At 69.6% G+C, this 44746-nt stretch carries 36 protein-coding genes; 31 read left to right on the plus strand and 5 right to left on the minus strand.

Annotation, left to right across the window (positions count from 1 at the left end):
* The first annotated feature begins 173 nt into the window (after nt 1–173).
* From GGR71_RS20555 to hslU, 8 genes are all read left to right on the plus strand, one after another.
* Nucleotides 174–554, plus strand: coding sequence for a YbaN family protein (locus tag GGR71_RS20555; RefSeq protein WP_160963390.1), 381 nt, complete (start codon nt 174–176; stop codon nt 552–554).
* Between the two features lie 61 nt (nt 555–615).
* Nucleotides 616–867 carry an LPS translocon maturation chaperone LptM gene (gene lptM, locus GGR71_RS20560; protein ID WP_160963391.1) on the plus strand — a complete coding sequence of 84 codons (252 nt, stop codon included), beginning with the start codon at nt 616–618 and terminating at the stop codon, nt 865–867.
* The gene (gene dapF, locus GGR71_RS20565) at nt 860–1717 is read left to right on the plus strand and encodes a diaminopimelate epimerase (protein ID WP_160963393.1); all 858 of its coding nucleotides are present in this window, start codon (nt 860–862) and stop codon (nt 1715–1717) included. Before lptM ends, dapF begins: the two co-directional genes overlap by 8 nt.
* A complete protein-coding gene (locus GGR71_RS20570) occupies nt 1714–2379 on the plus strand; it encodes a DUF484 family protein (protein WP_160963395.1) in 666 nt (221 codons plus the stop codon). Before dapF ends, GGR71_RS20570 begins: the two co-directional genes overlap by 4 nt.
* Nucleotides 2376–3386, plus strand: coding sequence for a tyrosine recombinase XerC (xerC, locus tag GGR71_RS20575; protein WP_255490377.1), 1011 nt, complete (start codon nt 2376–2378; stop codon nt 3384–3386). The genes GGR71_RS20570 and xerC overlap by 4 nt, the downstream gene beginning before the upstream one ends.
* Nucleotides 3387–3495: 109 nt before the next feature.
* Entirely contained in the window at nt 3496–3726 is a 231-nt protein-coding gene (locus tag GGR71_RS20580) for a DUF3079 domain-containing protein (protein ID WP_160963397.1), read from the plus strand.
* Nucleotides 3727–3774: 48 nt separating this feature from the next.
* Nucleotides 3775–4326: an ATP-dependent protease subunit HslV gene (gene hslV / locus GGR71_RS20585; RefSeq protein ID WP_048491055.1), complete on the plus strand. Its 552-nt coding sequence runs from the start codon at nt 3775–3777 to the stop codon at nt 4324–4326.
* A gap of 99 nt (nt 4327–4425) precedes the next feature.
* Nucleotides 4426–5793 carry an ATP-dependent protease ATPase subunit HslU gene (gene hslU, locus GGR71_RS20590; protein WP_160963399.1) on the plus strand — a complete coding sequence of 456 codons (1368 nt, stop codon included), beginning with the start codon at nt 4426–4428 and terminating at the stop codon, nt 5791–5793.
* Between the two features lie 522 nt (nt 5794–6315).
* Here the strand turns inward: hslU and GGR71_RS20595 are convergent.
* The 3 genes from GGR71_RS20595 to GGR71_RS20605 form a co-directional block, all read right to left on the minus strand.
* A complete protein-coding gene (locus tag GGR71_RS20595; protein ID WP_160963401.1) occupies nt 6316–7680 on the minus strand; it encodes a DUF2252 domain-containing protein in 1365 nt (454 codons plus the stop codon).
* An 87-nt stretch (nt 7681–7767) separates the two neighbouring features.
* Nucleotides 7768–8967, minus strand: a complete 1200-nt coding sequence (locus GGR71_RS20600) for a DUF1624 domain-containing protein (RefSeq protein ID WP_160963403.1) — start codon at nt 8965–8967, stop codon at nt 7768–7770.
* 222 nt (nt 8968–9189) lie between these two features.
* Nucleotides 9190–9645, minus strand: a complete 456-nt coding sequence (locus GGR71_RS20605) for a nucleoside deaminase (protein WP_160963405.1) — start codon at nt 9643–9645, stop codon at nt 9190–9192.
* A 111-nt stretch (nt 9646–9756) separates the two neighbouring features.
* Here GGR71_RS20605 and ubiE point away from each other — a divergent pair, with 111 nt between their 5' ends.
* The 12 genes from ubiE (at nt 9757) to GGR71_RS20665 (ending at nt 25587) form a co-directional block, all read left to right on the plus strand.
* Nucleotides 9757–10518 carry a bifunctional demethylmenaquinone methyltransferase/2-methoxy-6-polyprenyl-1,4-benzoquinol methylase UbiE gene (gene ubiE, locus GGR71_RS20610; RefSeq protein ID WP_048491051.1) on the plus strand — a complete coding sequence of 254 codons (762 nt, stop codon included), beginning with the start codon at nt 9757–9759 and terminating at the stop codon, nt 10516–10518.
* Between the two features lie 562 nt (nt 10519–11080).
* Nucleotides 11081–13021: a M1 family metallopeptidase gene (locus GGR71_RS20615; RefSeq protein ID WP_160963409.1), complete on the plus strand. Its 1941-nt coding sequence runs from the start codon at nt 11081–11083 to the stop codon at nt 13019–13021.
* 409 nt (nt 13022–13430) lie between these two features.
* A complete protein-coding gene (locus tag GGR71_RS20620) occupies nt 13431–13781 on the plus strand; it encodes a cupin domain-containing protein (protein ID WP_160963411.1) in 351 nt (116 codons plus the stop codon).
* A 33-nt stretch (nt 13782–13814) separates the two neighbouring features.
* A complete protein-coding gene (locus GGR71_RS20625; protein WP_160963413.1) occupies nt 13815–14798 on the plus strand; it encodes an alpha/beta fold hydrolase in 984 nt (327 codons plus the stop codon).
* The gene (locus GGR71_RS20630; RefSeq protein ID WP_017910020.1) at nt 14795–15514 is read left to right on the plus strand and encodes a hypothetical protein; all 720 of its coding nucleotides are present in this window, start codon (nt 14795–14797) and stop codon (nt 15512–15514) included. Before GGR71_RS20625 ends, GGR71_RS20630 begins: the two co-directional genes overlap by 4 nt.
* A gap of 5 nt (nt 15515–15519) precedes the next feature.
* Nucleotides 15520–16158 carry an HAD family hydrolase gene (locus GGR71_RS20635; RefSeq protein ID WP_160963415.1) on the plus strand — a complete coding sequence of 213 codons (639 nt, stop codon included), beginning with the start codon at nt 15520–15522 and terminating at the stop codon, nt 16156–16158.
* A gap of 416 nt (nt 16159–16574) precedes the next feature.
* Nucleotides 16575–18587 (plus strand): methanol/ethanol family PQQ-dependent dehydrogenase, encoded by a 2013-nt coding sequence (locus GGR71_RS20640; protein ID WP_048491046.1) that lies wholly within the window; start codon nt 16575–16577, stop codon nt 18585–18587.
* Between the two features lie 38 nt (nt 18588–18625).
* On the plus strand, nt 18626–20332 hold the full coding sequence (locus tag GGR71_RS20645; protein ID WP_202405177.1) for a quinoprotein dehydrogenase-associated putative ABC transporter substrate-binding protein: 1707 nt from the start codon (nt 18626–18628) through the stop codon (nt 20330–20332).
* A 77-nt stretch (nt 20333–20409) separates the two neighbouring features.
* A complete protein-coding gene (locus tag GGR71_RS20650) occupies nt 20410–20997 on the plus strand; it encodes a c-type cytochrome (protein WP_160963419.1) in 588 nt (195 codons plus the stop codon).
* A complete protein-coding gene (locus GGR71_RS20655; protein WP_160963421.1) occupies nt 20994–22013 on the plus strand; it encodes a beta-propeller fold lactonase family protein in 1020 nt (339 codons plus the stop codon). Before GGR71_RS20650 ends, GGR71_RS20655 begins: the two co-directional genes overlap by 4 nt.
* A gap of 54 nt (nt 22014–22067) precedes the next feature.
* Nucleotides 22068–23177 carry an S-(hydroxymethyl)glutathione dehydrogenase/class III alcohol dehydrogenase gene (locus GGR71_RS20660; protein WP_160963423.1) on the plus strand — a complete coding sequence of 370 codons (1110 nt, stop codon included), beginning with the start codon at nt 22068–22070 and terminating at the stop codon, nt 23175–23177.
* 16 nt (nt 23178–23193) lie between these two features.
* On the plus strand, nt 23194–25587 hold the full coding sequence (locus GGR71_RS20665) for a TonB-dependent receptor (RefSeq protein ID WP_160963425.1): 2394 nt from the start codon (nt 23194–23196) through the stop codon (nt 25585–25587).
* A 440-nt stretch (nt 25588–26027) separates the two neighbouring features.
* Here the strand turns inward: GGR71_RS20665 and GGR71_RS20670 are convergent, their stop codons facing one another.
* Both GGR71_RS20670 and GGR71_RS20675 read right to left on the minus strand, forming a co-directional pair.
* Complete coding sequence (locus GGR71_RS20670) at nt 26028–28010, minus strand: sigma-54-dependent Fis family transcriptional regulator (RefSeq protein ID WP_160963427.1); 1983 nt, start codon at nt 28008–28010, stop codon at nt 26028–26030.
* 255 nt (nt 28011–28265) lie between these two features.
* The gene (locus GGR71_RS20675; RefSeq protein WP_160963429.1) at nt 28266–29198 is read right to left on the minus strand and encodes a carbohydrate kinase family protein; all 933 of its coding nucleotides are present in this window, start codon (nt 29196–29198) and stop codon (nt 28266–28268) included.
* Nucleotides 29199–29457: 259 nt separating this feature from the next.
* Here GGR71_RS20675 and GGR71_RS20680 point away from each other — a divergent pair, with 259 nt between their 5' ends.
* The 11 genes from GGR71_RS20680 to GGR71_RS20730 all read left to right on the plus strand — a co-directional run bounded on the left by GGR71_RS20680 (nt 29458) and on the right by GGR71_RS20730 (nt 44503).
* Nucleotides 29458–30504 (plus strand): rod shape-determining protein, encoded by a 1047-nt coding sequence (locus GGR71_RS20680; protein WP_010343692.1) that lies wholly within the window; start codon nt 29458–29460, stop codon nt 30502–30504.
* 169 nt (nt 30505–30673) lie between these two features.
* A complete protein-coding gene (gene mreC, locus GGR71_RS20685; protein ID WP_160963431.1) occupies nt 30674–31804 on the plus strand; it encodes a rod shape-determining protein MreC in 1131 nt (376 codons plus the stop codon).
* The gene (gene mreD / locus GGR71_RS20690) at nt 31801–32286 is read left to right on the plus strand and encodes a rod shape-determining protein MreD (protein WP_160963433.1); all 486 of its coding nucleotides are present in this window, start codon (nt 31801–31803) and stop codon (nt 32284–32286) included. Before mreC ends, mreD begins: the two co-directional genes overlap by 4 nt.
* Before the next feature lies 1 nt (nt 32287).
* Nucleotides 32288–34348, plus strand: coding sequence for a penicillin-binding protein 2 (gene mrdA / locus GGR71_RS20695; RefSeq protein WP_160963435.1), 2061 nt, complete (start codon nt 32288–32290; stop codon nt 34346–34348).
* Nucleotides 34345–35451 (plus strand): rod shape-determining protein RodA, encoded by a 1107-nt coding sequence (gene rodA / locus GGR71_RS20700; RefSeq protein ID WP_160963437.1) that lies wholly within the window; start codon nt 34345–34347, stop codon nt 35449–35451. Before mrdA ends, rodA begins: the two co-directional genes overlap by 4 nt.
* Nucleotides 35452–35776: 325 nt before the next feature.
* Nucleotides 35777–37114: a virulence factor family protein gene (locus GGR71_RS20705; RefSeq protein ID WP_160963439.1), complete on the plus strand. Its 1338-nt coding sequence runs from the start codon at nt 35777–35779 to the stop codon at nt 37112–37114.
* The gene (locus GGR71_RS20710) at nt 37111–38538 is read left to right on the plus strand and encodes a glycoside hydrolase family 28 protein (RefSeq protein WP_160963441.1); all 1428 of its coding nucleotides are present in this window, start codon (nt 37111–37113) and stop codon (nt 38536–38538) included. The genes GGR71_RS20705 and GGR71_RS20710 overlap by 4 nt, the downstream gene beginning before the upstream one ends.
* 410 nt (nt 38539–38948) lie before the next feature.
* A complete protein-coding gene (locus GGR71_RS20715; protein ID WP_160963443.1) occupies nt 38949–40370 on the plus strand; it encodes a glycoside hydrolase family 28 protein in 1422 nt (473 codons plus the stop codon).
* Between the two features lie 168 nt (nt 40371–40538).
* The gene (gene mltB, locus GGR71_RS20720) at nt 40539–41675 is read left to right on the plus strand and encodes a lytic murein transglycosylase B (RefSeq protein WP_160963445.1); all 1137 of its coding nucleotides are present in this window, start codon (nt 40539–40541) and stop codon (nt 41673–41675) included.
* The gene (locus GGR71_RS20725; RefSeq protein WP_184452280.1) at nt 41672–43144 is read left to right on the plus strand and encodes a septal ring lytic transglycosylase RlpA family protein; all 1473 of its coding nucleotides are present in this window, start codon (nt 41672–41674) and stop codon (nt 43142–43144) included. Before mltB ends, GGR71_RS20725 begins: the two co-directional genes overlap by 4 nt.
* 150 nt (nt 43145–43294) lie before the next feature.
* Nucleotides 43295–44503, plus strand: a complete 1209-nt coding sequence (locus GGR71_RS20730) for a D-alanyl-D-alanine carboxypeptidase family protein (protein ID WP_160963449.1) — start codon at nt 43295–43297, stop codon at nt 44501–44503.
* Nucleotides 44504–44746: the final 243 nt, after the last annotated feature.

The following is a 44746-nucleotide window of genomic DNA, read 5'->3' on the forward strand; positions in this document are numbered from 1 at the left end:
AGCTCCTGCACCTCGCCTACGGCGTCCTCAAATCGGGCACCGCGTTCGACCCGAAAAGGGCCCTTGCCTGCTAGGGGGTAAGACGGTATCTACAGTCGCTGCCGCACGGCTACCACGGTCGCATCGATGGGCGATTGCGCCTGCGCGTGCCGGCGCGGGCTTATCATGGCCCGATGCGTCCGAACTCCCGTTTCCGCTGGGCCTGGTGGCTGCTGGCCTATGCCAGCTTGGCGACCGGCATCGTCGGCATCTTCGTGCCGGGCTTGCCGACCACGGTGTTCGTGCTGATCGCCGCCTATGCCGCCGCGCGTGGTTCGCCGCGGCTGCGCCGGCGCCTGCTGCGCGATCCGCGTTTCGGCCGCAGCATCCGCGACTGGGAACGGCATGGCGCGGTCAGCCGGCGCGGCAAATGGATGGCGACGCTGACCATGGCCGCATGCGCGCTGGTGCTGCTGTTGTTCGTGCACCGGTTGTGGGTGCAGGTACTGGCGATCGGCTGCATGAGCGCGGTGGCGCTGTGGCTGTGGTGGCGGCCCGAGCCGCCGCGCGAGTGAGCGCGGCGCGTTGCGCGAGCGCGGCACAGCCGGTTCATGCCGGTGTGGCTATACTCGGCGCATGAGCACATCGTCCTCTTCTCCGATCCGTCTCGTTCTCTCCGCCGCTGCACTGCTGGCCCTGGCCGGCTGCGGCAATAAGGGGCCGCTGGTGATGCCGCAGAAGCCGGTCCCGGTGGAAGCCGCGCCCGCCACGCCCCCGCCCGACGCGACGCCGCCGGCGACCACCGATCCCGCCGGGCAGGCGCAGCCGGTGGATGGGCAGCGCCCGCCGGCCAACGACACCACCATGCCCACCAATGGGAATGAGTGAGGCCCGCCACGACGCGCGCCTGCGTTTCAGCAAGATGCAGGGCGCGGGCAACGATTTCGTGGTGCTCGACCTGCGCGACGGCACCCCGCCACCGGACGCCGCACTGGCGGTACGCCTGGCCGACCGCCACTTCGGCGTCGGCTGCGACCAGATCCTGACCATCGAACCGCCACGCGGTGCCGCGGCGGTCGCCAGCTATCGCATCTGGAACACCGACGGCAGCGCCGCCGGGCAATGCGGCAACGGCGCGCGCTGCGTCGCCGCCTGGCTGGTGCGCGACGGCAGTGCGCCGGCCGCCGACACGTTCGTGATCGAAAGCCCCGCCGGCAGCCACCACATCACCCACGGCGCCGACGGCGCATTCGCCGTGGCGATGGGCGTGCCACGCTTCGCGCCGGAGGACGTGCCGCTGGTCGGTTTCCCGCGCGCGCGCGACGAGTATGTGCTGCCGCTGCAGGGCGGGAGCGTGCGCTTCGGCGCGGTGTCGATGGGCAACCCGCACGCGGTGCTGGAAGTGGGCCTGGTCGATGCGGCGCCGGTGGACCGCCTGGGGCCGCTGCTGCAGCAGCACGCCTCGTTCCCGGATTCGGTCAACGTCGGCTTCGTGCAGGTGATCGACCGCGGCCACCTGCGCCTGCGCGTGTACGAGCGTGGCGTCGGCGAGACCCTGGCCTGCGGCAGCGGCGCCTGCGCGGCGGCCGCGGTGATGATGCAGCGGGGCCGGGTGGAGCGCGACGTGCGCGTCACCCTGCCCGGCGGCGAACTGCGCGTGCAGTGGCCGGACGAAACCGCGCCGGTGGTGATGTCCGGGCCGGCGACGTTCGTCTTCGATGGAGAATGGATCCGATGAGCGACAGCCACGACAAGATCGGTGCGCACGAGGTCGCGGCGTGGCTGCGGCGCCATCCCGGCTTCCTGAAACAGTTCCCCGATCTGGCGCTGACCCTGGTGGTGCCGCGCGACGACGGTCCCACCGCGTCGCTGGCCAGCTACCAGTTGGAAGTGCTGCGCGACAAGAACCGCGAACTGTCGCGGCGGCTGGCCGACCTGGCCGCCAACGCGCAGGTCAACGAACGGCTGGCGGTGCGCACCCATCAGTTGACCCTGGCGCTGATGCGCCAGCGCAGCGCCGCCGACAGCGTGCGCGCGATGGCCGCCTCGCTGCAGGAGGATTTCCAGGGCGACCTGGTCAGCATCGTGCTGTTGCAGCCCTTGCCCGGCCTGGAGCAGGCGCCGTGGCTGCAGGTGCTGGCGGCCGACGATGCGCGGCTGGCGCCGTTTCGCGATTGCCTGAAGGACGGCGAGCCGATCTGCGGCCGCCTGCAACCGGAGAAGCAGGCGCTGCTGTACGGCGAGCGCGTGGACGAGGTGCAATCCACCGCGCTGCTGCCGCTGCCGGGCCTGGGCCTGATCGCGGTCGGCAGCCGCGACCCGAACCGGTTCTATCCCGGCATGGGCACCTTGTTCCTGCGCATGATGGGCGAGGCGCTGGCGGTGGCGTTGCAGCGATGAGAACGGCCGGGACCCGCGACCCGGGACCCGCGGCCCGGGACAGCGCCGGAACCAGTGCTGCCGATCATGAGGCCGGGCAGGGCACTGCCGGCGACGCAAGCGAGGCCGCTTCTCCCGGGTCCCGGGTCCCGAGTCCCGAGTCCCGGTTCCTTTCCTACCTGCAGGTCGAGCGACGCATGTCCGCGCATACCCTGGACGCGTACCGGCGCGACCTGGCGGCGCTGGAGGCGTGGGCGGCCGCCAACCTGCTCGGCGAACCCGCCGCGCTCGATGCCGCGCAACTGCGCAACTTCATCGCCGCCGAACACCGTCGCGGGCTGTCGCCCAAGAGCCTGCAGCGGCGGTTGTCGGCGTGCCGCAGCTTCTATGCGTGGTTGCTCAAGCACGGCCACATCGCCACCAGCCCGGCCGCGGCGTTGCGCGCGCCGAAGGCGCCGCGCAAGCTGCCGCAGGTACTCGACGCCGACGAGGCGGTGCGCCTGGTCGAAGTGCCGACCGATGCCCCGCTGGGCCTGCGCGACCGCGCGCTGCTGGAGCTGTTCTATTCCTCGGGCCTGCGCCTGAGCGAGCTGTGCGCGCTGCGCTGGCGCGACCTGGATTTCGTCGCCGGCATGGTCAGCGTGCTGGGCAAGGGCAACAAGCAGCGGTTGGTGCCGGTCGGTTCGCATGCGCGCAAGGCGTTGCTGGAATGGCGCGAGGAAAGTAAGGCCGAGGCCACCGCGCCCGTGTTCCCGGGGCGTGGCGGGGCGCCGATCGGCGCGCGCGCGGTGCAGATCCGGATCAAGCAACTGGCCGGGCGCCAGGGCCTGTTCAAGCACGTGCATCCGCACATGCTGCGGCACAGTTTCGCCAGCCACATCCTGGAATCCTCCGGCGACCTGCGCGGCGTGCAGGAATTGCTCGGCCATGCCGACATCGCCACCACGCAAATCTACACCCACCTGGACTTCCAGCACCTGGCCAAGGTCTACGACGCGGCGCATCCGCGCGCCAAGCGCAAGTCCTGACTGGGTGATCGCGGCCGACACGGCCGCTGTCGCTCCGCGCTTGTTCTGGATCAAGGCGCGCCGGCGCAGACGGGACGACACTGCCATCCCACGTCGCGAGGGCGTACCGATGGCCAAACCCTTTCCGCTGGCGCCGCGCCACCCCGAACGCCTGTGCTGGGGCTGCGACCGCTACTGCGCGGCAAACGACCTGGCCTGCGGCAATGGCGCCGGGCGCACCCTGCACCCGATCGAGACCGAGGGCGAAGATTGGCATCTCGCCTGGGGCATCGCCGCCGATCCGGCGCGGCCGGCGCATGCCCGGCTCGGCGAAGACCCGTCCACTCACGGCGACGCTTGAACCGCGCGCCGCCAGCCCCCACACCTGAGTCATCGCTCCGGAGGCCGCATGGATCCCAGTCAGAACCCCAATGTTTTCCACGCCACCACGATCCTGTCGGTGCGCCGCGATGGCCGTGTCGCCGTGGCCGGCGACGGCCAGGTGACCCTGGGCCACACCGTGATGAAGGGCAATGCGCGCAAGGTGCGCCGGCTCGGCCGCGAGGGCCAGGTGCTTGCCGGGTTCGCCGGCGCCGCCGCCGACGCGTTCACCCTGTTCGAACTGTTCGAGGCCAAGCTGGAGAAGCACGGCCAGCTGACCCGCGCCGCGGTGGAGCTGGCCAAGGATTGGCGCACCGAACGCCGCCTCGGCAAGCTCGAGGCGCTGCTGGCGGTGGCCGACAAGGAGACCTCGCTGATCATCAGCGGCACCGGCGATGTGATCGAGCCGGAGGACGGCATCATTGCCATCGGCTCCGGCGGTTCCTACGCCCTGTCGGCGGCACGCGCGCTGCTCGGCCACACCACGCTGGACGCGCGCACCATCGCCACCGAAGCGCTGAACATCGCCGGCGACATCTGCATCTACACCAATCGCAACGTGGTGGTCGAAGAGCTGTGATTCGGGAGTCGGGAGTGGGGATTCGCTGAGCGACTCCCTCCCGGTATCCGGCCACGCATCGATCTTTCCTCCCCCGCTCTTACGAATCCCCAATCCCCAATGCCAAATCCCGATACCTCCACCATGACCCCGCGCGAAATCGTGCAGGAGCTGGACCGCCACATCGTCGGCCAGCACGAGGCCAAGCGCGCGGTGGCGATCGCGCTGCGCAACCGCTGGCGGCGCATGCAGTTGCCCGACGCGCTGCGCAACGAAGTGATGCCGAAGAACATCCTGATGATCGGCCCCACCGGCGTCGGCAAGACCGAGATCGCGCGGCGCCTGGCGACGTTGGCCAACGCGCCCTTCGTCAAGGTCGAGGCGACCCGCTTCACCGAGGTCGGCTACGTCGGCAAGGACGTGGAGCAGATCGTGCGCGACCTGGCCGATACCGCGGTGAAGCTGTACCGCGAGCAGGCCAAGACCCGCGTGCGCACGCAGGCCGAGGAACGTGCCGAAGACCGCATCCTGGATGCGCTGCTGCCGCGGCGCAGCGCCGGCATCGGCTTCGATCCGGAAGCGGCGCGGCACGAGCCGTCGGCGCAGGATAGCGACACCCGCAGCAAGTTCCGGCGCATGCTGCGCGCTGGCGAGCTGGACGAGCGCGAGATCGAACTGGATGTCGCGGTCAACGTCAGCATGGACATCATGACCCCGCCGGGCATGGAGGAAATGGGCCAGCAGCTGCGGCAGATGTTCTCCAACCTGGGCGGCGGCAAATCGCAGTCGCGCAAGCTGACCATCAAGGCCGCGCGGCCGCTGTTGATCGAGGAAGAGGCCGGCAAGCTGGTCAACGAGGACGACGTGCGCGCCGCGGCGATCGAGGCCTGCGAACAGCACGGCATCGTGTTCATCGACGAGATCGACAAGGTGGCCAAGCGCAGCGAGGCCGGCGCCACCGGCGGCGACGTCTCGCGCGAAGGCGTGCAGCGCGATCTGCTGCCGCTGGTGGAAGGCTCCAACGTCAGCACCAAGTACGGCACGGTCAAGACCGACCACATCCTGTTCATCGCCTCCGGCGCGTTCCACCTGGCCAAGCCCAGCGACCTGATCCCGGAGCTGCAGGGCCGTTTCCCGATCCGCGTGGAGCTGTCGGCGCTGTCGAAGGACGACTTCATCCGCATCCTCACCGAGCCGAAGGCGGCGCTGACCAAGCAGTACGAAGCGCTGTTGCTGACCGAGGGCGTGAGCCTGCGCTTTACCGACGACGCCATCGCGCGCCTGGCGGAGATCGCGTTCCTGGTCAACGAGCGCCAGGAGAACATCGGCGCGCGGCGCCTGCACACCGTGCTCGAGCGGCTGCTCGACACGCTGAGCTACGAAGCCCCGGACCGCGATGGACAGAGCGTCACCGTGGACGCGACCTATGTCGACGCGCACCTGGGCGAGCTGGTGCAGGATCCGGATCTGAGCCGGTACATCCTGTGACTCCACGCGCCGGAGAGGCGTATAGCTGTTGTGTGAGCGACTTCAGGGAACCTCTTGACCCCGAAGTGCTCCACCCGAGCATTCACGAGTGACTGATCCGCTTGGCTCGCCATTCTCGAAGTCGAGGTTTTTAGAGGATCCCTTTCCGTCGCGACGAGGCTTCGCAGGTACGCTTCGTCGAGGCTGAAGCCGCTGCCACAGGGGCGGCGCCAGCCTCGTCGGAGGACCGCATTGTGGGAGGGACTTCAGTCCCGACGTATGAAGGTGCCAGGTGGTTTTGTACTTCGCGCGTTGCGGCTGAAGCCGCTCCCACAGGGGCGGCACTAGCCTTGTCGGAGGACAGCACTGTGGGAGGGACTTCAGTCCCGACGCATTGCGCTATCGGAACGCACACCCCTTCGCGCAGTCGCGACTGCATGACAGTTGAGTCACGGGAAGCCGTCGTGCAGCAAGCAAGCCGCTCCGGCATGCAGGCGTGCTCGGAACAGCACATGGCGTGCGTCCCTGCACGCCCCAGCACACTCAATACAGCGGCATCCCCGCCTTGTACGCGGCCACGAACGACTGCCAGTCCAGTTGCACCTGTGCGGCGTAGTCGAACGCGAACTGGCGCAGTTCCGATTTCAGGCCGCTCTTGCTGGTGACTGCCTGGTCGATCTGCTTGTCGATGCTGTAGGGCACCACGTTCGGGTCGTAGTCCTGGTCGGCCAGCGCGTGCGCCGAGGCCAGGGCCTGGCCCAGGTAGGTGGCGGCCGTGGCGAGCTTGCCGGCGCTGTCCAGCGCGGTCGGGTCCAGGTCCTGCTGGAACGGTGACTTCTCGTGCACGTAGAACGGCGTGCCGTTGACATTGGCGTAGCCGACCAGCACGTCGGCGTCGATGGTCTGCGCTTTGGCGGTGCGCGCCACCCGCGCGCCCTCGTTGTTGTCGTAGGTGGAGGCCGGCATCTGCGACGGCGCCGCCACCGCGACCACGCTGGCCGCTTCCTGCTTCCATTCCAGGATCACGTCGTCGCTGGTCGACGCGCTCGGGCCTTCGATCAGCACGTACAGGCGCAGGCGGCCGAGGCTGCCGGTGCCCGAGCCCAGCTTCTGGCGTACGTCCTTGATGCTGTAGTAGCTGGCCGCATAGCGCTTGGACGCGGCGATCGAACCGATGTAGCCGTTCATCGCCGCGGCCACCGCCGAGGCGGTGCTGGCGTCCACCGCGACCAGGTTGTCCAGGTCCTGGAACTGGCGCTTGCCGCCGCTGACCACCGTGTACTTGGACAGCAGGCTGCTGCGGCTCTTGCCGTCGGCGCCGTCGATGATCTTGGCCACCGCGCCGCTGGTGTTGCGCTTGCTCAACTGGAAGCTCGCTTCGGCATCGCTGCCGCGGAAATCGGCGATCTTGTCCAGGTAGGCGCCGACCATGGTGTCGATGGCGTCGCCGATGGCGCTGTCGGACAGGCCGTTGTCGCGCCCGGCCAGGACCATGCTCGCGGCCAGCCGGCGCAGGTCCCACACGTACTGGCCGAGGTGGCCTTCGTCGAAGTCGCCGACCTTGAACACCGCCTTGCCGCTGCTGTCGCGCGCCGCATCGAAGTTGCCGACGTGGGTGTCGCCGCCGAGCCAGGTGTAGCCGGTCTGCGGCGAGGTCCACAGCGACCCCGGCAGGGTCGTCATGTCCTGGTAGAAGATGTGGTCGGTGCCGCGATAGAAGGCGTAGGCGCCGGTGGCCATGGTCGCCATCTTGGTGTCCAGTTCGGCGCGCTGCGCGGCGTAGGGATGGTTGTAGTCGTGGATCTGCTGCACCACCCAGGCGTCGCGCTTGCTCGCCGCGCTCGCGCATCCGGCGCAGGCGGCCAGGGTCAGGCCGATCAGCAGCAACTGCGGCAGGCGGGTGGACATCGCAGGTCTCCAGGCACGGACGAAGGAACCGGCAGTCGACCACGCCTGCATTGCACGCAGATGAACCAACGCGCCTTGGGACACGTTTTAGAAGTAGCGCAGCCAGGCCAGATCGCGGCGCCGCGCCTTCAGCCGTGCGAACGCGGCGGTGGGCCAGTACAGGGTCAGGCCAAGCACCGCGGCGATGGCCCACAGCGCAGCCACGCTGCCCACGCCGAACAGATCGCCCTGGTTGGTACCCCACAGCGACACCGCGGCCAGGTAGGCGAGCTTCAGCACGTACAGGTGCAGCAGGTAGAAGAACATCGGCGCCGCGCCGATCGCGGCCAATGGCGCCAGGGCGCGGGCGACCGTGGGGTGTTCGTACAGGCGCAGCAACAGCAGGCCCACGCCCAGGGTCAGCAGCAGGAACTGCAGCGACGGCGGGTACTTGGTGACGTTGAAGAAGCTCATCGCGGTATGCGCGAGGTCGTCCTGCACCTGCCAGGGCGCATCGCCGTAACCGTTGTGCCAGCGCAGCAGGTGGAACCCGGCCAGTGCGCCCAGCCCCCAGGCCAGCAGGCGCTGCTGGCGTTGCGCCGGGTCGGTGGCGGCGCCGTACCAGGGGCCGGCGGCGTAGCCGAGCGCGATCACCCCGATCCACGGCAGCACCGGATACGAGGTGCGCAGGCGCAGCTCGCCCAGCTCCAGCCAGCGCCGGTCGTAGAGCACCGCCCAGAGGGTGGCCAATGGGCCGTCGCCGTGGACCTCCACGCCGTCCAGCAGGTGGTGGCCGGCGACCAGCGCCGCGCCCAGCAGGGCCAGCGCCGGCCGCGGCAGCCACAGCAGCGCGGCCAGGGCGAGCATGCTCAGGCCGATCGCCCAGATTACCTGCAGGTACAGCGCCTGCGGCGGAAAGGCGCCGCTCCAGGCCAGGTTGACCAGGGTCAGCTCCAGCACGATCAGGAACAGGCCGCGCTTGAGCAGGAAACTGGCGGCCGCGGCGCGGCCATCGGCCTGCCGCGCCGCGTACAGCCAGGCCGACAGGCCGGTGAGGAACACGAACACCGGCGCACACAGGTGGGCGAGGGTGCGCGCGACGAACAGCGCCGGCGCCGTGCCCTCCACTTCCATCGGGTCGCCGACCGGGTGGTGCAGGTAGAAGGTCTCGCGCACGTGGTCGAGCAGCATCAGCAGCATCACCGTGCCGCGCAGCAAGTCGATCGAGGCCAGGCGCGCGCTGGCCGAGGCGGTGGCGGGCAGGGTGAGGGACGCGGGCGCAGCGGAAACGGAAGCAGCGGGCGGCATGCGTGACGGTCGGTGTCGAATATTGAAACAATATAACACTTACGTGTCAGGTGTCGGCCGTGGGCGCCGTGCCGGCTCGAGTGATTCCGAGGGGCGATGACCCGTCGTGCCGGCAGCACGCGTGCCGGCAGGGCATGGCGGGGGGCTTAGCTGGGCAACGCTGTCGCCCGAATCGCGTCGTCAGGGCCGCCGCGCCTGGACCGGCGCGCGGCGGCGCGAGGCTCAGTCTTCGCCGATGTCCTCGTTCCACACGTCCGGGTGCGCGGCGATGAAGCCACCGAGCAGGTCGATGCACTCCTGGCTGTGCAGGTCGATGACGTCCACGCCGCTCTCGCGCAGCCAATCGATACCGCCCTGGAAGGTCACCGATTCGCCGACCACGACGGTGCCGATGTTGAACTGCCGCACCAGGCCGCTGCAGTACCAGCACGGTGCCAGGGTGGTGACCATGATGGTGTCGCGGTAGCGGCGTTGGCGTCCGGCCTTGCGGAAGGCGTCGGTCTCGCCGTGCACGGACGGGTCGCCTTCCTGCACGCGGCGGTTGTGGCCGCAGCCGAGCAGACGGCCGTCGCGATGGTACAGGGCGGCGCCGATCGGGATGCCGCCTTCGGCCAGGCCCTGGCGGGCTTCGGCGATGGCGGTGTCGAGCAGGGCGCGGTAGTTGGGCGTGGTCAGCATGGCGGGGCCGGGGGAAGGGAGTGGCCGGCAGTCTGGCGCAGGCGGCCGGCGGCTGTCATCCCGTGCGGCGCTTCACCGGCACGCGGCGGCCGGCAGTGCGATAATCCCGGCATGAGCGAATCCCCCTACAAGACCGGCACCACCCATTTCGGCTTCCGCGACGTCGCCGCCAAGGACAAGCAGAAGCTGGTCGGCGAGGTCTTCACCTCGGTCGCCGGCAACTACGACCTGATGAACGACCTGATGAGCATGGGCATCCATCGGGTCTGGAAGCGCTATTTCGTCGCCACCGCGCAGGTCAAGCCGGGCGACCGCGTGCTCGACCTGGCCGGCGGCACCGGCGACATCGCCGCGCTGCTGAAGGACCGGGTCGGTGCCGACGGCGAGATCGTGCTGGGCGACATCAACGCCGGCATGCTCTCGGTGGGCCGCGACCGCCTCACCAACCGCGGCCTGGTCGCGGGCCTGGACTACGTGCAATGCAACGCCGAGGCGCTGCCGTTCCCGGACCAGAGCTTCGACCTGGTGACCATCGCCTTCGGCCTGCGCAACGTCACCGACAAGGACGCCGCGCTGCGCGAGATGTACCGCGTGCTCAAGGTCGGCGGCCAGGCGCGGGTGCTGGAGTTCTCCGAAGTCACCGCCGATTGGTTCAAGCCGCTGTACGACTTCCATTCGTTCAAGGTGCTGCCGCGCCTGGGCCAGCTGTTCGCCAAGGACGCCGACAGCTACCAGTATCTGGCCGAGAGCATCCGCAAGCATCCGCCGCAGGACGCGCTGAAGGCGATGATGGAAGCAGCCGGCTTCGCCCGCAGCCACTACAAGAACCTCACCGGCGGCATCGTGGCGATCCACTCGGGCTACAAAATTTAGAAGCCGGGATTCGGGAATCGGGATTCGGGAATCGTAAGAGCAGGCGATCGGTGCTGACCGATCGCGGGGCCTGTGCCGTCTTTGTGGGAGGGACTTCAGTCCCGACGCGCGGTCCTGCGGTGCCGGTGCAAGTATCTGCCGCAGAAAGCCGGGATTCGGGAATCGGGATTGGGGAATCGCGAGAGCGGGCGATCGGTGCTGACAGATCGCGGCGCTAGGTAGTCCTTGTGGGAGGGACTTCAGTCCCGACGCGCGGTCGTGCGGTGCCGGTGCAAGCATCTGCCGCAGAAGCCGGGATTCGGGAATCGGGATTGGGGAATCGCAAGAGCGGGCGATCGGTTGCTGACCGATCGCGGTGCTGGCTGTCCTTGGGGAAGGGACTTCAGTCCCGACGCGCGGTCGTGCGGTGCCGGTGCAAGTATCTGCCGCAGAAAGCCGGGATTCGGGAATCGGGATTCGTAAAAGCGCGCGCGGCGCGCCGCCGCTGCGAATCCCCACACCCGAATCCCCAATCCCCGCCTTCCGGTAAACTTTCGGTTTCCCCGAACCGGTGCTGTCCGCCATGCGTTCCCCGTTCCTGTTGTTGTCCCTGGCCGCGGTGATCGCGTCCGGGTGTTCCCGTGAAGCGTCCGCGCCCGATGCGGCCGCACCTGCCGCCAAGCCGGCACCCGCCGCGGCCAAGCCGGCCGACCGCAGCCACGACGAGACCTCCTACGCCGAGCCGTCCAAGGTCGTGATCAAGGACCTAGCGCTGGATCTGAAACTGGATTTCGACAGCAAGCAGATCGGCGGTACCGCCACCTACACGCTGGACTGGAAGGACAAGAGCGCCAAGCAACTGGTGCTGGACACGCGCGACCTGACCATCGAGAAGGTGCAGGCCGACGACGGCAAAGGGCAGCAAGCGCCGCTGCAGTACGCGCTGGCGCCGGCCGACAAGATCTACGGCAGCAAGCTGACCATCGAGGCACCGACGCAGCCGCAGAAGATCAGCATCACCTATCACACCGCGCCGACCGCCTCGGGCCTGCAGTGGCTGGAGCCGTCGATGACCGAGGGCAAGAAGCTGCCCTTCATGTTCAGCCAGTCGCAGGCGATCCACGCGCGCTCGTGGGTGCCGCTGCAGGACACGCCGAGCGTGCGCTTCACCTACAGCGCGCACGTGGTCTCGCGTCCGGACGTGATGGTGCTGATGAGCGCCGACAACGATCCCAAGGCGGTGCGCAACGGCGACTACCGCTTCAAGATGCCGCAGCCGATCCCGTCCTACCTGCTGGCGATCGCCGCCGGCGACCTGGTGTTCAAGCCGATCTCCGCGCGCTCGGGCGTGTGGGCCGAGCCGGCGATGGTCGACAAGGCGGCCAAGGAGTTCGAGGACACCGAGAAGATGATCGTGGCCGCCGAGACGCTGTACGGCCCGTACCGCTGGGGCCGCTACGACATGCTGGTGCTGCCGCCGTCGTTCCCGTTCGGCGGTATGGAGAATCCGCGCCTGACCTTCGCCACGCCGACGGTGATCGTCGGCGACAAGTCGCTGGTGTCGCTGATCGCGCACGAGCTGGCGCATAGCTGGTCCGGCAACCTGGTGACCAACGCCAGCTGGAAGGACATCTGGCTCAACGAAGGTTTCACCACCTACGTGCAGGCACGCATCACCGAGGCGCTGTACGGCCCCGAAGCGGCGGAGATGGAGCGCGAGATCGACCAGACCGATCTGCTGGCCGAACTGAAGGGCATGAGCCCGGCCGACCAGGCGCTGGCGCTGCCGGCGCTGACCGAGCGCGATCCGGACGAGGCGCTGAGCCAGGTCGCCTACGTCAAGGGCGCGTGGTTCCTGCAGTTCCTGGAGCAGCGCTTCGGCCGCGACACCTTCGATCCGTTCCTGCGCGGCTGGTTCGACGACCACGCCTTCCAGAGCGCCAACACCGATCAGTTCGTCGCGTATCTCAAGACGCATCTTCTGGCCAAGAAGCCGAATGCGGTGACCGCGCAGGAACTGCACGCGTGGCTGGACGAGCCGGGCATTCCGGCGTTCGCGCAGAAGGCGCGCTCGCGCAACTTCGCCATGGTCGATACCGCGCGCATCGCCTGGACCGGCAGCGGCACGCTGCCGGGCAAGCAGGTGACCGATGCCTGGAGCACCCAGGAATGGACGCGCTTCCTCAGCGGCCTGGGCGAGAAGCTGACGCCGGCGCAGCTCAAGCAGCTCGACGACGCCTACCACTTCACCGGTACCGCCAACGGCGAGATCGCCATGCGCTGGTACCCGCTGGCGATCCGCAGCGGCTACGTGGACGCGCGTCCGGCCGCCGGCGAGTTCATCGCCCGCGTCGGTCGCCGCAAGCTGATCCTGCCGATCTACGCCGAACTGGTGAAGACCCCGGACGGGCTGGCGTTCGCCGAGGACGTGTTCGCCAAGGCCAAGCCCGGCTACCACCCGATCACCACGGTGTCGGTGCAGGAGATGCTGGACAAGGCCAAGGCCGGCAGCACCGCGCACTGACGCGCGCCGCCTGCTGAAGACCGCGCACACGGCGCCGGGAGCGATCCCGGCGCCGTGTGCGTTTGTGCGCCCGGCCTGTTGCGCGATCGCATCGCGCGGGGCAGGCGCGATCGGTTGCGCACGTGCCGCAGAATGTCGCGCCGCGCGGCGTCGTATGCGCTTCCTGCACGAAACGCGCGCCGGTCCATCGCGACGTTAACGAATTCCACACATGCCGCTGCTCGCGGGCAGCGACCCGCTGCCACGCATTCGCGATATCCTCGGCAGTCCCGATGGTCCTCGGCCCATGCGTGCATGATCCCGTTCGCCACCGCCGCTCCAGTCTTCGCTGCAAGCGCCATCGCCATGGCAGGACACTGCCGATTCCGATGCGAGCGGACTCACCTGCGCCCGTCGAGGCGGTGCTGAGATGACCGACGCGCACGCCCTCTCCGGTTCCTTGCTGGCCGCGCTGCCCGATGCGCGTGGTAGCGAAATCTTCACCGAGCTGCTGCGGCGCTCCGGTTGCCGCGTGGAGCGCATCGTCTCGCACGGGCAGACCACGCCGCAGGACACGCCCTACCAGCAGGCACACGACGAATGGGTCCTGCTGTTGCGCGGCAGCGCGCGGGTGGCGCTGTGCGAGCGCGAGGTCGCGCTGGCACCGGGCGATCATCTGTTCATTCCGGCCGATACCCCGCATTGGGTGACCTTCACTGATCCCGCGCAGCCGACCGTATGGCTGGCGATCCATCTCGGCGAAGCCGACGTGGTGGTGTGAGTGCATGACCCGTCTCCGCCTTTCGGTGTCGCCGTGCTGGTGTTGACGATGGCCTGGCTGTTGCTGGCCGGCGTGCTGCTGATGGTGGCGGCGCTGATCGGCGTGGTGCTGGTGCTGCGCGATCCGTTCCTGCTGGTCCGGCTGGAGAGCCTGCGCCAGCGCCGCGGCAGCGGGCTGCAGCGGCGCCAGGCGCAGGTCGCCGGACACACCTGGACCTACCTGGTGCGCGCCGCGGCCGATCCCGCCGCGCCGACGCTGTTGCTGGTGCACGGCTTCACCGGCAGCAAGGAGAACTGGCTGCCGCTGGCGCGCGCGCTGGGCACGCGCTACCACCTGGTGATCCCGGATCTGCCCGGCTGGGCCGAGAGTCAACGCATCGCCGGGCAGGACTACGGCTTCGTCGCGCAGGCCGAGCGCGTGGCCGCGTTCGCGCTGCAGTGCGCGCGCCGTGCGGGCAGCGCATGCGTGCTGCTCGGGCACTCGATGGGCGGCGGCATCGCCGCGCTGGCCGCGGCGCGCCATCCGGCGGTGTTCGACCGGGTCGGCCTGTTCAATGCCGCTGGCGTGCGCTTCGCCGACAACGCCTTCGGCCAGGCGGTGCTGGACGGGCACAACCCGTTCGCGGTGCACGATGCCGCATCGTTGCAGCGCTACATCGACACCGTGTTCCTGCTCGAGCGCGCCAAGCCGCGCATCCCGCGCTGGGCGGTGCCGGCGGTGGTGGCCTGGCGCCGCCGCGAGGCCGCGTTCGAACAGCAGGTGCTGGCGCGCATCGGCCGTGGCGAGGAGGCGTTCCTGCCGTTCGAGGAGGCCGCGCGCATCCGCCAGCCAGCGCTGCTGCTGAACTGTGTGCAGGACGCGGTGATCGACGCCAGCGCGCTGGCGCTGTACGCGCAGCGCCTGCCGCAGGCGATCCAGGTGCTGCTGGACGGCAGCGGCCACATGTCCATCGTCGAGAAGCCCGCCGAGGTCGCGCAGGCCATCGACACCCTGATCCAACGAGGAACCCCACGATGAAACGCATCCTGCTCGGCGCGCTGTGCGCCGTCGCCCTGGCCGCTTGCGGTGATCACGAGGCCGAGCGCAAGGCGCAGGCCGCGGCCGAAGCGCAGGCCAAGGCGCAGGCGGCCGACGACCTGGCCAAGCAGTACGACGCCGCGGTGAAATCCGGCAACTGGGACCTGGCGCGGATCCACGGCGCGGCGCTGCTGCAGCAGTATCCCGGGTCGGACGCGGCCGAGCGCATCCAGCCCGGCTACGCCGAGGTCAAGGCCAAGGGCGAGGCGGCGCGCGAGCTGCGGCGCATGCAGGCGGCCTGGCAGTATTCGCAGGTGCCGGCCGGCAAGGGCGTGCAGCGCTCGGCGATGCTCTACAGCCGCGACAAGGTCGATGTGGACGGCAGCGGGCCCAAGCCGGTGCAACTGGTGTTCCGCGACCATCCGGAATGGAAGCGCAGCGCCTACCTGGTGCTGCAGTCCGGCGATTTCCGCTGCGCCGGCGGCTGCAAGGTGGAACTGAAGGCCGACGACGCGCCGCCGCACGCGGCCGCGGCCTGGCGGCCCAAGACCGACGAGGCCATCGCCATGTTCATCAGCGACGACAAGGCGCTGTGGAAGCTGGCACGCAAGACCACGGTGCTGCAGATCACCTTCCCGGTGAAGGCCGGCGGCACCCGCACCGCGGTGTTCGAGACCGGTGGCCTGGACGGCGCGCAGATGCCGGGCTGGGATTGAGCGCGATGCAGGCCGTCACGCCGCCGCCGGCCGAGGCGCTGTGCCAGGTGCGCCACTGGGTGTTCGACATGGACGGCACCCTGACCCGCGCCGTGCACGATTTCGCGCTGATCCGCCGCGAACTGCAGATCCCGCCGCAGGCCGACATCCTGCAGCACCTGGCGGCGCTGCCGGACGCGCAGCGCGCCAGCAAGCACGCCTGGCTGCTGGAGCACGAGCGCGTGCTTGCCCAGGAGGCTACCCCAGCCAACGGTGCGCCGGCGCTGCTGCGCACCCTGCATGCGGCCGATTGCCGGCTGGCGGTGCTGACCCGCAACGCGCGCGAGCTGGCGCAGTTGACCCTGGAGGAGATCGAGGTCGACGACCTGTTCGAGGAGGTGACCATCCTCGGCCGCGACGAGGCCCCGCCCAAGCCGCATCCCGGCGGCCTGCTGCAGCTGGCCGAGCACTGGGGCGTGGCGCCGCAGGCGCTGGCGATGGTCGGCGACCACGCTTACGACCTGCAATGCGGGCGCCATGCCGGCGCCACCACCGTGCTGCTGCATCCGGACAATCCCTGGCCGGCACTGGCCGACCTGCATTTCGCCGATTGCGCCGCGCTGCTGGCGTGGTGGCAGGACCACGTCGGGCCGCAGCCGCACTGACGGCTGCACCGCGGCGGCTGACGGCCGCCGCGCACTCACATACATCTCCCGTGCCGCGTCTCGGCGCACGCATGCCGAATGCGCGCTCCCGTCGCGCGTTTCGCGGTGTGCCTTCGCGTGTGCCCGTGCCGCATCCGTGCCGATGGCGCAGGGTGTGCCACGCGTACGTATGCCCAAAGTGCGCCAATCGCGATGCAACGGCATGGCACAAAGTGTCACGTTCCCGGGACGCCTTCGGCCGGGATGCCATGAGGCGCTGGGACGGCACCCGACGTTGTGATCCGTGCGTCAAGGGATGGTGCATCGCAGCGGTGCGATGGCATGGACGTTGCTCGTAGACACCCACGCTTCAGGTTCCGTGGCACACGCCGGCCCAGGTGCAGCTGTCGCGGCTCTTCAACGAGGGGAGTAGAACGATGCACAGTCATTCACGTCGTACCCAGGCTTGTACGTTGCTCGCGCTGGCCACTGCGTTGGCGCTGGCGGGTTGCAAGAAGCACGAAGAGGCCGCGGCACCGGCCGCGCCGGCCGCCGCACAGCAACCGCCGGCCGCCGCGCCGGCCGCGGTTGCCGATACCGACAGCGAGTTCGCCACCAACGCCGCCAATCCCGACAACTGGGGCGGCATCGGTCGCGATTTCGGCCTGAACCGGCACAGCCCGCTGGCGGAGATCAACCGCGACAACGTCAAGAACCTGAAGATGTCGTGGGAGATGAAAACCGATGCCACCCGCGGCCACGAAGGCCAGCCGCTGGTGATCGGCAGCACCATGTACATGGTCAGCGCCTACCCGAACAACGTGTTCGCGATCGACCTGTCGCAGGAAGACAACGGCAAGGTGCTGTGGAAGTACACCCCGCAGCAGGACGAGCGTGCGGTGGCGGTGGCCTGCTGCGACACGGTCAACCGTGGCGCGTCCTACGCCGACGGCAAGCTGGTGTTCGGCAGCCTCAGCGGCGATGTGATCGCGCTCGATGCCAAGACCGGCAAGGAAGTGTGGAAGCAGAAGCTCGCCTATCCCGAGAAGGGCGAGACCATCACCATGGCCCCGATCATCGCCGACGGCAAGGTGGTGGCCGGCATCAGCGGCAACGAGTTCGGCGTGCGCGGCCGTGTCGCCGCGTATGCGCTGGCCGACGGCAAGCAGGCCTGGTCCTGCGAAGCCACCGGCACCGACAAGGACATCTGCCTCGGCCCGGACTTCAACAAGGCCAATCCGCAGCACGGCCAGCTCGGCGACCTCGGCGAGAAGACCTATCCCGACGAAGGCTGGAAGCGCGGCGGCGGTGCGGCCTGGGGCTGGTACAGCTACGACCCGAAACTCAAGCTGGTCTACTACGGCACCGGCAATCCCGGCCTGTGGAGCCCGTCGTACCGCTGCGGCAAGACCACGCAGAAGGAATGCGATACCGGCGAGTACGACAACAAGTGGTCGATGACCCTGTTCGCCCGCAAGATCGACACCGGCGAGGCGGTGTGGGGCTACCAGAAGACGCCGTTCGACCAGTGGGACTACGACGGCATCAACGAGCCGATCCTGGTGGACCTGACCATCGACGGCAAGCAGGTCCCGTCGGTGGTGCAGTTCGACCGCAACGGCTTCGCCTACGTGCTCGACCGCCGCGACGGCACCCTGCTGCGCGCCAACAAGTTCGTGCCGGCCAACTGGGCCGAGCGCATCGACATGAAGACCGGGCGCCCGGTCAAGGTCGCGGCGCATTCGCCGCTGGAGCGCGGCCGCAAGGTCGAGGCGTTCCCGTCGGCGATGGGTGGCAAGGACCAGCAGCCGTGCTCGGTGGATCCGGCCAACTCGGCGGTGTTCTTCTGTGGCACCAACAACTGGCACATGGAGCTGGATCCGCAGGAGCGCGGCAACACCATGATGGGCCTGCCGTACGTGTTCGCCAACGTGCTGATGAAGCCGAACGAGCCGGGCGCGCTGGGCATCGTCAAGGCGTTCGACGTGGTCGAAGGCAAGTCCAAGTGGGAGATCAAGGAAAAGTTCCCGGTGTGGAGCGGCACCCTGGTCACCGATGGCGGGCTGGTGTTCTACGGCACGCTGGATGGCTGGTTCCGCGCCGTGGACAAGGACACCGGCAAGAAACTGTGGGAGACCAAGTTGCCGTCCGGCATCATCGGCAACCCGATCGCCTACAAGGCCAACGGCCACCAGTATGTGGCGGTGTTCTCGGGCATCGGCGGCTGGATCGGCCTGCCGGTCGCCGCTGGCCTGGATCCGGGCGACCCGTACGGCGCGCTGGGTGCCGCCGGCCTGGCCTTCAGCAACGGCTTCGACAAGATCCCGTTGGGCGGCATGGTGCACACCTTCCGCATCGACGGCGCCGGCAAGACCGTCACGCCCACCGCGACCGCCACCGCGGCTGCCGGCGGCGGCAGCGCGGCGGTCGCCGCCAAGACGGTGCGATGAGCCGGCGGCGCCGCGTCCAGGGTGCGAGCGGGGGCCGCATGGCGCCCGTCTCGTGGCGCCTGCCTGCGGGCGCGCGCGCCGTGTTGCTGTTGTGCAGCCTCGGACTCGTCGCCGCAGGCTGCACGCGCGAGCCGTCGTCCGCGACGGCTCGCGCTCCTGCTGCCCCGCCCGCTGCCGCTGCCGCGGCACCTGCCGCACCCGCCACAACGCTGCCGGCCGATGCGCCGGTGCTGCGGGTCTGCGCCGATCCCGGCAACATGCCGTTGTCCAACCGCGCAGGCGAGGGCTTCCAGAACAAGATCGCCCAGGTGGTGGCCGCGGAGATGGGCCGGCGCCTGGAATACGAATGGCGCAGCTACTACCAGCGCGGCCTGGCGCGCAGCACGATCAACGCCGGGCGTTGCGACGTGCTGATGGACATGAACAGCGACTTCGAGATGGGCCTGCCCACGCGCCCGCTGTATCGCTCCACCTATGTGCTGGTCACCCGCAAGGGTCTGGACCTGCGGCCGGCGTCGCTGGACGACCCGGCGCTGAAGAAACTCAAGGTCGGCGTGTTCCAGAGTTCGCCGGCGCGGCAGGCGCTGTTCGACCATGGCGTGCAGGGCGAGGTGCAATACCTGTTCTACGACTCGGCCAGCGCACCGCAGGAGCATCCCGGCAAGCTCGCCGAGCAGGTCGCCGCCGGCAAGCTCGATGCCGCCGAATCCTGGGGGCCGGTGGCCGGCTACTACGCCGCGCGCGGCGGCCTCGGCGTGGTCCCGCTGAACGTCATCGACAACGAGGTGCTGGAGTATTCGATGGCGTGGGCGGTGTCGCGCAAGAACGCCGCGTTGCGCGATGCGCTGAACGCGGCGATGCAGCACAGCGCCGGCAAGATCGACGCGATCCTGCGCGACTACCACGTGCCGCTGGTGGCCTGCGCCGATTGCATCGTCGCCGGCGACCTGCGCTCGCATGGCCCGTATGCGCTGCCCGCCGACCAGGACGACACGCCGAGCGCGCAGGCCTCCTCGGACATGCTGGCGCAACTGCAGTTGCGCATCGCCGGCGGTGCCGATCCCAATGAGGAACTGGCGCATGCGCTGGACGCCGGCGATGGCGTGCGCGTGGCCTGGCTGCTGCGCCATGGCGCCAGCGCCGACACGCCCAACCAGCTCGGCGAGCCGCCGCTGCAGCAGGCGATCCGCAACCAGGCACCGCTGCTGGTCGGCGAACTGCTGGCGGCCGGCGCCAAGGTCGAACGCCGCGACAGCAATGGCTGGACGCCGTTGATGAAGGCGGCCTGGTCCAACGACGGCAAGAGCGTCGCGCAACTGTTGGCGCATCGCGCCAAGGTCGAGGCGGTGTCCACCGACGGCTGGACACCGCTGGACCTGGCGATCTCCTACGCCGATGCCGACGTGGTGCAGGCGCTGCTCGACGCCGGCGCCAGCGTGCGCCACGCCAACCCGGCCGGCTTCACCCCGGTGATGTTCGCGGTGGCGCGCAACGAGCCGAAGATCCTGGACCTGCTGCTCAAGCGCGGCGCCGACGCCGACCGCGCGAACCGCGCCGGTGTCACTCCGCTGATGCTGGCCGCCGCGGCCGGGCGCGAGGACAGTGCACGGCGCCTGCTCGCTGCCGGCGCCAGTGCCGACGCGCGCGACGCCGACGGCAAGACGCCCGCGGCGCTGGCCCAGCAACGCGGCAATGCCGAACTCGCCCACCTGTTGACGGAGGCCCAGCACCGACGCGCGCAATGACCGCTTCCTGTCGTCCCGCACATGCCGCTTGCGCGGCCTGCTCTTCCCATCGTGCACTCCGCAAAGGTGTTGTCCCCATGCGTCCTGCTTCCGTCCGTCGTCGCGCCGTCTCCGTGCTGCTGCCCGTGTCCCTGTTTGCCTCGCTCCTGCTGCTGGCCGCTTGCGGCAAGCAGGAGACGTCCCCAGCGCCGGCGGCCACGCCAGCGCCGGCCACGCCAGCGCCGGCCACCCCCGCCGCGGCGTCCGCGCCTGCACCGGCCGCTGCGCCGGCGGCCACGCCCGCCGCTGCCGCACCGGCCCCCACTGCGGCGGTGACGCCGATTCCGAAGGGACCACCGGTCAAGGTCACCCCGGAACTGGTCGCCGAAGGCAAGGCGATCTTCAATTCCGCCGGCTGCACCGCCTGCCACGGCGGCACCGGTGGCGGCGGCATGTGCCCGCCGCTGACCAACGACATCTGGGTATACGGTAGCGACGACGACACCTTGCGCACGCTGATCACCGAAGGCACCGCCGGCATGACGGCGCACGGCAAGACCCGGATCGGCCACGAGAAGGTGGTCGGGCAGATGCCGCCGTTCGGTCCGGTGCTCAAACCGGGCGATACCGAGAAGCTGCTGGCCTTCATCCATTCCATCAACAAGACGGCAGGCGCTGCGCAATGAGGAACGCGTGGCGTCTGTCCATCGTGGTCGCGCTGTCGCTGTTCGCCGCGGCCTGCCAGCGCGCGCCCGCGCCCGCCGCGGGCGACGCCGCCGCGGCCGCCGTGCCGACACCTGCGGCCGCCGCCACGGCGCTGGCCTACGTGCCGAACCAGCGCAGCGGCACCATCTCGGTGATCGACATCGGCAGCGACCGCGTGGTGCGCACGCTGTCGGCGCAGGGCCAGCTCGGCAAGCGCCTGCAACAGGTGGTGCCGGGACCGGCCGGGCATCTGTACGTCATCGACGCGCAGGGCCATCGCCTGCTGGAGCTGGATACCGTGCAGGACCGCGTGCTGCGCAGCGTCGACATCGGCGAGAACGCCGAAGGCGTCGCCGTGGCACCGGACGGCCGGCAGCTTGCGGTGTGCGTGGAAGGGCAGAACCAGGTGATGCTGATCGACCCGGCCAGCTTCGCGATCGGCGCGCACATCGCCACCCGCGGGCAGGCGCCGGAACATTGCGTCTACACCCCGGATGGCGCGCTGTTGCTGACCAGCAACGAGGGCTCCAACGACCTGGACGTGATCGACGTGAAGGCGGGCACGTCCACCGGTGTCATCGCCACCAGCGGACATCCGCGCGGCATGGCGTTCGCGCCCGACGGCAAGACGGCGTACGTGGCGCAGGAGGCGGCCAACGTGGTCGACGTGATCGATCTGGCGGCGCGCAAGCGCGTGGCCAGCATCCCGGCCGGACAGCGCACCGCCGGCATCGCCATCGCCCGCGACGGCAGCCGCGTGTACGCATCCAACGGCGCCGGCACGGTCAGCGTGATCGACCCGGCCGCGCGCCGCACCCTGGCCGAGATTCCGGTCGGGCAACGGCCGTGGAACCCGGCGCTGAGCGCGGACGGCAAGAAGCTGTACGTGGCCAATGGCCGTTCCAACAGCGTCAGCGTGATCGACACGGCGGCCATGAAGGAGATCAAGCAGATCGCGGTGGGTGAGATGCCATGGGGTGTGGTCGTGGCGCAATGAGGTGAGGCGAGCGGCGCCAGCGGGTGCCGCGACGGGGAGGCGGGGAGAGCCGGAATGAAGACGCGAGCCGCGGTCGCCTGGGCGGCGAACCAGCCGCTGGCCATCGAGGAGGTGGATCTGCAGCCGCCCAAGGCCGGCGAAGTGCTGGTGCGCATGGTCGCCAGCGGCATCTGCCACAGCGACGAGATCGCCCTGTCCGGCATCGACGCCGAGGCGGCGTTTCCGGTGATCCTGGGCCAGGAGGGCGCCGGCGTGGTCGAGGAGGTCGGTGTCGGCGTGACCAGCGTGCGCCCGGGCGATCACGTGATCCCGCTGTACATGCCCGAGTGCGGCGTGTGCAAGTACTGCCGTTCCAACCGCACCAACCTGTGCCAGGCGATCCGCAGCAGCCAGGAGCGCGGGCTGATGCCCGACGGCAGCAGCCGCTTCTCGCTGCACGGACGCCCGTTGCTGCACTACATGGGCACCAGCACCTTCGCCGAGTACACCGTGTTGCCGGAGATCGCGGTGGCCAGGATCCACCCGTCCGCGCCGCTGGACAAAGCCTGCCTGCTCGGCTGCACGGTCACCACCGGCATCGGCGCGGTGCTCAACACCGCGCGGGTGCGTCCGGGCGAGAGCGTGGCGGTGTTCGGGCTGGGCGGCATCGGCCTGTCGGTGGTGCAGGGCGCGGTGATGGCGCGCGCCGAACGCATCATCGTGGTCGACATCAACCGCGACAAGTTCCCGCTGGCGCGCGCGCTGGGCGCCACCGATTGCCTGGACCCGAAGGATTTCGGCGCGCCGGTGCAGCAGGTCATCGTCGACCTCACCGACGGCGGCGCCGACCACAGCTTCGCCTGCGTCGGCGACGTGCGGGCGATGCGCGCGGCGCTGGAGTGCTGCCACAAGGGCTGGGGCGAAAGCATCATCCTCGGCGTGGCACCGAGCGCGCAGGAGATCAGCACGCGGCCGCTGCAACTGGTCACCGGTCGCGCCTGGCGCGGCAGCGCGTTCGGCGGGGTCAAGGGCCGCAGCGAGCTGCCGGCCTATGCCGAGCGCTACCTGGCCGGGGAGATCCGCATCGACGAACTGATCAGCGAAACCCTGCCGCTGGACCACATCAATCGCGGCTTCGAGGCGATGCGTGCGGGCCGCGGCATCAAATCGATCGTCCTTTACTGACACGCAAGGAGTTGGCATGACCCGCATCCACGGACGCATCCCGTCGGCAAATCTGCTGGCGCTGGCCGTCGCCACCGCCATCGGCCTGCTCGCCGCACCGGCGCGCGCGCAGACCACGGTCAACGCCGACGACGCGCAGATCACCGCGCTGGACCGGGTCGAGGTGACCGCCACGCCGATTCCCGGCACGCTGATCGATGCCGACCTGCTGCCATACACGGTGCAGACCGCCAACGCCGACGACATCGCGCGCAGCCAGGCCGGCAACCTCACCGACTTCCTGCTGCGCGAAATGAATGGCGTGGACACCAACGAGGTGCAGGGCAGTCCGTTCCAGACCGACCTGACCTTCCGCGGTTTCCGCGCCTCGGCGCTGCCCGGCGCTTCGCAGGGCGTGTCGGTGTACCTGGACGGTGTGCGCATGAACGAGCCGTTCGCCGACATCGTCAGCTGGGACATGATGCCGGAGGCGGCGATCCGCAGCGTCGCGCTGATGCCGGGTTCCAACCCGCTGTTCGGTCCCAACACGCTGGGCGGTGCGCTGGCCTTCACCACCCAGTCCGGCCTGACCGCGCCGGGCCTGCGCGCCGACCTGTCGGTGGGCAGCGGCGCGCGCAAGCGCCTGGATGCGTCCTACGGCTACGCTGGTGCCGACGGCCTGCACGCCTTCGTCGCGGTCACCGGCTTCGACGAGAACGGCTGGCGCGATGCCTCCGCCGGCCGCCTGGGCACCGTGTTCGGCAAGGTTGGGCGGCAGGGCGAGCGCACCGACTGGGACGTGTCGCTGCTGCACGGGCGCAGCCGCCTGGTCGGCAATGGCCTGCTGCCGAGCCATCGTTACACCGACGAGGGCATCGAACCCGGGTTGTACGAAGCCGACCGCGCCGCGGTCTACACCTCGCCCGACCTGACCCGCAACCGCAACACGTTGCTGACCGGGCAGTTCGATCACCGCTTCGACGAACGTACCGCGCTGCACCTGTTGGCCTACTACCGGGAGGGCCACCGCGACACCGTCAACGGCGACATCAACGGCGACTACGAGGCATTCGTCGACGACTGCGCCGACGGCTACACCGCCGACGGCACGCCGCGGGATGCCGGCTGCACGGTCTCGCGCGCCGACGCCGACGCCCTGCACAGCGGCGTGCTCAACACCACGCAGATGCGCCAGCACGCCGAGGGCGTGGCGCTGAACTTCAGCCACCAGGCCGGCGCGCACGCGCTGAGCATCGGCGCCACCTACGACCGCAACCGCGTGCGCTACCGCCAGTACGAACAGGAGGCGTTCGTGCAGGACGACCGCTCGGTGGTCGCCGATCCGAACGAAGACCGCGCATTCTTCTCCGGCGTCGACGGTCGCAGCAGCACCCTGGGCCTGTTCGCTGCCGATACCTGGGAACTGGGCGAGGCCACCCACGTCAACGCCGCGCTGCGCTGGAACCGTGTCGCCGTCGCCAACACTTTGTCCACTGGCGACGACGGCGTGCTGCCGCGCGAGCGCTTCGTGTTCGCCAAGGCCAATCCCTCGCTGGGCATCACCCAGCGCCTGGGCAGCGGCTTCACCGCGTTCGCCTCGGCCTCGCAGAACAGCCGCGCGCCGACCGCGATCGAACTCGGCTGTGCCGACCCGGAGCAACCGTGCCGGCTGCCGACCGGGTTGCAGGCCGACCCGCGCCTGGAGCAGATCGTCTCGCGCACCTACGAGGTCGGGCTGCGCTGGAATCCGTCGCCGGCGCAGACGCTGAACGCCTCGCTGTACCGCGCCGACAACCGCGACGACATCCTGTTCCTGCGCGCCCCCAATTCCCAGCAGGGCTATTTCGACAACGTCGGCCGCACCCGCTACCAGGGCGCCGACCTCAGCTACCGCGGCAGCCATGGCGCGCTGCGCTGGTTCGCCGGCTACAGCTACCTGGACGCCACCTACCGCAGCGCCGGCGAATTGCTCTCGGGTGAGCGCACGGTGACATTGCGTTCGGGCACGCGCATCGCCGGCCTGCCGCGCAGCACGCTGAAGCTGGGCATGGACTGGCAGGCACTGGCGCAATTGTCGCTGGGCGCGGACCTGCGCACGGTGTCGCGGCGCGTGGCCAGCGGCAACGAGGACGGCCTGGTCGAGGATCCCGAGGAAGGCGAGGCACCGGCGCGCCACGACCTGTCCACCGGCGGCTATGCCTTGCTCGACCTGCACGGCACTTGGGAACTGGCCGAGGGTCTGTCGTTGTACCTGCGGATCAACAACGTGTTCGACCGTCGCTACGAGACTTATGCAGCGATCGCCGAGGGCCTGTTTCCGGGCGGCACCCTGGCGCGCCCGCAGGACGCCGCGGTCGAGGATGGCCCCTCGCGTTTCGTCGCGCCTGGCGCCCCGCGGCAGTATCAGGTCGGCTTGCGCTGGCGCTTCTAGCGTGCGGTTTGCGGTGTGTGTGGTGGCACCGATCGGCGCATGCCATCCTCCGTTTCCACACGGCTGGACGCCAGTCGGCGCCGACGACTGTCGCGGCTGAAGCCGCTCCTACCTAGGTTCGCGCCTGGTCACCGGCGCAGCGTTTGCTGTAAAAGCGGCTTCAGCCGCGACATCGAAGTCGGAAAATCTCTGGCTCCGATAGCGGTCCAGATCGAAGTCCTTCCCTCGAATTGTGCGGTCTCATCGAGACACTGGCTGTTGTGGGAGCGACTTCAGTCGCGACATCGAAGCCAGGCATCCTCCAGCCGCATCAGCGGTTGGGGTGCGAATACCCGGCAGCACTTAGGCCGCTAGCGAATAGCAAGTCGGCATAGGTGAGGCTTCATTGGCGACACGCAGCAAATCCCTTGGATCGCCTTGGATCGCGATGCCGCATCAACTCAAGCCGTCGCCAAGCCATGCTTGCGCAGCTTGCGATACAAGGTGTTGCGGCTGATGCCCAGCGCGTCGGCGGTGCGGCTGACGTTCCAGCGGTGGCGCTCGAGCTGTTGCTGCAGCACGTTGCGCTCGGCGCTGTCCAGGGCGACACGGCCGGGTACGCCATCGGCGGCGTGCGCATCGTCGCCAAGCAGGCATGGTCCGCTGTCGGCGTCGACGATCTCCTGCGGCAGGTTGGGGATGCGGATGACGCCGTCGGCGCACAGCACCGCGGCGGTGCGCAGCACGTTGCGCAACTGCCGCAGGTTGCCGGGCCAGGCATAGCTGAGCAGCTTGTGCAGGGCGTCCTCGCTGATGCGCACCGGCTGTTCGCCGCTCTCCTCGCGCAACAGCGTGCGGATCAGTTCGGCCTTGTCGCTGCGCTCGCGCAGCGGCGGCAGATGCAGCACCACGCCGTTGAGCCGGTAGTACAGGTCCTCGCGAAAGCCGCCGGTGCCGACCATCTGCGCCAGATCGCGGTGGCTGGCGCTGATCACGTGCAGTTCCAGCGGCATCGCGCGGTCGCTGCCCAGCGGGGTCACGCTCTGTTCCTCCAGCACGCGTAGCAGGCGCGTCTGCAACGGCAGCGGCATGTCGCCGATTTCGTCCAGGAACAGGGTGCCGCCGCTGGCCTGCAGCAGCTTGCCGTGGCGTCCTTCGCGCGCGGCATCGGTGAAGGCGCCACGCGCATAGCCGAACAGTTCGCTCTCGATCAGCGCTTCGGGAATCGCTGCGCAGTTCACCGCCACGAATGGACGTTCGGCCCAGGGCGAACTGCGGTGCACCGCCTTGGCGAATTCTTCCTTGCCGGTGCCGGTGGCGCCGCACAGCAGGATCGACACGCGGTGCTTGGCCAGCTTCAGCGCATTGTCCAGGTTGTGCAGCATGCGCGGATCGGAGCCCACATGGTCGTTGCCGCGGGCTGCGTGGGCATCCTCGCCGGCGGCACGCGTACGGCCGGCAGCGCTGCGTGCGCGTGGCGGCTGCGCCAGGGCGAAGAAGCGGCGGCCGTGGCAGGCGCAGCGGATCGACCACAGCGTGCTGGCATCGTTGCGCGCGCGCTGTTCCAGCGTATCGAAATCCAGTTGCATCACCTGGGCGATGTCGCGCCCGACCAGCGGGGAGCGGTCGGACTTGCCCAGCTGTTCTAGCGTCGCTTCGTTGACCGCAAGCACGCGGCCGTCGCCGCCCACCGCGATCAGCGCCTCGTGCAGCAGTCCGGCGAACTCCGGACGGCTGTGAAAGCGCAGGATCCACGCATGCCGGTACTGTTCCAGGAAATAGGCGCGGGCGATCTGCGCCGCCGACATGCGTACCAGGGCGCCGGTATGGCATTGCACCAGCTTGGTGTCGCGCGCGTCGGGCGTGGACGCGTCCAGCACCGCCAGCAGATGGCCCTGCGGATCCAGGATCGGCGCACCGCTGCACGACAGTGGCAGATGCCGCTCCAGATAGTGTTCGCCACGGTGCACGCTCAGCGCGCTGCCCTCCACCGCGCAGGTACCGATGCCGTTGGTGCCCTGGTAGCGTTCGGCCCAGCTGGCGCCGCAGAACAGCCCGGTTTCGCGAAACGCGCGCAGCAGGGCCGGATCCTGCACGCTGTGCAGCACGGTCGCCTCGGTGTCGGCGAACACGACCGCGTAGCTGCCGCCGGCGATCTGCTCGTAGAGATTCTCCATCTCCACCTTGGCGATGCGCAGCAGCACCTCCAGCCGCTGCTGGCGCTCGCGCAACTCGCCGTTGTCGTGGACCATCGGCGAGGGATGGATATCCGGATCCAGGCCGTAGTCGTCGAGACAGCGCCGCCACGAACGCGCCAGCACAGGCGGCAAGGTCTCGATCTGGCGAAACTGGCGCATGCGCGCCAGCGGCGCGCAGTCGGCCTCGGCGGCGGATGGTGCGACGACCTTGGCTTGCGCGAGGCTGGCGACAGTCGACTCGGACATGGGCGCGCTCTCGTCCCCCCAAGGGGGCCCCTGGCGCAAGTGACGCACAAACCGGACCGGCGCTCAACCCGCAGTGCAACAAAAGCCGGGAGTGGGGAGTCGGGATTGGGGATTGGCAAAAGCGGCTTGGCTGGGGCGGCTTCTTTTCCGCTTAGGCCAAACGAAAAAACCGCGCGATCGCGCGGTTCTTCGTGGACTCAAGGCGCCAGGGGCCAGCTTTTACGAATCCCCAATCCCGACTCCCCAATCCCCGCCCTACAAGGCATAGCCGAACTGCTGCTTGAACTGGTCGTTGAATTCGTCGAAATCGAAGCGCTGGTTCTGGGTGCCGGGGTGCTCAACCTTCAGGGCGCCCATCAGATTGCCCATCCGCCCGATGGTCAGCCAGTCGCAGCCGCGCTGGATGCCGAAGATCAGGCCGGCGCGGAAGGCGTCGCCGCAGCCGGTGGGGTCGACCACGCGGCGCTCGTGCGCCGGCGGGATGTCGAAGGTCTTTTCCGGGGTGTGCACCAGCGCGCCCTTCGGGCCCTGGGTGGTGATGTAGGCCTGCACGCGCGAGACGATGTCCTTCTCGTCCCAGCCGGTGCGCTCCTGCAGCAGGTTGGACTCGTAGTCGTTGACCACCACGTAGTCGGCCTGCTCGATGAACTGGCGCAGCTCCGGGCCGTTGAACAGCGGCATCGCCTGGCCCGGGTCGAAGATGAACGGCACGCCGCCGGCGCTGAATTCCTCCGCATTCTGGATCATGCCCTCGCGCCCGTCCGGGCCGACCAGGCCCAGGGTCACGCCCGGCACGTCCTTCACGTGGTTCTCGTAGCTGCGCATCATCGCCCCGGGGTGGAAGGCGGTGATCTGGTTGTTGTCGTGGTCGGTGGTGATGAACGCCTGCGGGGTGAACAGCTCGTCGATCACCTTGACCCGCGACAGGTCGATGCCCAGCGCCTGGAAATGCTCGCGGTACGGGCCGAAGTCCTGGCCCACGGTGCCCATCGGGATCGGATCGCCGCCCAGCAGGTGCAGGTTGTAGGCGATGTTGCCGGCGCAGCCGCCGAACTCGCGGCGCATCCGCGGCACCAGGAACGACACGTTCAGGATGTGCACCTTGTCCGGCAGGATGTGGTTCTTGAACTGGTCCGGGAACACCATGATGGTGTCGTAAGCGAGAGAACCACAGATCAGTGCAGACATCGGGCAGGCCTTGGCGGAGGAATGAGCCCGCATTCAGGCGGGCGAGGGCGGGGTCGCCGCGGCGCAAAGGGTAACGGCTGCGGCCCGGCAGGGCCAGAACCACGATCCATCGCGGTCTCGCCGATACCACGCAACGCGTGGTTTTAGCGAGAATTTTCCTTGCCCGCACCCAGGCGGATTGCTAGGCTAGCGGACTTCGTTTTCTGCCCATTTTTTCGCCATTCTGGCGACGGCGCGCGCCCCAGGACCCAATCCCCCGATGTTCAAGAAACTCCGCGGCATGTTCTCCAACGACCTGTCCATCGATCTGGGCACGGCCAACACCCTCATCTACGTGCGTGGCCAGGGCATCGTGCTGAACGAACCGTCGGTGGTGGCGGTGCGCCAGGATCGGGCGATCGGCGGCACCCGCTCGGTGGCCGCGGTCGGCGCCGAGGCCAAGCAGATGCTCGGCCGTACGCCCGGCCACATCACCACCATCCGCCCGATGAAGGACGGCGTCATCGCCGACTTCACCTATACCGAGGCGATGCTGAAGCACTTCATCAAGAAGGTGCACAAGTCGCGCTTCCTGCGTCCCAGCCCGCGCGTGCTGGTGTGCGTGCCGGCCGGCTCCACCCAGGTGGAGCGCCGCGCGATCAAGGAATCGGCCGAGGAGGCCGGCGCCCGCGACGTGTACTTGATCGAGGAGCCGATGGCCGCGGCGATCGGCGCCGGCATGCCGGTGACCGAGGCACGCGGCTCGATGGTCATCGACATCGGCGGCGGCACCACCGAGGTCGCGGTCATTTCGCTGAACGGCATCGTCTATTCGCAGTCGGTGCGCATCGGCGGCGACCGCTTCGACGAGTCGATCACCAACTACGTGCGCCGCAACCACGGCATGCTGATCGGCGAGGCCACCGCCGAGCGGATCAAGCTGGAGATCGGCTGCGCCTACCCGCAGGCGGTGGTGCAGGAGATGGAGATCTCCGGCCGCAACCTCGCCGAGGGCGTGCCGAAGATGATCAAGATCAACTCCAACGAAGTGCTGGAAGCGCTGCACGAGCCGCTGTCGGGCATCGTCTCCGCGGTCAAGCTGGCGCTGGAGCAGACCCCGCCGGAACTGTGCGCCGACGTCGCCGAGCGCGGCATCGTGCTGACCGGCGGCGGCGCGCTGCTGCGCGACCTGGACCGGCTGATCTCCGAGGAAACCGGCCTGCACGTGCAGGTCGCCGACGATCCGCTGACCTGCGTGGCCCGCGGCGGCGGCCGTGCGCTGGAACTGGTGGACATGCACGGCAACGAGTTCTTCGCGCCGGAGTGAAGGTGAGGCCGGGAATGGGGAATCGGAAATGGGGAATAGAATGGCCCCTCCGTCTCCGCACTGCCGGCTCCGTCGCCACCGCACCGCCTCCATCCCGGCCTGATCGCGCCGGCAGTGCGCCGTTGCTTTCCGATTCCCCACTCCCGATTCCCCATTCCCGGCTCTAACCGTGCCTCCTTACGCCGGTCCTCCCGTCACCGCCCGCCCCGGCGAATCCGCCAGCACGCCGCGCCTGCTGGCCTACCTGGCGCTGGCGCTGGTGCTGATCGTGCTCGACGCGCAGGCCGACTGGCTGGCCCGCCTGCGCAGCCAGGCCACGGTGCTGGTGCAGCCGATCTGGGCGCTGGCCGGCCTGCCGGGGCGGCTGGGGTCGCAGGTGCAGGAGAACGCGGCCAGCCACGCGCAGCTGGTCAAGGAAAATCGCGCGTTGCGCAACGAACTGCTGATTGCCAAGGCGCGCCTGACCCGGCTGCAGACCGCGGCACTGGACAATGCGCAGCTGCGCGAACTGCTGGGCGTGGCCGAGCGCCGCGGCCTGGACGTGCAGCTGGCGCCGATCCTGGACATCGACCTGGACCCGACCCGGCAGCGGCTGGTGCTCGACGCCGGCGGCCGCGACGGCGTGCACGTGGGCCAGGCGGTGATCGACGCCGGCGGTCTGATGGGCCAAGTGATCGCGGTGACCCCGCTGCACTCCACCGTGCTGCTGCTGACCGACCCCGACCACGCGGTGCCGGTGACGGTGGCGCGCAACGGCGTGCGCCTGATCGTCTACGGCCGCGGCGGCAGCCTGGAACTGCGGGATATCCCGCTCAGCGCCGGCGTCGAGGTGGGCGACGAGATCGTCACCTCCGGCCTGGGCGGCCGCTTCCCGGCCGGCTTCCCGGTCGGCACCATCTCCGCCCTGCGCCCGGACGACACCCACGCCTTCTTGGTCGGCGAACTGAAGCCGGCGGCGAAGCTGGACCGCGGGCGCGATGTGTTGTTGCTGCGGCCTTCGGCCGCTGCAACGGGATTGGGGATTGGGGATTCGGGATTGGTGAAAAGCCGGGGCAATAGCGCTGACACCGCCTCGGCGGCGGCCCAGCCGCCGCCCGCCTCCGCAGCCCCTGGTGCCCAGGCCAATGCCCCGGCGGCGGCGCTGGCAACAGGCAAGACCGACTCGGTCAATCACGCTGCCACCGCCAGTGGCACGCCCGCCTCACCAGCGGCGGCCTCCGCCAAGCCCAAACGACCAGCCGCTTCGCCAATCCCCAATCCCCAATCCCCAATCCCGGCTCCAAAGGAGCCCACCCAATGAGCCGCCTGCGCAGCAAGGGCTGGGTCCTCCCGGTCAGCGTGATCGCGGCGCTGTTGCTGGGGCTGATGCCGTTGCCGCTGGCGGTGCAGCCGCTGCGGCCGTACTGGCTGGCGCTGGTGGTGGCGTACTGGGTGATCGAGACCCCGGACAAGGTCGGGCTGGGCTTCGCCTTCGCGGTCGGGGTGCTCGCCGATCTGCTGTACGGCGGGGTGTTGGGCGAGCAGGCGCTGCGCCTGGTGATCCTGAGCTTCATCCTGCAGCGCTTCCGCGCGCGCATCCGCTTCTTCCCGATGTCGCAGCAGGCGCTGGCGATCGGCGGGCTGCTGGTCAACGACCGCATCGTCGCCGCGGCGGTGCACCTGGCCGTCGGCGAGCCGACGCTGCCGTGGAACTACTGGTGGGCGCCGCTGCTGGGCATGGCGCTGTGGCCGCCGCTGTTCGTGCTGCTGGACGCGCTGCGGCTGGGCCGGCGGAGCAAGTAGCATGGCCCTGCACCCGCGCCGCGCGCAGAAGAACCCGCACGCCGAGGCCGAGCAGTTCCGGCGCCGCGCGGCGCTGGGCTTTCTCGGCGTGCTGCTGGCGTTGCTCGGCCTGGGCGGCTGGTACTTCAAGCTGCAGGTGCTGGACCACGACGTCTACGCCACCCGCTCCGACGCCAACCGCATCAAGCCGCGGCCGGTGGTACCCGGGCGCGGCATGATCTACGACCGCAACGGCCGTCTGCTGGCCGAGAACGTGCCCGCGTTCCGGCTCGACGTGACCCCGGACAAGGTCGCCGACATGGATGCGCTGCTGGCCGAACTGGGCAAGGTCATCGCGCTGTCGCCGGAAGACATCGAACGCTTCCAGGCCGCGCGCAAGGCCAGCCGCAGCTTCCGTCCGATCACCCTGAAGCTGCGCGTCAGCGAGGAGGAGCGGGCGCGCTTCGCGGTGGACCGCTGGCGCTTCCCCGGCGTGGAGCTGGAACCCTACCTGACCCGGCACTACCCCTACGGCGACCTGTTCGCGCACATCATCGGCTACGTCGGCCGCATCGACGAGAAGGACCTGGAGACGCTGGGCGAGGGCAACGCCGCGCTGACCCACATCGGCAAGTCCGGGCTGGAGCGCTATTACGAAGAAGAACTGCGCGGGAAAGTCGGCTACGAGCAGGTCGAGACCAACGTGCAGGGCCGCGCGATCCGCACCGTCGGCCGGGTGCCGGCGCAGTCCGGCGCCGACCTGCGCCTGTCCATCGACGCCGACCTGCAGCGTGCCATGGTCGCCGCCTTCGGCGACTACCAGGGCTCGGCGATCGCCATCGATCCGCGCACCGGCGAGATCCTGGCCATGGTCAGCCTGCCGTCCTACGACCCCAACCTGTTCGTCAACGGCATTTCCCACGCCGATTTCCAGGCGCTCAACAGCGACCCGTCGCGGCCGCAGTTCAACCGCCTGGTGCTGGGCGGCGTGGCGCCTGGCTCCACCATCAAGCCGTTCATGGGCCTGGCCGGCCTGGACAGCGGCACCCGCCGCCCGGAGGACAAGATCCTCTCCACCGGCATGTTCTACCTGCCCGGGGTCAGCCGCGGCTGGGGCGACTCGCATCGCGGCGGCCACGGCTGGACCGACCTGCGCAAGTCCATCGCGCAGTCGGTGAACACCTACTACTACAAGCTGGCCATCGACATGGGCATCACCAAGGTCGACCAGTACATGAGCCGCTACGGCTTCGGCGTGCCCACCGGCATCGACCTGGTCGGCGAGACCGGCGGCATCGTGCCGTCGCCGGCGTACAAGGCCAAGAGCCGCAAGGAAGCCTGGTACCCCGGCGACACCGTCAACATCGCCATCGGCCAGGGCGACTGGAAGGTGACGCCGCTGCAACTGGTGCGCGGGGTCGCCGGCCTCGCCGATGGGCAGCTGCGCACGCCGCACCTGGTGATGGCCACGCGCCAGGCCTTCGACCAGCCATGGGCACCGGTGCAACTGGGGCCGAGCAAGCCGATCAGCGACAACCCCAGCAATCTGCAGGCGGTGCGCGAAGGCATGATGGACACCATGCGCCCGGGCGGCAGCGGCTATGCCATCACCGTCGGCGCGCCGTACCAGATGGCCGGCAAGACCGGTACCGCGCAGGTGGTCAGCCGCAAGGGGCTGGCCGCGGTCGATCCGCGCAGCCTGCCGATGCACTTGCGCCATCGTTCGCTGTTCGAAGGCTTTGCGCCGGCCGAGCGGCCGACCATCGCCCTGGCGATCGCGGTGGAAGGCGGCGGCTACGGCGCCAGCACCGCCGCGCCGATCGCGCGCAAGATCTTCGATGCCTGGCTGCTCGGCCGGTTGCCGCCCGGCGTCGAGCCGCTGGACAGCCTGCGTGGCGCCACTGCGTTCGGCAGCCACCTGTATTACGCCGAGGACCCGGGTTCGCGCGCTGCCGCCGATGCGGTCGCACTGGCCACCGGCGAACGCCCGGTGCTGATCGGCCAGGCCGAGGTGGACGCCGCGGCGGTGCCGCTGCAGGCGGCGACGCCGGCGATTCCCGACGAGATTCCGGACGAGCGATGAAGGATTTCCTGCGCTGGCTGGTCGACATCGGCGGCCGCTTCACCCGCACCCTGGACTGGCCGCTGTGCCTGGCCCTGGGCGCGCTGATGGCGATGGGGCTGGCGGTGCTCAAGAGCGCCGGCGGCATGCACCTGGTGATGGCGCAGGGCGCGCGCTTCGCCATCGGCGCGGTGGCGATGTGGAGCCTGTCGCGGGTGTCGGCGCTGCGCCTGCGCGCCTGGACGCCGCTGATCTACGCGCTGTCGATGCTGCCGCTGCTGGCGGTGTTCGTGCTGGGCACCGGCAAGTACGGGCGGCAGTGGCTGGACCTGAAGGTGTTCTACCTGCAGCCGGCCGAACTGCTGAAGATCAGCATGCCGATGATGGTGGCCTGGTACCTGCACCGCATGCCGCTGCCGCCGCGCATCCCCACGGTGCTGGTCAGCGCGGTGATCATCGGCATTCCCACCGCCTTGATCATGCTGCAGCCGGACTTCGGCACCGGCGTGCTGATCGCCGCCAGCGGCGGCTTCGTGCTGCTGCTGGCCGGTCTGCCGTGGTGGTGGGTGGGCATCGCGGTCGGTGGCGTCGCCGCGGCCGCGCCGGTGGCCTGGCTGTGGCTGCTGCGGCCGTACCAGAAGGACCGCATCATGATGTTCCTCAACCCGGAGAACGACGCGCTCGGCGCCGGCTGGAACATCATCCAGTCCAAGATCGCGATCGGCTCCGGCGGCCTGCACGGCAAGGGCTGGGGCCTGGGCTCGCAGTCGCACCTGAACTTCATCCCCGAGCAGACCACCGACTTCGCCTTCTCCGTGCTCAGCGAGGAGTTCGGCTGGATCGGCGTGGCCACGGTGCTGACCCTGTACCTGATCGTGATCGGGCGCTGCCTGTGGATCGCCTCGCAGGCGCGCGACACCTTCTCGCGGCTGCTGGCCGGCGCCACCGGCCTGGCGTTCTTCGTCTATGTGCTGGTCAACGGCGGCATGATCTCCGGGCTGTTGCCGGTGGTCGGCGTGCCGATGCCGCTGATGAGCTACGGCGGCACTTCGGCGGTGTCGCTGCTGGCCGGATTGGGCCTGGTGATGGCGGTGAAGGCGCACCGTCCGGTGCACGGTTACTGAGCGATTCGCCGTGCCACCGGCGCGCGCTGGCTTAACCGCTCCCTTGCAGGGCGATGGTCGCAGGATTGCGGCGCGTGTCACGCGTGCCACAATCTGCGTCGATGCCACGTGGCGCGCGCCGCTCCCCCCGGCCCACACGCGTGCAGGAACTTCCGGGCAGGCAGGTGCGACCCCGCGCATCCATCCCAGCCCATATCGCCGAGGCACCCCACGCAGCGCATCCGCCGATCCGGGCCCTGGCCCGTGCGTCCGCGTCGTCCGCCGCTCCCTCGCCGTTTCCGTGGTTGTCCCGATGCTCGGCGTTGGCCGAGATGGATGCGTGTCGATGAAATTCCTGCGTGTGTTGCTGTTGACGAGCGTGGTGCTGGGCCTGAGCGGCTACGCACTGCTGCGCTATTACTTTCCGCCTGGGGCGTTGCACGCTCGCGGCTATGGCCGCACGACCCTGGTGCACCCGCAGGGGGCGCCGCAGGGCCTGGTGATCCTGCTGGCCAGCGGCAGCCCGGCACAGCGGCAGGCCGCTGCGCAGCGCATTGCCGCCAGTGGCGCGCTGGTCGCGGTGGTCGACGGTCAGCGCTATCTGAAGCATCTGCGCCGTGGCGGCCATGGTTGCGATAAGGCCTGGCACGACGCCGAACGGTTGAGCCGGCGACTGCAGCGGCAATTGCACGGCGACAGCTATTACCTGCCGGTCCTGGCCGGCACCGGCACCGCCGCGACCCTGGCCGCGCGCATCGTCGGCGCGGCGCCCTCCGCCACCCTGGGCGGCGCCATCGGCGTGGCCCCGGCACCCACCGAGGTCTGCGCCGGCACCGCCGCCGCCACCGCGGCGCAGGGCTTCGTCGACACCGTGGCGGCGCCGGCCGACGGCGGCGTGGATGCCGCGCTGGCCGCGCGGGTCGCCGCGCACCTGCATGCGCGCGGCCGTGGCGGCGCGCTGGACGATCTGCCATTGACCGAGCTGCCATCGGCGACCCCGGGCGCACCGCTGGCCATCGTGCTGTCCGGCGACGGCGGCTGGCGCGACATCGACAAGGGCATGGCCGAGGCCCTGCAGCGGCGCGGCATCGCCGTGGTCGGCTGGGACAGCCTGCGCTACTTCTGGCGCGCCAAGCCGCCGGCCCGCGCCAGCGCCGACCTGAGCCGGGTCATCGCTTACTACCAGCAACGCTGGCGTCCGCAGAAGATTCTGCTGGTCGGCTATTCCTTCGGCGCCACCACGCTGCCGTTCATGGTCAACCGGCTGCCGCCGGCACAGCGCGAGCAGGTCGGCCTGGTGGCGTTGCTGGGCCTGGAGCACAAGGCCGATTTCCAGATCCGCGTGCGCGGCTGGCTCAACCTCGGCGATGACGGCGATGCGTTGCCGGTGCAGCCGGAACTGGCGCGGATTCCCGCGGGGCAATTGCTGTGCGTGTACGGCGACAAGGAAAAAGATACGCTCTGCCCACAATTGCGCGGACGTGGTGCGGAGGTCGTGATGTTGCACGGTGGGCACCATTTCGACGATCACCCGGCCGGCCTGGCGACGATCGTCGACACCCGCTGGCAGCAACTGTCCGCCGGCGCACAGCCCATCGCCGAACTGCGGGCGGCGCACCCCGCGCCGGCCGCGGCATCGCCCTCGGCCACGCCGCAGCCACCGCAGGGCGCACTCCGGCAATGACCTCATGCGTACGCGCGGCGCTGCTGCTCGGCGGCCTGCTCGCCGCCGCCGCGTTCGCCAGCGCGGCGGCGACCGGCGATTCCCGCCACGTGGTCGAACCGCACCTGCCACCGGTGTGCATGGCGCTGGACGCCACCCTGCAGGCCCAGCAGCGCCGCTTCGCCGACGCGCAAGAGCGCAGCGCGCCGGACACCGCGCGCCTCCAGGCCGCGCTCGACCGCTGCGCCGACGGCGCGCACGGCGCGGTGCTGCTGCGCGGCGGCAGCGGCAACGCCTTCCTCAGCGGGCCGTTGACGATCCGCAGCAACACCACGCTGGTCATCGACAGCGGCGTGACCCTGTACGCCTCGCGCCAACCCGCCGACTACCAGGTCCCCGGCCGCAACGCCTGCGGCCAGGCCGCGGCCCGCAGCGGCGGCTGCCGCGCGCTGATCACCCTGCAGGGGCGCAGCCTGGGGGTGATGGGTGTGCGCGACACCGCCGGCCACCAGGGCAGCATCGACGGCCGCGGCGACCTGCCGATGCTCGGCGGCAGCGACAGCTGGTGGCAGTTCGCGCGCAGCGCCAAGGCCGCCGGGCTGACCCAGAACGCGCCCGATCTGATCCGCGCGCAGGACGTCGCCGATCTGCAGCTCTACCACGTCAACCTGATCGATGCGCCGTACTTCCACCTGTTCGTGCACGGCGGCGACGGCGTCACCGTGTGGGGCGTGCGGGTCAGGGCGCCGGCCAACAGCCCCAACACCGACGGCCTGGATCTGGACAGCGTGCGCAATGCGACCCTGGCCGACAACGACGTGATGGCCGGCGACGACGGCATCGCGATCAAGACCAGCGCCGCGCGCTCGGCCGCCATCACCGTGCGCGACTCGCGCTTCTACGGCACCCACGGCATCTCCATCGGCAGCGAGGTGATGTACGGCGTCGACAACGTGCGGGTGGACGGCAACAGTCTGGTCGGCCACGACGCCGACGGCATCGTCGCCACCGACAACAACGGCCTGCGCATCAAGACCGGCCTGGCCAAGGGCGGCCCGGTGCGCGACGTGCTCTACCGCAACACCTGCCTGTTCGGCGTGGCCAGGCCGCTGGTGATCACGCCGCTGTACGGTAACGACCGCGGCGGCAGCCGCAGCGGCAGCGTGCCGACCTACGCCGGGATCGTGGTCGATGGGCTGCGTGCGCAGGACACGCCCGCCGGCAAGGGCGGCACGGTGCAGGGATACAGCGCCGCCACGCCGCTGGATCTGGTGCTGGCTAACGTGGCGGCCGATGGCGTGGCCTTGCATGCACGCAACGCACGCATCGGCGTGGACCACGCCACACTGCGTTTCGACGACGGCAGCGACGCCGACACCCATCCGGTCGCGCTCGCCGGCGCAGCGCCGGCCTGCGGACGCGCGCCGGTGTTTCCCGCGCTGTAACCGCAGTGTCCGATCGATGCACTTTCCGCGCCGGCCGGCGTGGACGCGGCTGGCGTCTTCGAACTCGGGCGCGTGACTCGCGGTAGCGCAGCCGCGTTGGAAGGATCGGTCGAGCAGCGCATGACGATGTTGCCCGTGGTGCAGCCGACGCCGGTCGCCATCCGGGATGCGTCGTTGTCCAGGCCAGCGGCGTTCGCGGCGCGTAGACGGCGAAGGAAAAGGAGGCGTACTGCCCGGATTGCACGCGTGCGGGGTAGGTCGTGGCGCCGCGTGCAGGGTTACCATTTCGACGCGCGTCGGGGATCGTCGACATCCGCCAGCAGCGCAGCAGTTGCCCGACGACCTGCGTCCATCGTCGCGTTCGACGCGCCGCGACGCGCGCGCTTCCTTCCCCACACTATCCCCCGATCATGACCACTCACGTTTCCATTGCGCTTTTGCTTGGCTGCCTCACTGCCCTGGCCGTTTCCGACGTCGCTGCTGCGACCGGCGATACGCGGGTCGTCGCCGAACCGACCGTCCCGGCCCTCTGCGGTAATCCGCTCGACGCCACGCTACAGCCCCAAGGGCGGGTGTTTACCGATGCCCAAGAGCAGAACGCACCGGACACCGCACGCATCCAGGCCGCCCTCGACCGCTGCGCCGCTGCCGGTGGACAAGGCGCGGTGCTGTTGCGTGCCGGTGCCGGCAATGCGTTTCTCAGCGGGCCGCTGAACATCGCCACCAACGTCACGCTGGCGATCGACACGGGCGTCACCCTGTTTGCCTCGCGCAAGCCCGCTGACTACCAGGTCGCCGGTGCCAACAGCTGTGGCAAGGCCGCCTCCGGCAGCGGTGGCTGCCGCGCGCTGATCAATCTCAAGGGCAAGGCCTTGGGGGTGATGGGCTTGCGCGACGGCAGCGGCCGCCAGGGCAGCATCGACGGGCGCGGCGACCTGCCGATGCTCGGCGGCAGCGACAGCTGGTGGCAATTCGGCGAGAAGGCCAAGGCCAGTGGCCTGACCCAGAACAGCCCGGACCTGATCAAGGTGCAGAACGCCAGCGACGTGCGCATCTACGACGTCAATCTGCTCAACGCCCCGTACTTTCACCTGTTCGTCCACATCGCCGACGGAGTCACCGTCTGGGGCGTGCGTGTCAAGGCCCCCGCGGGCAGTCCCAATACCGACGGGCTGGATCTGGATAGCGTCACCAACGCAACGCTCTACGACAACGACGTGATGAGCGGCGACGACGGCGTGGCGATCAAGACCATCGCCGCCAAGTCGGCCAACATCACAGTGCGCAACTCGCGGTTCTACGGCACCCACGGCATCTCCATCGGCAGCGAGGTGATGTACGGCGTCGACAACGTGCTGGTGGACGGAAACAGTCTGGTCGGCCACGATGCCGATGGCGCGATCAGTACCGACAACAACGGGCTGCGCATCAAGACCGGCCTGGCCAAGGGCGGCCCGGTCAGCGATGTCACCTATCGCAACACCTGTCTGTTCGGCGTGGCCAACGCGCTGGTGATCAATCCGCTGTACAGCGGCGGCGGCAGCGGGACGGTACCGACCTTCAGCAAGATCCTGGTCAACGGACTCACTGCGCAGGGCACGCCGAAAGGTAAGGGCAGCGCGGTGCAGGGCTACAACGCCGCGACGCCGCTGGACCTGGTGCTGGCCAGCGTGGCCGCCGACGTCACCGCGCTCAAGGCCACCAATGCGCGGATCGGCGTGGACCGCTCCAACCTGCAGCTGAGCGCCGACAGCAACGCCACCACGTATGCGACCTCGGTGGCCGGCACGGCGCCGGTCTGCGCGCGCGCACCCGTGTTTCCCGCGCTGTAAGCGCGCGCACCTGCGCACAGCGCCGCGCGCCTCGCGTGCGGCGCCTGGTCCGGTCGGGGCGGCGAGCCCCTGACAGGAATGCTGCGCGTGCACTTGACCTGCGGCAAAGTTCTTTTGTTTCATGGCGTTATTGGTAGAAATTCATCTTGAATCTGTTAGTCTGCCGGCATGATCCGACGCTCGCTGATTTGCCTGCTCACGCTTGGCCTGGTCGCATGCGCGACCCAGCCCAAGGCGCCGCCGTCGCCGCCGCAGGCCAGTGCGCCGCCGCCGGCCCCCCGCCCGGCACCACCGGTCGAAGCCGCACCCGAGGCGGTACAGGCGCCGCCGGTGGACCTGACCCCGGTGCCGTTCGAGGTCGCTCGCGCCAACTTCGTCCGCGACACCGCGGCCAGGTACGGCATCGATCCGGCGCAGATCGAGGCGACCCTGGCGCAGGCCCAGTTCAAGGATGCGATCGTCGCGGCGATGTCGCGCCCGGCCGAGCGGGTCAAGCCGTGGAGCGAATACCGGCCGATGTTCATCAGCCAGGCGCGGATCGATGGCGGCCGCGCGTTCCTAGCCACGCATCGCGACGAACTGCAGCGGGTGCAGGCGCGCACCGGCGTGCCGGCCGAAGTCATCGTGGCGATCATTGGCGTGGAGACCAGCTACGGCAAGAACGCCGGCTCCTACCGCGTGCTGGATGCGTTGTACACGCTGGCGTTCCGCTACCCGCGCAGCGGCGACCCCGCCAAGCTCGAGCGCGAGGTGCGCCGCGAGCTGTTCTTCCGCGACGAACTCGGCCAGTTGTTCGCGCTGGCGCGCGAGGAGAACCTGGACATCACCACCCTGACCGGCAGCTATGCCGGCGCGATGGGCCTGGGCCAGTTCATGCCGTCCAGCTACCGCCAGTTCGCGGTGGATGGCGATGGCGACGGCAAGCGCAACCTGTTCACCGACTACGACGACGCGTTCTCGTCCATCGCCAACTACTTCGTCAAGAAGGGCGGCTGGGTGCGCGATGGCGTGGTCGCGGTGCCGGCGATGCTGCGTCCGGGGGCGGAAGAATTCAATCCGACCGACTGGACGCCGACCTACACCCTGGCCGACCTGGCCGCGCGCGGCTACACGCCGACCGCACCGGTGCCGACGTCCGCTGGCAACGCCACGCCGATCACCCTCGACGGCAGCACCGGCAAGCAGTACTGGCTGGGCTTCCAGAACTACTACGCGATCACCCGCTACAACAATTCCAAAATGTACGCGATGGCCGTCTACCAACTGTCCCAGGCCATCGCCGGCAAGGAGTTACCCCCGGCATGAACCCGAACGCGCTGCTCCGGATCGCTCCCGTCGTCGCTGTGCTGGCGCTGGCCGCCTGCAGCAGCGCCCCGAAGAAGACCGCCGGCGGCGCCGGACCCGGCATCCGGGTCGAGGGCAAGGGGCCGGCGCACGTCGCCACCGGCTGCCCGTCGACCTCGCCCTATGCGCCGGCCAAGGAAGATCCGTCCAAGCGCGGCAACTACACCGCCGGCGGGCTGTACGCGCCCGGCGTGCGCGACAGCACCCCGGACTACGTGCCCAACGTCGCCTGCATCCCCGAGCCGCTGGTCACCGACGAACCGCGTTCGGCGATCGGCAACCGTTCTCCGTACATGGTGCTGGGCCGCGAGTACGTGGTCATCGACGATCCGCACAGCTATGTCGAGCGCGGCACCGCCTCGTACTACGGCAGCAAGTTCCATGGCCGGCTGACCTCCAACCGCGAGGTCTACGACATGTACGCGTTCACCGCCGCGCACAAGACCCTGCCGCTGCCCAGCTTCGCCCTGGTCACCAACCTGGACAACGGCGAATCGGTGGTGGTGCGGATCAACGACCGCGGCCCGTTCCACGACGACCGGCTGATCGACCTGAGCTACGCGGCGGCGGTCAAGCTCGGCATCACCGGCAAGGGCACCGGCCGCGTGGAAGTGCGCGGACTGACCCCGGCCGACAACGGCGACCTGCTGGCACGGCGCACTCCCGGCCGGCGCCCGGCGACGCTGCTGGCCAGCGCGTCCACCGCGACCGCCACGCGCGATCCCGCGGCGGTGCGGCGCGCGGCGGACATGGACAACCTGGTCAAGACTCTGCCGGCGAAGTCGGCCGGATCGGCCGGCGGCAGCGTGGCCGCCGCCACGACCGTGCCGGTGGCTGCGGTTGCTGCGCCTAGCGCCGCAGCGGCGACCGCCACGGCCGCGGCGCTGCCGGAAGGCGAGCGCTGGCGCTATCGCGTCCAGGACGCGCCAGGCCGGGTCGGCGATGCCGATCGTTTCGACGCCTGGATGAAGTCGCGCGGCGTGCGCGTGGCCACCGGCAAGCCGACCGCCCCGGCGCCCAGCGTGGCCGCGGCGAGCACCCCGGTGCGCGGATCCCGCGGCACCGCAGCCGTCACGCCCACGGCCGCCCCTGCCGCGGCTGCGCAGAGCGTTGCCGTGGCCACGCCGACGCCGGCGACTCCCGCCAGAGCGGTCGCCACCGCCGAGCCGCGCGCCGAGGCCGACAGCGCGCGCGGGCCGCTCGGCATCCTGCTGCAGGTGGCCAGCTTCGCCAGTCGCGAGAACGCCAACCGCGCGCTGTCGCAGTTGGCCTCGGCCGGCATCGTCGGCGCCAGCATCAGCGACATCGTTTCCGGTGGCCGCACCCTGTGGCGGCTGCGGGTGGCGGCCGAGGATCATGGCCGCGCCGCGGAACTGGCCAGCCGCATCGCCGGCCTCGGCTTCGGTCGGCCGCAGATCGTCAAGGACTGAGGCGGCGCACCCGCCACCGCGGGGCCCGCGGTGCGCCGATGGCTTAACGCCGGTTGGCGCGCGTGTCCGCGCCGCGCCTGCCCGGGCGCCGGCTCGGCCTACAATGTCGCGTTTTCCATCGGCCTTCGGGCCCGCCAGGAGTCGTTTTAGATGAAATTCCGCTTCGCCGTCGCTGCCGTGGCCACGTTCGCCGTCGGCCTGGTTTCCGCGCAGACGCCCGGCCCGGTTCCCGCGCCGCCGGCCGCCGCCGCCGCTCCGGCCACCGTGGCGATCCCGCCCGCGCCCAAGCCGGCCGTGTCCAAGTCCTGGGTGCTGATGGACTACGCCACCGGCCAAGTGCTGGCCGGCGAGAACGAACACGAACGCGTGGCCCCGGCCAGCATCACCAAGGTGATGACCTCGTACGTGATCGCGGCCGAACTGAAGCTGGGCAAGATCACCCGCGACGACCAGGTCATGCTCAGCGAGCGCGCCTGGCGCGAGGGCGGTGCCGGCACCGACGGCAGCTACAGCGGGTTCCCGGTCAACAAGACCGCGCGCCTGGAAGACATGGAAAAGGGCATGGCGATCCAGTCCGGCAACGACGCGGCGATCGCGTTGGCCGAACATACCGCCGGCAGCGAGGAAGCCTTCGCGTCGCTGATGAACGAGTACGCGAAGAAGATCGGCATGACCGGCTCGCATTTCGTCAACGCCCACGGCCTGTCGGCCGAAGGCCACTACACCACCGCCTACGATCTGGCGCTGCTGGGCCGGGCGATGGTGCGCGACTATCCGGAAACCTACGCGTACAACAAGATCAAGGAATTCCGCGTCGGCGACATCACCCAGCCGAACCGCAACCTGCTGCTGTGGCGCGACCCCAGTGTGGACGGCATCAAGACCGGCCACACCTCCGAGGCCGGCTACTGCCTGCTCAGCTCGGCCAAGCGCGGCGACCAGCGCCTGATCGCGGTGGTGATGGGCGACAGCTCCGAGAAGCAGCGCGCCGAGGACAGCCTGGCGCTGCTGAACTGGGGCTTCCGCTTCTTCGAGACCCACAGCCTGTACGAGCCGGGCAAGCAGGTCGCGCAGCAGCGCGTGTGGAAGGGCACCGAGAAGCAGGTACTGCTGGGCGTGGCGCAGCCGCTGCTGGTCAGCGTGCCGCGCGGCCGCTACAACGAACTGAAGCCCGCAATCGAAGTGCCCAAGACCCTGGAGGCGCCGATCAAGCAGGGCCAGCAGATCGGCATGGTCAAGGTGAGCCTGGACGGCAAGGTGGTGGCGCAGGCCCCGCTGGTGGCGCTGAAGGCGGTCGACGAAGCCGGCTTCTTCAAGCGCCTGTGGGACAGCTTCTGGATGTGGTGGGAATCGGAGTAAGTTCCTCACGTCTCGAAAAAAGCCGGCTGACGCCGGCTTTTTTCTTGGGGATTCGTGAGTGGGGATTCGGGATTGGTGGCACACCGCGTGCGTGCTGCCTCTTGCTCTTCGTAGGAGCGGCTTCAGCCGCGACGCCTTACCGGTAACGCGTCGCGGCTGAAGCCGCTCCTTGTATCTGGACGTGACGCCCCTAAACAGGCGTCATGTCTTCCGACTGATCATCGGAGGAGGTGCGGGAAGTCC

The organism is Xanthomonas sp. F1 (genome assembly GCF_014199855.1).

What these genes read in the sequence shown, in the direction of transcription:
- GGR71_RS20555 (WP_160963390.1), top strand. Translation starts at nt 174, where the DNA reads ATGCGTCCGAACTCCCGTTTCCGCTGGGCCTGGTGGCTGCTGGCCTAT.
- lptM (WP_160963391.1), top strand. Translation starts at nt 616, where the DNA reads ATGAGCACATCGTCCTCTTCTCCGATCCGTCTCGTTCTCTCCGCCGCT.
- dapF (WP_160963393.1), top strand. Translation starts at nt 860, where the DNA reads ATGAGTGAGGCCCGCCACGACGCGCGCCTGCGTTTCAGCAAGATGCAG.
- GGR71_RS20570 (WP_160963395.1), top strand. Translation starts at nt 1,714, where the DNA reads ATGAGCGACAGCCACGACAAGATCGGTGCGCACGAGGTCGCGGCGTGG.
- xerC (WP_255490377.1), top strand. Translation starts at nt 2,376, where the DNA reads ATGAGAACGGCCGGGACCCGCGACCCGGGACCCGCGGCCCGGGACAGC.
- GGR71_RS20580 (WP_160963397.1), top strand. Translation starts at nt 3,496, where the DNA reads ATGGCCAAACCCTTTCCGCTGGCGCCGCGCCACCCCGAACGCCTGTGC.
- hslV (WP_048491055.1), top strand. Translation starts at nt 3,775, where the DNA reads ATGGATCCCAGTCAGAACCCCAATGTTTTCCACGCCACCACGATCCTG.
- hslU (WP_160963399.1), top strand. Translation starts at nt 4,426, where the DNA reads ATGCCAAATCCCGATACCTCCACCATGACCCCGCGCGAAATCGTGCAG.
- GGR71_RS20595 (WP_160963401.1), bottom strand. Translation starts at nt 7,680, where the DNA reads ATGTCCACCCGCCTGCCGCAGTTGCTGCTGATCGGCCTGACCCTGGCC.
- GGR71_RS20600 (WP_160963403.1), bottom strand. Translation starts at nt 8,967, where the DNA reads ATGCCGCCCGCTGCTTCCGTTTCCGCTGCGCCCGCGTCCCTCACCCTG.
- GGR71_RS20605 (WP_160963405.1), bottom strand. Translation starts at nt 9,645, where the DNA reads ATGCTGACCACGCCCAACTACCGCGCCCTGCTCGACACCGCCATCGCC.
- ubiE (WP_048491051.1), top strand. Translation starts at nt 9,757, where the DNA reads ATGAGCGAATCCCCCTACAAGACCGGCACCACCCATTTCGGCTTCCGC.
- GGR71_RS20615 (WP_160963409.1), top strand. Translation starts at nt 11,081, where the DNA reads ATGCGTTCCCCGTTCCTGTTGTTGTCCCTGGCCGCGGTGATCGCGTCC.
- GGR71_RS20620 (WP_160963411.1), top strand. Translation starts at nt 13,431, where the DNA reads ATGACCGACGCGCACGCCCTCTCCGGTTCCTTGCTGGCCGCGCTGCCC.
- GGR71_RS20630 (WP_017910020.1), top strand. Translation starts at nt 14,795, where the DNA reads ATGAAACGCATCCTGCTCGGCGCGCTGTGCGCCGTCGCCCTGGCCGCT.
- GGR71_RS20635 (WP_160963415.1), top strand. Translation starts at nt 15,520, where the DNA reads ATGCAGGCCGTCACGCCGCCGCCGGCCGAGGCGCTGTGCCAGGTGCGC.
- GGR71_RS20640 (WP_048491046.1), top strand. Translation starts at nt 16,575, where the DNA reads ATGCACAGTCATTCACGTCGTACCCAGGCTTGTACGTTGCTCGCGCTG.
- GGR71_RS20645 (WP_202405177.1), top strand. Translation starts at nt 18,626, where the DNA reads ATGGCGCCCGTCTCGTGGCGCCTGCCTGCGGGCGCGCGCGCCGTGTTG.
- GGR71_RS20650 (WP_160963419.1), top strand. Translation starts at nt 20,410, where the DNA reads ATGCGTCCTGCTTCCGTCCGTCGTCGCGCCGTCTCCGTGCTGCTGCCC.
- GGR71_RS20655 (WP_160963421.1), top strand. Translation starts at nt 20,994, where the DNA reads ATGAGGAACGCGTGGCGTCTGTCCATCGTGGTCGCGCTGTCGCTGTTC.
- GGR71_RS20660 (WP_160963423.1), top strand. Translation starts at nt 22,068, where the DNA reads ATGAAGACGCGAGCCGCGGTCGCCTGGGCGGCGAACCAGCCGCTGGCC.
- GGR71_RS20665 (WP_160963425.1), top strand. Translation starts at nt 23,194, where the DNA reads ATGACCCGCATCCACGGACGCATCCCGTCGGCAAATCTGCTGGCGCTG.
- GGR71_RS20670 (WP_160963427.1), bottom strand. Translation starts at nt 28,010, where the DNA reads ATGTCCGAGTCGACTGTCGCCAGCCTCGCGCAAGCCAAGGTCGTCGCA.
- GGR71_RS20675 (WP_160963429.1), bottom strand. Translation starts at nt 29,198, where the DNA reads ATGTCTGCACTGATCTGTGGTTCTCTCGCTTACGACACCATCATGGTG.
- GGR71_RS20680 (WP_010343692.1), top strand. Translation starts at nt 29,458, where the DNA reads ATGTTCAAGAAACTCCGCGGCATGTTCTCCAACGACCTGTCCATCGAT.
- mreD (WP_160963433.1), top strand. Translation starts at nt 31,801, where the DNA reads ATGAGCCGCCTGCGCAGCAAGGGCTGGGTCCTCCCGGTCAGCGTGATC.
- mrdA (WP_160963435.1), top strand. Translation starts at nt 32,288, where the DNA reads ATGGCCCTGCACCCGCGCCGCGCGCAGAAGAACCCGCACGCCGAGGCC.
- rodA (WP_160963437.1), top strand. Translation starts at nt 34,345, where the DNA reads ATGAAGGATTTCCTGCGCTGGCTGGTCGACATCGGCGGCCGCTTCACC.
- GGR71_RS20705 (WP_160963439.1), top strand. Translation starts at nt 35,777, where the DNA reads ATGAAATTCCTGCGTGTGTTGCTGTTGACGAGCGTGGTGCTGGGCCTG.
- GGR71_RS20710 (WP_160963441.1), top strand. Translation starts at nt 37,111, where the DNA reads ATGACCTCATGCGTACGCGCGGCGCTGCTGCTCGGCGGCCTGCTCGCC.
- GGR71_RS20715 (WP_160963443.1), top strand. Translation starts at nt 38,949, where the DNA reads ATGACCACTCACGTTTCCATTGCGCTTTTGCTTGGCTGCCTCACTGCC.
- mltB (WP_160963445.1), top strand. Translation starts at nt 40,539, where the DNA reads ATGATCCGACGCTCGCTGATTTGCCTGCTCACGCTTGGCCTGGTCGCA.
- GGR71_RS20725 (WP_184452280.1), top strand. Translation starts at nt 41,672, where the DNA reads ATGAACCCGAACGCGCTGCTCCGGATCGCTCCCGTCGTCGCTGTGCTG.
- GGR71_RS20730 (WP_160963449.1), top strand. Translation starts at nt 43,295, where the DNA reads ATGAAATTCCGCTTCGCCGTCGCTGCCGTGGCCACGTTCGCCGTCGGC.